This window comes from Leeuwenhoekiella parthenopeia (genome assembly GCF_020782115.1).
Classification (GTDB): domain Bacteria; phylum Bacteroidota; class Bacteroidia; order Flavobacteriales; family Flavobacteriaceae; genus Leeuwenhoekiella; species Leeuwenhoekiella parthenopeia.
In genome coordinates this window covers 1-45,639 of sequence record NZ_JAJGMW010000032.1, presented here as the reverse complement: position 1 = coordinate 45,639, position 45,639 = coordinate 1, and the positions used below count along the sequence as shown (strand labels likewise).

Here is a 45,639-nt window from a genome sequence, read left to right as displayed (position 1 = left end):
ATCTATACCAACAATTAAAAACGTATTTTAGTTATTACAATACAAAAAGAAGGCATCAGGGAATAGAAAACGAAATACCGCTGGTAAAGTATTTAAACAAACAACAAAAAGCAGCTTAGTCAATATAGCCGGAACTTAATTTAAGCTGAAAACTGCCCTACAAATGGGGGGATGCTCATACAATCGCCCACGAACAGGTGGGGTCAACCGGAAATCCCGGGTTTACGTGTTGTTTAATGCAGTCTGCCTATGATTCCTTCACCCGTTTTTTGATCGATAAATCCTTTTTCTAAACCCGATTTAGGATCTGAATTTTGATGCACAGTAACATGCTCTTCAAAATTGAATTTCGCCCGAAGCTTTTCGACATCAAGAACGGCATCAAAATAAATCCAATATGCTTTATTCCCGGACCAGGCCTTTCCCCAATAGGTAATGCTTCTATTTTTTTTCAGGAGGTATTTAGCCAGTTTTTTCAGGTCAGTTGAAATTAAAGAATTGGTAGGATCAGAAAAATAACGCTCAAATTCAATAATGCGCTCACCAATATGAAATTTATAATCCAACGCATCTACGATCATCCTGCTTAAGACACCGGGATATTTTTTTTGACCATATCTGGATAAAAGTTTCCGAATTTCTTCAGAGCTTTTATTTTTAGGATTCGCTAAAATCGCCTTTTGAAAATCGGCCAAACCTGCATTATCAATCGCGCCGGGAAGATTTACCAATTGCTTCGGACCGTTCAAATCCAGCAGTATCCTGTGAATCTCAACAAAAATTTTTTCTTCCGGATGCTCAGCAATAGCTAGTTTCAGATCGCTTATCAGCTGTTCTTTTTCCCGGTTAAAGTCTCGCATATAAAATGGGTTTCCACGTATTAGATCAAAACAAATATAGCTGATATACTGGGCCCTTGTCTTTAAATAGCAGTGGTTCAACCTAACCGGTTTAAATGGGTACAAAATCACCGGATCACTAAAATTTCATCGCTACAGGAATGCTATCTTGCAGCTGTGAAGAAGCGAAACAAAATTCCCTGGCCAACTCAGGCTGCGATGTCGCAGGTCTATGAAAAGAACCTGTGGGGTAAGGGCGAAGCAGCATTTTATTCGGGGGCCGGCTCGCACGACCCCAAAACCGTAAACGCTTATGTAGAAGTGGCAGGTGCATTTCTCAGGAGTTTCAATCCACCGCTGCGCGTGTGTGATCTGGGTTGTGGCGATTTTAACGTGGGGAGCAGGTTGGTACCCTATACACAGCGCTATAAGGCGGTTGATATTGTACCAGATTTAATCGCCTATAATCAAAAACACTATCAAGCCCCGCAATTGAGCTTTGAAGTTTTAGATCTTGCGAAAGATCCCTTGCCCGATGGAGATTGCGCGCTCTTAAGGCAGGTATTGCAGCATCTTTCAAACGCCGAGATCTGCGCAATTGTACCCAAATTGTATGCATTCAGGTATGTAATTCTTACCGAACATCTTCCCGATTCCCCTTTTGAACCCAATGCAGATCTCATTTCCGGGCAGGGCATCCGACTCAAAAAGCAGAGTGGGGTTGATCTTTTGGCAGCTCCTTTTCATCTTAAGGTGAAAGAGAGCCGGGAACTCCTCAGCCTTTCCGCTCCCGAAGCAAAGGGAAACCTGGTCACGACGCTTTATACGCTCAACTAAAAAGGAGTTCCTGAAAACCGCCAGGATGCAATCAGCAGTGTGAAATGAACGGAGTTCCCTGCATCAAACTTTAGCAGAAGCTTTAAAGCTGTATTCAAAATCCCTATTTTTAACCCGATGAACGTGTTGATACTTCTGCTTACCGGCTTGACCTTGTTTTTGTCTGCAACTCATTGCTGTACAGGTGATTTTGAAAATGCAACGGAGCATCAATCCTGTGAGGAATCTTCAGATTGTGAAAATACGCCCTGTGACGAACCCTGTTCGCCCTTTTTTACCTGTGGGAGCTGTACCGGCTTTTCCATACAGGAGTTAGAGACCTGTTTTCTTCTTCAGGAGCAGGTATCCCTGGCTGTACCGGTTTCAAAATTCAATTTTTACCGGGAAGATTACCATGAGACTTCCTTCAAGCCTCCCCGGGCTCGATTACAATCCGTTTAGTGTTTTCACCCTGTTGAAAACCAATTTTTTAATCACCTAAATTGAAGTCTTTTGAAACATCCTATCACGATGCTGTTCATGCTGTTATGCAGTTCAGCTTTTGCCCAAAATACCTTTAAAGCAAGCCTTAAACATGCAGAAACCCGGCAACCGCTTTACGGCGTTTCCGTAAGCATGCAATCCTTAAATACAGGAGCCATTAGCGATGCCAACGGGGTTGTGGAAATCACCGGAATCCCTGATGGTACCTACACGCTTGAAATTCGCTACGTAGGTTTTGAAACCCAAAACCTTAGCCTTAGCTTTCCGCTCAATCCGGCCGATAAGAACCCCACCATTTATATGGAACCGGCTGAAGAGGAAATGGAAGAAGTGGTCATCCAATCTACCCGGAGTTCCCGAACTTTTCAGGACATACCCACCCGCATCGAGTTTATCGCGGGTGAAGAACTAGCCGAAAAAGGCAATATGAAACCGGGAGATATTCGTATGTTGCTCAATGAAAGCACCGGAATTCAAACCCAGCAAATATCGGCCACCAGTTACAATTCGAGTATACGCATACAGGGCCTCGACGGGAAATATACACAGCTGCTGCGCGATGGGCTCCCGTTGTATTCCGGCTATTCGGGTGGTCTCAGCCTGATGCAGATAGCCCCGCTCGATTTAAAACAGGTGGAAGTGATAAAAGGTGCATCCTCAACCCTGTATGGAGGTGGGGCTATCGCCGGTCTGGTTAATTTGATTTCGAAGACACCGGAGGAGGAGCCCGAACTCAGTTTTATGGCCAATGGGACTTCTGCACTGGGGCTGGACTTAAGCGGATTTTATTCGGAAAAATACGGTAAAACCGGAACTACTGTTTTTGCTTCTTACAATCTGGGTACGCCATACGATCCGGCAGATAACGGACTTACCGCGATTCCAAAGTTTGAGCGTTTTACGCTAAACCCGAAATTTTATCTGTATCTGAATGATCAAACCACGATTAACGCAGGCTTTAATTATGTTACCGAAGATCGCCTGGGTGGTGCCATCGATTATGTGAAAGGAGATAGTGAAACCGGGTATTTTGAGCGCAACACGACGGAACGCTTTTCAACTCAGGTACAGGCGAGCTATACGCTGTCTGAAACTGCCAGCCTTAACCTGAAAAACAGTATAAGTCTTTTTGAGCGCGAAATTGAAGTGCCGGACTATAGTTTTGGCGGTCGGCAGGTGGCCTCATTTTCTGAACTTAATTATACCACCACAGGCCGGGATACCGAATGGGTGCTAGGTGTAAACTTATGGACCGACGATTTTACGCAGCAACAGGGGGCGGCCGGTCAGGATTTGAGTTTTACCAATTACACCCTGGGCGCTTTTGCACAAAATATCTGGGATTTTGAAGAACGATGGACTTTAGAAACCGGCTTGCGCACCGATTACCAAAGCAATTACGGCACTTTTGTGTTGCCCAGATTTTCTTTGATGTTTGAACCTACCAACCTGCTTACGTTTAGAATAGGTGGTGGCCTGGGTTATAAAACACCTACCGTTTTTACCGAAGAGGTGGAGCGCCTGCAATTTCAAAATGTCATGCCCATTGCTGTAGATCAAAGCGGGGCAGAGCGTTCTATAGGCTTTAACCTCGATGGTAATTACAAGTGGTCGATTACTTCAGAGCTCAACCTCTCTACCAATCTGCTTTTGTTTTACACCCGTATCAACGATCCGCTTCTGCTGAATCAAACGGGAAGCAGTATGTACTCGTTCGATCAGCCTGATGGCTATCTCGACAGCAAGGGTATAGAGGCTAATATGCGCTGGAAATATCAGGATTTTAAGTTATTCATAGGCTATACCCTGGCCGATGTAAACCAGCATTATCAGGGTACCAGCAGCCCATATCCCCTGGTTGCGCAACACCGGCTAAACAATGTACTGATGTATGAAAAGCACGAAAATTTCTGGATCGGGCTGGAAGGCTATTATTACAGTCCACAACTTTTAAATGAAGGAACTACAGGGCAGGCCTACTGGATTCTGGGTGTGATGACCGAAAAGAAACTCGGGGAAAAGTTCTCCTTATTTTTAAACTTCGAAAATCTGCTGGACACCCGACAAACGCGGTTTGACACCATTTACACCGGAAGCTTAAACGATCCCAACTTCAGGGATATTTACGCACCTGTAGATGGGTTTGTAATAAACGGAGGGTTTAAGTGGAAGCTTTAGACAAGGTCAATACGATCCAATTCATTTCCGGGCGTTTGATTTTAAGCGGAATTGTAGTTGCTGCAAGCCTGAAGCGCAATCCTCAGCTAGTAGCTTGGGGATTGCGCTTTTTTCAGAGCTAAATTTAAAAATCAGATATTAGTCTGAAGTTGAATAGAATAAATGATTTGGTTTGCAGGAGGTTAAGGTCTATTTCCCAATACAAAAATTAGCAAAGATATTGCCCAGCAATTCGTCGTTGGTGACCTGCCCGGTGATCTCCCCAAAATGGTACAGTGCCTCCCGAATGTCTATGGCCAGCAGGTCGCCGCTGAGCCCGGCATCAATACCCAGTTGTACTTTTTCAATTTCTTCTAAAGCTTTAAGCAGGGCATCGTAATGACGAGAGTTAGTCACCAGAGTCTCGTTATTGCGCAAGGCACCGGTGTTTACAAATTGTAGTAGTTTATCGGTGAGTTCTTCAACGCCGGTTTTGTTTTTAGCAGAGAGCAGGTGCAGGTTTGCGATTTGCGATTTGAGTTCGGCTAGCGCGGTTTCACTGAGTTTATCTACTTTATTGGCCACCACAACCAGGGGCTTCTGCGGAAACTGATTTTTGATCTTTTCAATTTCAATTTTTAATTCTGAATTCTGAATTCTGAATTTTTCCGCATCAAATAAGTAGATGACGATCTGAGATTGTTCTATTTTTTGAAAGGTTTTTTTGATCCCCAAACCTTCAATAACGTCTACCGTTTCGCGAATTCCGGCCGTATCTATAAAGCGAAAACCAATACCGCCTATGCTGAGTTCATCTTCAATAGTGTCGCGCGTGGTACCTGCGATATCGCTTACAATGGCACGTTCCTCGTTGAGCAGCGCATTTAGCAAAGTAGATTTTCCTACGTTGGGTTCGCCTACAATCGCAACCGGGATTCCGTTTTTAATCACATTACCTGTGGCAAAGGAGTCGATGAGGCGTTTTAAAACCCGGGTGATTTTTGCGATAAGCTCCTGAAATTCTTCCCGGTTGGCAAACTCTACATCTTCTTCGGCAAAGTCGAGTTCGAGCTCGATCAGGGAGGCAAAATTGAGCAGTTCCTGACGCAACTGGGCGATTTCGTTACTAAAACCTCCACGCATTTGCTGCATCGCGATCTGGTGTGCTCCGGCATTGTCGCTGGCGATCAGGTCGGCCACGGCTTCCGCCTGACTCAAATCCATCTTTCCATTGATAAAGGCCCGCAGGGTAAACTCCCCGGCTTTTGCGGCGCGGCAGCCTTTTCTAAAGAGGAGCTGCAAAATTTCCTGCTGAATATAAGGGCTTCCGTGGCAGGAGATCTCAACGGTAGGTTCACCGGTATAGGAGCGTTTTCCTTTAAACAGGGATACCAACGCCTCGTCAATGATTCGGCTTCCGTCTACAATATTGCCCAGATGCAGGGTATGATTTTCCTGATCTTCCAGAATCTTTCCACTTTTGGCCTTAAAAACCGAAGAAACAAGCGGGATCGCGTTTTCGCCCGAAACCCGTATAACGGCAATGGCCCCGGCACCCGGAGCAGTCGCTAATGCGGCAATGGTATCTTGAATGTGCATAGCGGCAAAATTACGATGTAAACTACCTCGCGGCAAGCCTGCGAGGCATCCAAAGTAAAGAAAGCTTTGATTTAAACGCCAGCCTCGGGTTTTAGCCTTTGACGGAGCCCATAAAGTACTCCTGAGCACTCATAAAAAATCCCCGACAGACGAATCTGCCAGGGATTTCCAACTAACCAACCAAAAAATCAACATTATATCCGATTGCCGGATTAAATTTTAATATCTGCGACTGCGGTCACCAATGATTTCAATGCTTCCCATATCGCAATCGTCTGCGTTTTTATACTTATCAATAAAACCGGTTTGTTTGTAGATGCGACCGCTGCGGTCGTAATGCATTTTCATATTACCGATTCGGTCTAAACGGCCTTTCTTATAGTTGACGGGGATATTACCGATGCGGGCAACGCGTCCATCCCTTAAGTAATCAAGGCTAAGTTCTCCTATCTGTACGGGTAAACCCATTCTGTTATACTGTACATAACCTCTGCGGTAGTTGTGACCGGTGCGGTACACATCATAACGTACCGGGTTGTAGATCTCACGTACGTACTGCCCATTTAAACGCACCGATGAAGGGGTGACGTTAAAATCAAGCGCTCCGTCAGGATATACCAGAAACTCAATACCGTTTTCGATAAACACAACGGGTTGCATAAGATTTCGGTTTGTGTCTACACGTCTATCCACTTTACGAGGCGGATGAGAGTCTGCAGCCTGCGCAGCAGTTCCAAATGCGAAACACGCTGCTAAAAGAAGTACTATACGTTTCATAATTCTGCATTTAAGGATTGAATTTTTACTATTCAATCTGATTACGCTTAGTATAATTCAAAGGGCGTGCCAAATTTTTTAATTCGGAGTGCAGAATGCAGAATTAAGAGTTTCTGTAGTTGTGTAAAACTTTATTTATAAGTGTTTTATGAGTGAAAGGCAGCGGATGAGAAAGTATTAGAAATCACTTCAAAACCCAGGTGCTACTCTGAAGCTGGAGTGATTTTCTCCGAGCGAAAAGAACTCATAATTCAGCATTCTTAATTCTACATTTACTTAAACGGTTTGCTTCTGCATAGAAACCTTTTACAGCAGTCAGAGTAGTGCCAGCCAAGAAAAGAACAAGCAACTATCTAATTACCCCAAATTTGACTTAGGGGTACGCGATACAATCGCGCACAAACGAGGATGTTTTGTTCATTTTCTTTGCTTCTCCAAAGAAAACGAACCAAAAGAAAGGAGCCTTTTTATTAGGTATTTTTGCCTTTAGGGGCAAAACCGCAATAAATTTCCTAAATTTTCTCCAAGGCTTCGAAAATTCTTAACGGAAACTTCTTGCTATACTGAAGAAAAAGAGGACTAAAGAATGATATTCTTAGTTCCATTCTACAATCGGCCTACAAGAAGATATCCTAAAATTTGAAGTGAGCGTAAGGTCGCAGGCGGTTCTGTTTGAGGCCGCGATAGCGGACGAGTTAAGCGCATGCAGTGCAGTGAACGATAAATTTAGATATCGTCTTGTGAGCCTAGCGTTTTTTGTTTCTTTTTTGGGCAATGCAAACCGAGGCACGAGGTTCACGAGTTCCCGTATAATACAAATGACACGAGCTAAAAAAGAAAGGAACATTCTTCAAACTATAAAGATATGTAAGGAATTAATATTTAAAGTACGCGATACAATCGAGCACAAACACGGAGCGAAAAGAACTCATAATTCAGCATTCTTAATTCTACATTGATTAAAGCTTCTCCCTCAAATACTCCGCAGTAAAGGATTTTTTGTTTTTAGCAACTTCTTCCGGGGTGCCGGAAGCGATGAGGTAACCCCCGTTTTCGCCGCCTTCCAGACCCAAATCGATCACATGATCGGCGCATTTGATCAAATCCAGATTATGCTCCACCACAAGAATGGAATGTCCATTTTTAATCAGTGCCTCAAACGAAGCCAGCAATTTCTGAATATCGTGAAAATGCAGTCCGGTGGTAGGCTCATCGAATATGAACAGGTTCTTCTCTTTGGTGGTTCCCTTTACCAAAAAGGACGCCAGTTTGATACGCTGGGCTTCTCCACCGGAAAGGGTAGACGAACTCTGGCCAAGGGTCACATAGCCCAGACCTACGTCCTGTAAAGGCTTGAGTTTCCGGGTGATTTTGTCCTGCTTGTTTTCGGTAAAAAAGGCGATGGCATCATCAATAGTCATATTGAGGATGTCGTCGATGTTTTTATCTGCAAAGGTGACTTCCAGCACTTCCTTTTTAAAACGTTTGCCCTTGCACACTTCACATTCCAGATGCACATCGGCCATAAACTGCATTTCGATAGTCACTTCGCCTTCACCTTTACAGTTTTCGCAGCGGCCGCCATCTACATTAAACGAAAAATGCTTGGTTTGGAAATTGCGAATCTTACTCAGTTTCTGATCGGCATATAGTGAACGGATATCATCATAGGCTTTGATGTAGGTAACCGGATTGGAACGTGACGATCTACCGATAGGATTCTGATCTACAAACTCGATGTTCTTGATGTTGTCAAACTTGCCTTCAATCCCGGTCATCTGACCCATTTTCTCCCCGTAACCACCGGTTTCCTTAAGCATAGCAGGGTAGAGCAGCTTTTTAACCAGCGTACTCTTGCCACTACCCGAAACCCCGGTTACGGCCACAAAAACTCCCAGTGGAAAGCGTACATCAATATTTTTCAGGTTGTTTTCGCGTGCACCGATTACGTCTACATAGTATTTAGAAGTGCGGCGCTTTGCCGGCACTTTAATTTCCATAGTGCCATTTAGATATTTCGCGGTAAGCGATTCGCTTTTAAGAATGTCGTCGTAGGTACCTGTGGCCACTACGTTACCACCATAGGTTCCGGCTTCGGGGCCTATGTCTATGATCTCATCTGCGGCTTTCATAATGTCCTCGTCGTGCTCCACCACAATCACGGTATTACCCAGATCGCGTAGGCTTTTAAGTACTTCAATAAGACGCTCGGTGTCTTTAGGATGCAGGCCTATACTGGGTTCGTCAAGAATATACATCGATCCCACCAGGCTGCTCCCCAGTGAAGTTGCTAGATTGATGCGCTGCGACTCTCCACCCGAAAGTGTGTTGGACTTCCGGTTTAACGTGAGGTAATTAAGCCCCACTTTCGAAAGGAATTCGAGGCGGCTTTCAATCTCGGTGAGCAGGCGTTTGGCAATTTTAGCATCGTGCTCGCTCAGTTCGAGGTTTTTAAAGAAATCGGCTACTTTGTTGAGTGGCAGGGCAACCAGATCGGTAATGGTCGTGTTGCTGATCTTCACGTAATTCGCTTCCTTACGCAGGCGTTTGCCACCACAGGTTTTGCATTTGGTTTTTCCGCGGTAGCGCGACAGCATCACGCGGTTTTGAATTTTATAAGCTTTGGATTCCAGAAATTCAAAAAACTGATTGATACCCTCAAAATACTGGTTTCCGTTCCACAACACCTCTTTTTGAGCATCACTCAGTTCAAAATAGGGTTTGTGAATGGGGAAATCGAATTTATAGGCGGAATTGACAAGCTGATCGCGGTAATAGCTCATACTGTCTCCTCGCCAGGGGAATACGGCATTTTCGTAAACCGAAAGCGCGGTATTGGGAATCACCAGGTCTTCATCGATCCCAATCACATCTCCGTAACCTTCGCAGGTAGGGCACGCCCCGTAGGGGTTATTGAAACTGAACAGGTGTACATTGGGCTCCAGAAATTGCATCCCGTCCAGCTCAAAACTGTTGCTAAACTGCCGTTGCTTGCCGGTAGCCAAATCTTCGATAAACAATTCGCCCTTACCTTCAAAAAAGGCTGTTTGCACCGCATCGGCGAGGCGGTTTTCAAAGTCCTCATCGTCTTTGGTGATGATTCGGTCCACCACCAGAAAGAGTTTGTCTGTTGCGGTAATGCTTCCGGCTTCTTCAATACGCACTACCTCGTCATTAACCTTTATACGCGCATAGCCCTGTTGCTGCAGGATGTTGAGCTTTTCTTCAATCTTTCGGCCTTCCTCTACAATAAAAGGAGCGAGGAGCAACAGCTTGCTGCGCTCTTCAAAGGTTTTGATGTAATTCACCACATCGGTCACTGTATCTTTTTTGACCTCGTCGCCCGAAATGGGGGAGTAGGTCTTGCCGATACGGGCGAAAAGCAGTTTGAGGTAATCGTAAATTTCGGTAGAGGTGCCCACAGTAGACCGCGGATTGGTACTGTTTACCTTTTGCTCAATTGCAATTGCGGGAGCGATACCTTTTATATAGTCCACTTTCGGTTTGTCGAGACGCCCTAAAAACTGCCGCGCGTAAGAGGATAAACTCTCCACATAGCGGCGCTGCCCTTCGGCATACAGGGTGTCAAACGCAAGGCTTGATTTCCCCGAACCCGACAAGCCGGTAATCACCACGAGCTTGTTGCGCGGGATGATGGTATTGATATTTTTAAGGTTATGCAGCTTTGCCCCCTTGATGATGATATTCTTTTTAGGGTCAGCTTTAGAAACGTCTACGATCATAGCAATTGAAATAGGATTGCAAAGATAATTTATAGGAAGCATAACCCTGCAACCTTTTGCCCAACGTCCTGTTAATGTTAAAATTGTGGAGCAGCGTTTGTTTATTTGGAATAATAGTTGTTATATTTGACTCAATATTAACATTTAAGCGAAAGGCCTATATCTGAAAATTACTTTTAAAGTTTTGACCCCGATCCTATAAACGGATCACTATAACCTACAAAAAGTAATTTTATGGAAGATATGTTAATCTCTGACGCTGTCCTGGTCAGCAACTACCTCAAGGGCGAAGAAGCGGCACTTTCTATACTCATCTCGAGACACCAACAACGCATTTACAGTTTTATTTATTCAAAAGTTTACGACAGGGATGTTACTGAAGACATTTTTCAGGATACGTTTATCAAAGTGATACGCACCTTAAAACGCGGCGGATATAATGAGGAGGGTAAGTTTTTACCCTGGGTTATGCGCATCTCTCACAATCTGGTGATTGACTATTTCCGCAAGAACAAACGTATGCCCAAGTTTGACAACACCGGAGATTTCAATATTTTTTCAGTTTTGGGTGACCCCGATTTAAATGCCGAAAAACGCATTATCAAAGATCAGGTAGAAGATGATGTACGTAAATTAATTGATGAATTGCCGGAAGATCAGCGCGATGTACTGGTGATGCGTATTTATAACGACATGAGTTTTAAAGAAATCGCAGAGCGCACCGATGTGAGTATCAATACGGCTTTAGGACGTATGCGTTATGCCCTGATTAACCTGCGAAAAGTGATTGAAAAAAACAATATAATTTTAACAAATTAGGATAGAATAAAACCTAAGGCTGTGCGTTCTAGTAAGACTAAAAAACTAAACCACAGTACATGGAAAACCTTTACTCTAAAAAATCTTCTTTAAACCGAAAAAATCTGAATCCGTCTAAGGAGACCGTAAACCGAATATTAAATTATTCGAAAGCCTTAAGTGTTATGAATACCTCAATTGGGAAGGTGGAATCCCTTCTCAATTAAAAGAAAGACCCGCTAATCAGCGGGTCTTTTTTATGGGTATTTAGGTACTTTTTCTGAAGTCTATGAAATAATCAGATTGGCGATTTCAATTAATTGCCACACACCATTTTCTTTACGGAAATAGACAAGTCCGCCATAACCGCAAAGGCTGCCACATCCACTTGAATATTCAAAGAGAGCCTGATCATTGGTTTCGTTAAATGAAATGCGACTTAGAGACATAAAGCCTTGTGAGTTTGCATAAATTTGATGGAAATAGTTCCAAAACGGGATATCTTCACCGGGAGCGTTTTTATCCGGCGCATTTTCCTGAATATAATCAAGTTCTTCCTGAGAAATTAAGGAGACTTTTTTGGCGGCAAGTGAAAAGCGATTATCCAGAAATAATTGAGTTGTATTGATCTCAACCTGATCGGCAAGTAATTGCGTATCATAACCTTCAAAGCGTGTATTCAAATCATTTCTTTGATTATCTGAATCAGAATTGATTATATAATTTGATACCCAGGCACTTGTTTTTTGCTCGACGACAATCTCATTTAAACCCCACCATTCTTCTAAAAATAAACTGTAAAGCTCATATTCTTCTTGCGAAAATTCATCAGGAGTCTGTAGCTCAAATTCCGGGTAATCGTCCTGCTCATCATCTGTAGAACAGCTGCTGGTTAGTATTAAAAAAAGGCTTAGGCTTAAGAATTGGAGATACTTCATAACTGGTACTTGTTTTATATTTCTAAAACTAATCAATTAGTTTTAGAATAGCTAGTGTTCAATCAGTTTTGTGGAAAGGTAAAGAAGCGACGAAGCTTTAATTAACTATTTTACTAAATTGAATTTTTCAAATAATATCTATTATTTAATTCTTTAGTCTCCTTTTTCTTCAGTATAGCTGGAAATACCCGTTAAAAATTTTTGAAGCCTTGGAGAAAATTTAGGGGATTTACTGCGGTTTTGCCCCTAAAGGACAAAAAGACCTAAGAAAAAGTGTCTTTTCTTTTGATTCGTTTTCTTTGGACAAGCAAAGAAAATGAATAGAATGAACTGTTTTGTTAGTAATCTGAAAAGTTAAATCCAAAGTTGATAGAAATGAGAATCTTAACGATGTTGTATTCAATAAAATCAATAGGGGATTTCAAATCAATCCTGTGGAAAAGTAAACGAAAACGCCACACCAATCGAATTGGCTGAAAAGCTGTAGTCAAACTCATTTTTATAGTTGATCGCCGTATAGGTTAGCGCAACCCAGCGCCAGCCGAACTCAAAGCGTCCGCCAAGACCGCTAGTCAAATCAGCATCAGGTACAAAACCATCTCCTTTAAACCGAATGAGTTGATGGGTGGTAAGCCCGGCGCCCAGTCTAAAGTCTTCGTTAATCCTGTAATAGCCCACTAAGTTGATGGGAAAACGGGTAAGCCTGATGTTTGCATTGTCGGCAGCGGTGGTTACATACTTAAAGCCTACGCTACCCCGCAACATAAAAGACTTCAGATTTTTAAAATGGAATTTGCCCCCCACAGCCAAATAGCCGCCCTGACCGGCGCGCATTTTTTGATCACCACCTTCTTCAAAATAGACAGTTAGAATTTCTTCCCCGCCAAATTCCCCACCGAGTTCGACCAGAAATTTAGCACCTCCCGGAGCAGTGATTTGCTGCGCAGAAAGGTTTCCGTAATTTATTAGTACTAAAAGAGATAGAAGTGTAAAAATAGATTTCATGAACATTGAATAATTCGTGTTATTGAAATCTAATGTAGTTTATAATCAAATAGAAAAATGATAATTATTTAGGATTAATTGTCATTAATGCCTGATAAAAAATTGCTAGCGCGAGCATCCTGCTCGTGGTCTAACCTCAAATATCTATTTCCAAAACTGTTTGATCTTCCTGATAATTTCTCGCGCTGCTATACTTCCAATCTACAGGATTTGTTACAAAACCGCTTTTGACAGGATTGTTATGGATATAGTCTATCTTTTGCTGAATTACTTTAGTGCTCCACAGTTCGATGGGATTATTGTGCTGCTGCCAAAACTGAAGTTCTTTTACATTACTATTCTTAGTACCCGCACGCTTCATCATCCATAATAACCATTCTTTTCTGCTTTCCTTTGGATTGTCTTTTATTGTTTTTATGAGTTTTCTCGCTGTAAATCCTTTAAAATCTCTAATCAATCCTGAAGGATCATCATTAGCTGATCTAAAAATTAAATGAACATGATTAGGCATAAAGCAATAAGCAAATACCTCCATACCTTTTTTAGCCCTGCAATAAGTTATACTTTCCGTCAATACGTTGAAATATTCCTGCCGGGTAAAAACGTCCAACCAGTATACCGTAGCAAAACTTATGAAGTATGCTCCAGATAGATTGTGAAATTTATATTTTCGGCTCATTCTTAATACTGACTTATGCTACACGAGCGAGACGCTCGCGCTAGCAAACTTTGAGAAATAATTTCAAATTCTATAAACTTACTAGTTATTTGAACACCCGACTTACGGAATTCCACATTTTAAATAAATAAAACCAACGGCTTTACTTCCTTCCTTTATTCCACTCTTCAATCACTTTTTTGCGACCAATAGTTGCAGTGATGATGTCTTTTTCCAGATCCCAGCCGCGCGCGGGTAATAAACGTATTAACATATCTTCCACCAAAAAAGTTTCCACTGGTGTTTGAATCCACCTAATTCCCAGTTAAGATCAAACATTTGTTTATCTCCTTCTACATAAGGAGGAATGGCTAACTTGGAATGTATCATCGGGGAATCTTGGCTAACTTTTTTATGGTATTCTTTATCAAGAGAACTTTTTAGAAAGTACTGAATTTCTACAAGACTTATATTTTTTGAAGATTTGTAGATGAATAGATTTATATCATACAAGTCTTCGTACAAGTGAGTAAGTTCTGCGACCACTTCATTTAAGAACCTTGGCTTTTTGTCTTTATTTTTTCTTTTTCTAAGTTTTCTTACTTCAAGAAAGTTCTCGTTTGAATTATTTTCAATTTTGCTGGTTATATAAAGACAGTTTTCTGAAACTGGGTATAGCGACCTTGATTTGGCCAATTCGAGCAATTGCCTTGTTTCTGCTTTCAAATAGATATGAAGATCTTCTTTGACCATCTTTGAATCTTAAAAAAACCAACGGCTTTACTTCCTTCCTTTGTTCCACTCTTCAATCACTTTTTTGCGACCTATAGTTGCGGTGATGATGTCTTTTTCCAGATCCCAGCCGCGCGCAGGACTGTATTGACGCCCGTACCAGATGATCTGTAAATGCAGGTCATTCCACAAATATTCGGGGAAGAGGCGCTTGGCATCTTTTTCGGTTTGTACCACGTTTTTACCGGTGGTCAGTCCCCAGCGGTACATCAGGCGGTGTATGTGTGTATCTACCGGAAAAGCCGGAATATTAAAAGCCTGTGCCACTACCACGCTGGCGGTCTTATGACCTACGGCAGGCAATTGCTCGAGTTCTTCAATACTTTCCGGAACCCTTCCGTTGTATTTGTCAATCAAAATATGGGAGAGGCCGTGAATACCTTTGGCCTTCATAGGCGATAAACCTACGGGTTTTATGATTTCCCGTATTTCTTCCACCGTAAGCTTTACCATTTCATAGGGATTATCTGCTACCTCAAACAGCAGGGGCGTGATCTGGTTTACCTTGACATCGGTGCTTTGGGCACTCATCAAAACCGCAATAAGCAGGGTATAGGGATCTTTGTGGTCTAATGGAATGGGAATCTGGGGATACAGGCGCTTTAACGTATCTATAACAAAGCTAACCTTCTCGGCCTTGGTCATAATCTTTAAATTTATAGTCTTTAGGCAAAAGAACTTCTTATTGCCTTAAAATTTGAATAATAATACCAATAATAATCTAAATAAAACGCTATGAATATGCTTAAAGAAGGGGATGATGTTCCCGCATTTACCACAACCGATCAGGATGGCAACACCGTAAACTGGAGTGATTATGCCGACAAGAAGGTAGTGGTGTTCTTTTACCCGAAGGCCTCAACGCCCGGCTGTACTGCCGAAGCCTGCAATCTGAGAGACCACTATAAGGAACTTCAGGATCAGGGTTACGCCATACTTGGGGTAAGCGCAGATTCTGAAAAGCGCCAAAGCAACTTTAAGGAGAAATACGAATTTCCGTTCCCCTTATTGGCCGATGAAGACAAGACCGTGATCAATGCCTTCGGCGTCTGGGGCCCTAAAAAGTTTATGGGTAAGGAATACGACGGCATTCACCGTACCACTTTTATTGTAGAAAATGGTACGGTTACCCGGGTGATTGATAAGGTAAAAACCAAAGATCACGCTGCGCAGATTTTAACCGAAGTCTAGGTCTCCGGTTTTCAATGTTAATTTAAAAGTCTGTCCTGGTTGGACAGACTTTTTTTATGCATTTGGGCTTAACGACTGATTTATAGGGGATTTCCCCAAATACAGTTTACACAACTCCTTAGAATAACTTTAAATAGTAAAGTTGAGGTAACACCTATAACATTCACTTTAGAAAAGGGTAATCCAAACACGATTTTGAATTAACCTTCACCGACGGTCATCTGGCTAGTTTTGAAACAAACTAAAAAATCAAAAACTATTTAAAGATGATTACAATTAAGAGACTTGTATTTAATCTGATGCTTCTGGGTGCTGCCGGAAGTGTTTTTACAGCCTGTGATGTAGAAGACGGAATTGACGGCGTTGATGGTGTAGATGGTCAAGACGGTGCAGATGGCGTTGACGGCGAAGACGGTCAGGATTTTACACCAGACCCGGGAATGTTTTCAGACAAATCAAATCTGGCTCCGCTTGTGGCGATGATGCCTCAATTTAACTATGTAAAGGCCTATTCCATTATCAGTTCGTCTGATACCTTAAGCAACGGCTTTAAACTAGTAGGGGCTCAGGATGGTGCCGGTTTTCTTAAAGATCCTAACAGCGATGGCTATATCTACGTGGTAAATGCCGAAGATACCTATGCCGTATCACGTATCATGCTTGATAAAAACCTGAAGCCTTTGAGCGGCGAGTGGTTGTTAAACTCAAGCGTGGCAGACTATGCCCGCCAGTGTAGTGGTACGATGTGGGAAGCTGCGATTCATGGCGGGTCACAGGATTTATACCTTTCGGCTTCGGAAAGCATCAACTACGATGTAAAAGGGATCGACCCGTATATGACACCAGACCCGGATGCTGATTTTGGTCTGGATGCTTTGGGCGAATTTTCATGGGAAAATGCGGTGCCGCTTCCACAAGGTGCTTACGCAGGTAAGACCGTTATCATAGGTGGGGATGACGACTCCAGCGGTTCTGAAGGTCAGGTGACCATGTACCTTTCTGAAAACGGTGATGCCGATTTAGAAAACGGTAAAATTTATGTGCTTCGCTTTAAAGAAATAGCTGACGGGGCAGGCGGCAAAAAAGCTGTGGAAGCCGGAAAAATTTATAACGAAAGCAATCTGGATTTTCAGAAATCGTATGATGTGGAGTTTGTGGAGATAGTAAATGGAAAAGATAAGACCAAAACTGAAATGGAAACCGCTTGTATCGGGGTACAGGCTTCTGCTTTTATGCGTGTGGAAGATGTGGATTATCAAAAAGGTTCTGATGCTAAAGGCCGAAATGTATTTTTTGCAGTAACCGGTCGTGGTCCCGGAGCAGGAACTTATAACGATTGGGGAACGGTTTACAAACTGGAGCTTGATGAGACCAATCCGCTGGAAGGTAAATTGACTCAAATCATCAGCGGAAATACCGATTCTAACAATGCAGACGGAAACGTGTCTTTGCTACAGAGTCCTGATAACATCTGTGTGACTGAAAACTTTGTGTACTTTCAGGAAGATCCTAACTCGTTTTCCAGAAATCACGCGGCATACATTTACCAGTCTGACCTTAACGGTAACAATGCACGTCCGGTGCTTGAATTTGTTATTCGTCAGGATTTGGTAGAAAACGGAAGCTCCGGATTTAGCGGGGAGTACGGTGCTTTAATTGATATTTCAGACAAGGTAGATAAACCGGGTACTTTCATTCTAAACCTACAACCTCACTACTGGAAAAATGCTTCGTTTGCAGGCCGTGATGGTCATACCTTAGAAGGAGCCGAAGATACCCAGGGAGGTCAGATCATTATTCTTCAGGGACTTCCCAGATAAGTAAAAACAAACCAATCAACCTTAAAACCTCCGGCTTTGACTCCGGGGGTTTTTGACGTAAAACCCACTTGATGTATTCTATTAAACACCTAGTTACAGGTCTTCTTGTTTGCCTGATTTTAGCTTCTTGTAAAGAAGATAAACCGGCCCCGGAAACCTATGAAATTGCCGTAGACTGGCAACCTGCGCATCAATATTATTTGAAGCACATCAACGAGACGGCTGACTATCTCGACAGTTTAGATGGGGTGGCTTCTTCCGATTCTTTGGCTAAAATCTACTTTATCAAAGCCCGAGAAGCCTTTAAAAAAGCTGAACCTTACGCGTCGTACCTCAATCCGCCGGTGGGGCATCAGGCTAATGGTCCGGCTTTGCCGCGTCTTACCGATGACACCCAGCGCGTGTTGCAACCCATAGGGTTACAACGCCTGGAAGAATCTATTTATGAAGGAGCTGAAGATGAGGCGCTTTTTAAACACGAACTTAAATTGACCCGAGGTCTGATCAGTGTACTTCAAAAGAATGTTGGCCAACGCCAGCTGGATGCCCAGCGCTTTTTTATCGCGACGCATCAGCAGTTGATGCGGGTGCTGAGCTTTGGAATTACAGGTTTTGACACTCCTGTAAGCGGTCTGGGTTTAAAGGAAACGGCTCAGTCGCTGGAGTCGCTCAAAACCGTGTACGAATTGTCCCTTCAGGAATTGATTAAGCAAAAGGATAAACAGATCGACCAAAAGTTCACTGAAGCTATTGATGCCGCAGTAGTTTTTATTCGAAAAGATGGCGATTTTGAGACTTTTGATCGCTATACTTTTGTGCGGGACTATCTAAATCCCATTACACGAGCCTGGGTAGAGATCCGGAAAACAGCTGCGGTTTGGGAACCGGTAAACACTCAGGCCTATAATTTTGATGCGCCTACCTTTTTCGAGAATAATTCTTTTAATGTGGAATTCTTCAGAAGGGTGACCAACCGAAATCCCTCTGAAGCACAGATCGCTTTGGGAAAGCGCCTCTTTTTTGATGCGAAATTGTCAAAAGACGGTACTATGGCCTGCGCCACCTGCCACATTCCGGAAAAAGCCTATGCAGATGGACTGGTTACTAATTTTAGCAATGCCGGAACTTCGTTAAAACGCAATTCGCCCACGCTGATCAATTCGGTTTTTCAACAGGCGTTTTTCTGGGACGGGCGCGCTCCCGATTTGATGGCGCAGATTTCCGGGGTGTTTACCAATGCCGAAGAATTCAACAGCAGTGTTCACGAATTTTCAGAGGAAATCCTTCAGGATTCTGCCTATGTGGAAGCCTTTCAGGAAGTTTTTGATACCAAAAAATTAACCAATGATCAGGCGATCATGGCCCTGTCCTCTTACATTTCGACCCTAAATGCTTTTGATTCTAAATTTGACCGAAATATGCGTGGGGAGGAAGATAGCTTTACCGAATCTGAAAAGGTGGGGTTGAATCTGTTTATGGGTAAAGCCCTGTGCGCGACCTGTCATTTTATGCCCTTAACCGGCGGAACGGTGCCGCCTTTTTTCGCAGAAACCGAAAAAGAAGTCATAGGCGTGCCCGAGACTGCGGCTAATAAACAATTGGATGACGACTTGGGTTTTTACTTTATGTATGACGAACCCATACAAAGCGGCATGTTTAAAACGCCTACCGTGCGCAATGCCGGGGTGACCGCACCCTATATGCACAACGGCGTTTATGCCACGCTTGAGGAGGTGATGGATTTTTACAACAAAGGGGGTGGGGCAGGCCTCGGTTTTGACCTGCCGCATCAGACCCTGCCTTTTGATAATCTGCAACTGGATGCAGCAGAACTCCAGGCGTTGACCGACTTTGTAATGACCCTGACCGACACTGATGTAGAGCCTGAATATTCCAATTAGGTCTCAATAATTTTTTAGAAAAATTAGCAGCAACTTAACAGTTGCTGCTATACATTTGTGTGGTATTATGAAGCGAATTTTTCAAGCATTTTGGTTGTGTCTGTTCCTGTTTTTTACAGCGGGCGGTTCTTCCTATGCTTTAGATTTAAATCTTCAGTCTGATCGCGCAGAGGATCCTTTCTCCAAACATCAGTTGGAGCTGGGTCACCTTAACGATCAGGCTCTTGGCGCGGTGGAGTTTGTGTTAACTTCTCCGGAAAATCGGGTTCAACCTCAGGAGGATACCACTACACCATTCGTTCCATTTTGCTTTTACAGAAGCAGTCCTGTAAATCTGCATTTTTATGCTGATCAGGAATCCAATTACATCAAGGCTTCAGCCCTGATTATTCCCGGTCTTAGCAGTTTGCAGCAGATCTTTCCGTTTCATCTGTTTCCCTAAGTTTTAGTTTGTTTTCCGTTTTGCAATTGACGCAGTCCTACGGGCCTGGGTCGATTTTTCGATGCTTTGCATCCAATTCTTACATAAACAACACAAAACTTTTTACAATGAAAATAGATATGATCCTCGTATTTGCCGTAGTTACCGGCTTAGTAGCAATTCCTTATATAGCCTTTATTCTTTTTGGTTCGGGGCGAACAAAAAAACTGAGCACCCGCTTAAAAGACGAAGCTAAGCTCAAAGGCCTTAATTTGGAGCAAAAAGAAAACTGGAACAGCCGTGAAATTGCCCTCGATACTCAAAAAGGGCAGTTGCTTTTTGGTCAGTTGCTAGACGATACAGTAACGGTACAACATCTTGATTTAAATACCATAAGCCGTATTCTGGTTCACGAGGTGGTGGTTTCTAAAAAAATAGATGGTAAACACCAGCAAACACTTGAAGCCGTAAATCTTGAGTTTATCTCAAAAACAGCCGAGGCATCTCGTATGCTTAGTTTTTACGATTCTGAAATTGATCCGGCTCAGAACTATGAGGTAAAGCGTGCTAAAAAATGGAAGGAACTTATTGAGGCGCAGCTTACGCCTGCAAGACGTACCGCCGTAGCGGCATAATAATGCATTCCTAAAACCAGAAAACCCACAAGTTAATTAAGCTTGTGGGTTTTTCAGTTTTTAAAGGCTGGCTTGATTTACTTTTGGTTATGCTCAAAAAGGTAATTGGTAAGCAGCGTATATAAGTGTCTGCGGGTGTTGGCGCCCTCATAAATACCGTGCGAACGGTTGGGATAGGCCATCATCGTAAATTGTTTGTTGTTTGCGATGAGTTCGTTAACCAGGAATTCCATATTCTGATAGTGTACATTATCGTCGCCCGTACCGTGAACGATAAGCAGGTTGCCTTCCAGATTTTTAGCATAGGTGGCAGGCGAACCTTCCACAAAATCTTCTTTGTTTTCCTGCGGAAGTCCCATATAGCGCTCCTGATAGACGTTGTCGTAGAACAATTGATTAGCAACAGGTGCTACAGACATTCCGGTTTTATAGATTTCCGGATAGCGAAACATCAGATTAAGCGTCATCGAGCCACCGCCGCTCCAGCCCCATACCGAAACGCGATCTGCATCAAGGAAGCTCCAATCGTTAAGTAACTTTTTAGTAGCCATCGCCTGATCGCGCGAATTGACTACACCCACCTTCCGATAAATCGATTTGCGCCAGTCGCTGCCCTTCAGGGAAGGTGTACCGCGGTTGTCGAGGTTGATAATCACAAAGCCGTTTTGGGCCAAAAAGATGTTGTACATCCCAATAAAATTATCGGTAGCCATTTGTCCCCAGGGTTCGCCGTAGACGTGAAAAAGCACCGGATATTTTTGAGCAGGGTCAAAGTTGGTGGGTTTGGTAATGCGGCCTTCCACCACAATGCCGTCTTCGGTTTCCACCTGAAAGAAATCGGTTTCCGGTAAATCGAGACGCGCTAACTTCTCTTTTAATGCAGTATTAGCTACGAGCACTTTGATCGTCTTGTGATCGGGCAGGCTGATGAGTCGCGTGGTGGTAGGGGTATTCGCATCGGTATGGTTGTGAATGGCAAACGCGCCGTTAGGAGCGATCTGATAGGTGTTGATGCCTTCATATTCAGCGGGAGTAAGGCGTTTGGGTTTGCCTTTTCCGCTGAGTGAGGCTTCAAACAGATACCGCTGCGCAGGGTCTTCCGGCGAAGCCGAAAAAAATACCTTTTTAGCATTGGCAGTATAAAAAGCCGCCACGTCATAATCGCCCGGAGTGAGTACCGTTTTTTTACCGGTTTTTAAATCGACCTTGTAAATATGCCGCCAGGCATCATTTTCGGTCATACGCAAAAACGCATCCTTATCTTCGGTAAGCAACAAATCGTTTTGACCCCATTGATTGGCCGAAACATCAGGGTATTGCAGATCAACCCAGGTATCTTCGGTCTCGGTGTACACGTTTTTAATACTTTGGGTGGAAGGCTTAAAGGTGTAAATCTTCAGGGTATTTTGCTTACGGTTAAGCTGCTGAATCAGGAGCAAATCGGCATCAATCCATTGAATTGCCGGAATATAGTGTTGCACCGGGTCACCGGGAACCGGAATCCAGCTGGTTTCTTTAGTTTCGGTGTTTACGATACCCACTTTAGCTGAAGAGGGATCGTAGCCTGCTTTTGGATATTGCAGCGGAATGGGTTTTGAATACACCGAATCGGTCGTGTTGATCATATAAAACGTGCCGATTTCGGAAGCATCCAGTTGCCAGTAGGCGATATGTTCGCCATCAGGACTCCAGCGGAAGCCGTCGCGGGCGCCAAATTCTTCCTCATAAACCCAGTCAAAAGTCCCGTTGATAATATCGCCGTTTCCGTCCTGAGTGAGCTGTGTTACGTTACCGGTGTTGAAGTTTTCCTCATACAAATTGAAGCCCGAAACGTAAGCGACATGTTCGTTAGAATCTGAAAACTTGGCAAACATTAAGGACGATGCAGGCAGCTGTGTGCCCAGTTGCTTCAGTTTTTGAGTGTCAAAATCGTAGACCCAGTAATCGCCTTTGGTGTTGGAACGCCAAACCCGGCTGGTGTTGGTAAAGATAAGGACCTTGCTTTCGTCATTAGAAAGGCTGAAATCGGCCACATTGAGCGCCTGATTTGCACCTTCAGGAGTAAGTGCGTTTGCACTCAGAAAAACCGAACGTTCGTTTGACTTGCTCTCGTATTTGATGAGTTGGTCATTACCGTTTTCATTTTCGATAGTGACAAAAGCATCGCCCTCGTTGATCCACGAGATCGAGCGGGCGCGGTCTGCGTTGAATTCGCCGGAATTGTAGATCCGGTCGAGCGTTAATTTTGCAGGGTCGGTTTCCTGTGCGTTTACCGCCAGACCGGCGCTTACCAGGATAAAAAGGATAAACAGGTTTTTAAAGTTTCTCATGGGATTCTTATAAGTTTCTTAAGGCTTCGATTTCTTCTACGGTTTTGGCAAGAGGTTCACCCAGCAGTTTGCTTCCGGTTTTGGTAATGACAAAATCTTCTTCAACGCGTATTCCGCCGAAAGTCTTAAACTGCTCTACGGCATCATAATTTACAAAGTCGAGGAATTTACCTTCCGCTCTGCGCTCGTCAATTAAAAACGGATTGAAGTATAAACCGGGCTCTACCGTAAGCACGAAATCTTCCTGTAGTTCTTTACCCAGACGCAGGGATTTCAGGCCAAACTCGGTACTCTTCTTCAGTTCGGGCGTATAACCTACGTATTCCTCGCCCAGATTTTCCATATCGTGAATGTCGAGCCCCATCATATGCCCAAGTCCGCACTGAAAGAACAGGGTATGTGCCCCTGCAGCCACGGCATCATCGGCATTGCCTTTCATCAGACCGAGATCGGTAAGGCCTTCTACCAGTTTTTTGGAGGCCAAAAGATGCACGTCTTTAAAGCGTATTCCCGGTTTTAAAGCGGCAACCGCCGTATTGTGTGCGTTGAGCACAATGTTGTAGACGTCTTTTTGCAGCGGACTAAAACGTTTACCGGCCGGGAAGGTGCGCGTCATGTCGCCACCATAACCCATGGTGTTGTAAGCCCCGCAGTCGCAAAGCACCAGATCACCATCCTGCAATACGGTTTGCGAAGCGTGATTGTGCAGGTATTGGCCGTCTTTGGTAAGAATAATGGGGAATGCGAGTCCGCCACCACCGCTTACGGCAATGCCGTTTAACTGGCCGGCCATCTGCATCTCGGTCATACCCGGACGGGTATTTACAATGGCATGCTTATGCATCGCTCGGGTAATGTTTACCGCTTCTTCCAGTTGTACCAGTTCTTCGGCAGTTTTGCGTTCGCGCTGGGCAACGATGGCTTTGATGAGCGGTACCGATTTGTGCGCGTCAAGTTCCTGAACCGGGATATTCAGCAAATCGCTCAGGGCAATTTTTTGTTCAAAGCGATAGGGGGTGAGGTAATGTATCTGTAGGCCCTTGCCGAGTTGTGTTTTGAGGTAGGTATCGATTTCCTTTAGCGGTTTGACGGTCTTAAAACCGGTTTGCTCCGCATAACTTTCCAGTTTTTCGGTGGCGCCCACCCAGACTTTTTGTTCTGCGGTGGTGTTATTGCCAAAAAGAATTTCTTCGTCTGTATCCAGATTGATCAAAAAATACAGATCTGGGATATGATCAATACCGGTGTAGTATAAAAAGCTGCTGTCCTGCTTGAAAGGGTACCAGTTATCAGCATAATTCATCGGGCTTTCGCCGTTTCCGGGAAAGAGGATGATCCCGGTTTTGAGGGTGTTTTTAAGTATGGCGCGTCTTTCGACGTAGGTTTTTTTAGGGAACATGCGGTTCATTTTTGTTTAAACAAGTGTCTGTCTGCTAAGATACCAAAACCGTAACAGAACTGCTTTTTATCGATTATCGGGAAGTATGCATTTATTAGCAGGCCTGAGTTTTTTCAGGTAAACTTAAATCGCCTAATCGATTGTAATGGCCAGCGATTGAACAGGACTTAACAGCCGCAGCATCCCTTTTAAGGCTTGCTAAACAAAGACTAACCCGGAAGGCGCTTTTCGAGCGGTTAAACGACTGACCATAAAATGGAAAAAATGCAGCGGTAATTTATAGCGGAGGCTAAATAACAAGCTATATCATTAGTGCTAAGAGGCTTTCTAAAAAGTCTTAATAACTTGAGTTGTCAGGTTGAGCCTGTCGAAACCGATTTTGATAATCAGTAAGTTGAAAATATTTAGACAAGCTCAATATGACACGGCTTGCTTTTTAGACAGCCTTTTTTTAATAGTAGGTGAAAGTTATTATACTGACGCCATCTTCCTGAGTAACGGGATAACCGTCTGAATCGTAGGTATAGGTGTAGTTTTCTTCCCAAATAACCCTGTTGTCTGATAAATTTATTCGTTTAGAAGACAAAACATTATTTACTCTCGAAGGAAAATCTTCCCACAATAAAAAATGTGGTTTAAGATGTCTAAAGGGATTTATCTTATCATCGTATGTATACTGAATTTCAGATTCGGTATTTGAATCAACAACTGTTTCTTCTAAAACTAAATTACCGGAGGCATCATAGTTATACACATAAATACTTCGTAAGTCCGGGTTATCCTGTGCGTAATAAGCAATATCCTGAATACGATTATTTAGAATCGTAAATTGAAAGGTTTCATCTAAAAAGTTTTCATTGTAAATGTCTTTACGCTTCACAAGTACTCCATTTTCGTAAATATATTCCTCAAAATAGTCGTCATAAACAGCATTTATATCCCTTTTTTCTGAGCGCATCAAAAGACCATCTTCATAAATATATTCCCTGATAAAATCTTCAAACTCATTGGATGTAGATATGGCGTAATCTAGTGTTTGATCTTCATTGTAAAACAACTCAATCTTATAGTTACTTTCTCCTGACTTCTCGTAGGTTTTTAGAAGCTTAACAGTTTCCGGAGAGTTATCTATAGTATTCTCAGAAACTGATTCACATTGAACAAAAAAGAATAAACATAAAACGGCGAAAAGATAATTCTGCATAGAAAGATTATTATCCGAGCAATATAAAATTAAATATCTAAACCACCTTGAGCGTGCTATATCCCTATCCGTTTTTCGTGATTTTAATTAGTTCAGATACTAGAGATGTTTTAGCTAGGAATTATATACATTTTGGATTTTATACAATTGATTTAGCAGGTTTTCCAAAGGAGTTTCCAACACGGTATCAATTGTTGTTTTTCCGTTTTTTAGTCGAAGAGTTCCTGCTCCATTAGTTGTTTCACTATAAACAATTTCTGCTTCTAGCTCTTCAATCTCAATTTCCTGTCGAGCATCTCTGAAGTATTTATAATCTGCCAAGTATATAATTTTATCTTTTTGAAGATAAAGAATTTCTTTTCCGAAAGAATTCCATAAAAAGATGCGCAATATCATAAAGCCAAGTCCCCAAAAAAGGAAGAAGGCAAGAAAAATACCAATATGCAGACCTTTACGATTGAGAGCTACCACAGTCAAAACAATTATCGGAATAAGCGCGCAGACCAACACTAATAAACCTAGAAAAAACCTTATCATTAATGGGGTTTTCTTGTGGTGAAATGTAATGGAGTCTAATTGCTTATTCATTATTTTAATATTAAAGAATTTATCAAACCACCTTTAAGGTGCTATATCCCTGTCCGTTCTGCGTAAGCTGAATTTGGGTGGCGATACGCTCTTTCAGACTGTCTACGTGGCTGATAACTCCAATCATTTTGGACGATTCTGCTTGTAGCACTTCAAGGGTATCGAGGGTTTGATCAAGGGTTTCCGGGTCGAGGGTGCCAAAACCTTCATCAATAAAAAGGCTGTTGATTTCAATATTTCGCGAAGCCAAATCAGACAAGGCCAATGCCAGCGCCAGACTCAAAATAAAAGTCTCGCCACCGCTCAGGGTTTTGATGGAGCGGCGTTGCCCGCCCATATGCTCATCAATGGCAACCAGACTATCGTCTTCTTCATCACCCGGCTGATCAATACGATAGCGGTCTGTAAGTTGCATCAGACGTTTATTGGCCAAAAGCAGTAATTGCTGTAAGGTAAGATCCTGAGCGAAATTGTTGAATTTGTCTCCTTTAGAGTCGCCGATTAATTCCTTGAGAATGTACCAGTGTCTGGATTCTTCAATACTGGTCTTTATTTCCTGCTGCAGTTGCTCAATGGCTTCTAGGTTTTGTTTTTGGTTTTTAAGCAATCGCGAAACCTCATTAAATGCCGTTTCATTTTTTGTTAGGGCTTCATTATTCTCGTGCTGCTGTTGTTTCAGTTCCTCGAGAGGTATTTCACCGGCGGTTTCTTTTAGGCCGGCAATAGCTTCTTTAAGTTTGGCGTGTAAGGTATTAAGGCGAAGCAAGGCATTTTGTAAATTTTGATGCTCGTTAGCCAATGCCTGTGCTTCTCCTGCCGGTAAGCGCTGTTGTAAAGCCTTTTCGATGAAGTCGTAGCCCTTTTGTTGTAGTGCAGCAGTCAGCTTTTCGCTCAATTTGCTCAACTGCTCCTGTACTTGTTTCGCTGTAGCCTCGGCTGCTTTTAAAAGCTGCTGTTGCTGTTGCAGGTTTTGCTCATTGCGGTTCCAGGCGATTTCGATGCTGTTGATCTTATGCTCGAATTCTGAAATTTTCCCCGTAAAGTGTTTTTCGATTTCATGAGAAACATGTTTTCCCTGTTTTAGGAGCGTATTCAGATCTTCGGTCTGACTTTTTAAGGTGTGCAACAGCTTGAGTTCATTTTGCAGGTTTTCAGCCTGATTAAGCTGGCGTTCCTGTTCTTCAAGGCTGTTTTCAAGATCTTTAAAACTGCCTGCGGAAACTTCTTTTAAAAGGTCTTTAAATTCCCTATCAAAGTTTTCCTGCTCGGTTTTAAGCTGGGCAGTCCCCAGGCTGATGCGCTCCTGAATGAGTTTTTCCTGCTTTTCCAGTTGGCTTAGCGAGGTTTCGGTGGCCATACGTTTTTGGGATAACTCGTTAAGTTCCTGCTTTAGCACGTCAATTGCCGTTTTGAGTCCGTTTTCTGCTAACGAAAGATCTTCAGAATACGGATGATGCAGCGCACCACAGAGGGGACAGGGCTCATTATCGATTAATTCACGGCGGTAATCACTGAGTTGCTTTTGCAGATTCTCGATCTCCAATTTTTGTTGTTTAGCCTCGAGCTGAGCTTCTTTGAGTTCGATCTGAGTCTTTAACACATGCAGCTGTTCAGGCAAACCTTTTTGTTGCTCTGTGATTTGTGTGGCTTCGGTTTGCCGTTCCTGCAGGACGCTCTTGAGATGCTCTATTGCAGTGGCGCTTTTTTCAGTCTGGCGCAATTGCTTCAGTTGTTGTTGAAGTTTTTCCTTTTTATCGCTTACCGCCTGATTCTTGAGATCAAAACGGGTTTCAAGCTCCTCGTACGTTTTCTGTTTACTGGTTAGGTTTCGCTTTACTTCAGCCTCAAATGCAGTAGAGTCGGAAGGATCGCTGTCAAAATGAAGTGGCGATGCCAGACTTTTGAGATGGGTTTTGGTATTGGTAAAACTGGTGGCGATGGTATTGCGCTCCGCTATCAGCTTACGTAATTCGCTTTTGTAAACTTCCAGCTTTTCTGAAAAATTTTCAGATGAAACATCCAGTTTAAACATTTCGCTGATTTCATGTTTAAGTCGGTTGCGTTCTGCTTCAGCAGTTTTGATCGCCTTGCTTGCTGTCGTGATTTCGCTTTGCTTGTCTTTGACTTTTTCGGTAAGGCTTTGCCAGGTGTTGAGGTCGTCGCTAAATACCTGAATCTCCTGATGCCGCTTCAGTTTAAGTCCTTTTTCGGCATCAAATTCCTGCTGGCGGACTCGTAGCTCCTTAAGTTCGTTTTCGGTTTTAGCCAGCTCGGCTTCTTCCTGCTGTAGCTTGGTTTTTAGGTCGATTTCCTTACCCAGACGTTCCAGTTTCGACTTAATTGCTTCACGTGCCTGCTGTAGTTTTTCGGCTTCGGTTTGCTTCAGTTTATAAACTTCCTCGTCTAATAATTGCTCTTTATAGGTTTCAATTTTGCCCTTTTTAGCATCAATAGCAGCTGCACGTTCTTTGTTTTTCAGAAACACTTCCTGCCCAATACGGCGGTAGATTTCGGTGCCGGTTATTTTCTCGAGCAAAGCCCCGCGTTCTTTTTTGGGCACCTGAAGAAACTTGGCAAACTCGCCCTGAGCCAATACCACACTTTTGATAAACTGATCGTAGCTCAGCCCGATGAGTTCTTCATTCTTAGCGGGCACATCCGATTTTTTGAGGTCTAAAAGTGCACCGCTTTCCAGATTTTCGAGCTCCATATGGTAGTCCCGTAAATTTCCGGTGCGGGCGGTAGAGATAGACCAGGTAGAAGCAAAAATACCGGCTTTGCAACGGTAGGTTACTTTGGCGAAAGCTTCGCTCTGATTGCGGGTAAGGATCGCACCTTTTTTCAGGATTTCGTTAGTACTCATTTTACCCAGACGCGGCACCTGATTGAAAAGCGCCAGCGAGATCACATCGAGAATCGTGGTTTTACCGCTTCCGGTAGGTCCCGTGATCGCAAACAGACTGTTTTGCAGAAAGGGTTCCTGGGTAAAATCGATATGATGTTCCCCACGAAGGGAATTGATGTTTTGAAAATCAATTTTTAATAATTTCATCGCTTTTAAATGGTGTTATCGCAGCAGTTTCAGGTTTTTATTCAGCTCTTGCAGGCTTTCGGGCTAAGCGGGGTCTGCATTGGTTATCTGTTCTACCAGTTCCTGAAAGGCGCGGGTCACTTCGGCTTTGGTTTCGGCATCATAACTGTTTTGCTCCAGCATTTTGGCAAAAACTTCCCGGGGTTTTAAATCTTCAAGCTTTTGGTGCGAATCAAAGAGTTTTCCGGTTTCGCGAAGTCGGTTTTTAAAGCTCGCACGATGCTTAACGATCTCCATTCCGGGCTTGTCAAACTGCGTCACGAGATCGTCCAATTCGCTTATGAGCCTCGCGTCAAAATCTTCTTCGAGCAGCTCGACTTCAATCAGATTGGTGAGTTCGCCTTCGGCGGAAAGTATGCTCAGTTTGGCTTTGATTTGGTCTAAAGTACCACTCACTTTTATCAGCTTGCGAAAAGCAGGGATAGCCAGGCTTTTCGGCTCAAAACCAGCCTCAGTATCCAATAGTAGTACGCGTTTTTCATCTTTTCGTTCACTAAACGAAAGGGGTAATGGCGAGCCGCTGTAAAAGGCGGGAATTGCCGCGTTGATGCGTTGCGGTTTGTGAATATGGCCTAATGCCACATAGCTGAAATAGTCACCAAACTGACTTGCCTGAAAAGCCGCCTGATTCCCTATTTGAATGTCGCGCTCGCTTTCGGAGGACTCGATGCCTGCGGCATACAGATGCCCCATTGCGATCACTGGAAGACCCGGAAATCGCTGTTTACAAAGCGCGGCTGCCTGCGCAAACACGGCTTCAATGCCTTTGCGAATGGCTTCAATACGGGTGTCATAGCTCACCCCTTCTTCGGCAGCGCGCAGATCACTATCCCGCAAAAACGAAATCGCTGCCACAACCAGTTCGACTTCACCTGCTTTATTGCGGATAGGGATGAGACATTGAGCGGGATCCTGAGGCATCCCGCCGATGATGTGTACGTTAAGGGCTTCGAGTATTTCACGAGGCGCGTCCAGCATCGAGGGTGAGTCGTGATTGCCGCCGGTAATGATGATTTTGCAATTGAGGTTGCTCAGTTTTTTGAGTGCCAAATAGTACTGCCTGCGTGCTTCGGCTGAAGGATTGGCCAGGTCAAACACGTCACCCGAAATCAAAACCACTTCAACCTGATGTTCCTGTATGCAGGTGAGCAACCAGGTTATAAAGCGCTCAAAGTCTTCGTGGAGGTAGTGTTTATGTAGCTTTTTGCCGATGTGCCAGTCGGCGGTATGGAGGATTTTCATCACTGTTTTTTTGCTGCTTTGCGGGAAAACCGAAGTTACAAATTAAGTGACTAATGCCTGCTGTTTCGGGTCAGGTGTATTTAAAAATGTAGTATTTCAGGCTCTAGAACGCCTCTCCAATACTCAGGTAAAAATTGCTTCCGTCTCGTGTAAACGCATAGTCAAAGCGTATAAAGATGTCTTTTTGCTGAAAAAGAAGAAAGCGAGCCCCGGCCCCGGCAGACCATTTCAGGTTGTTCATCTGGATTTCATTCCAACCGTCAAAAACCTCGCCCACACCGGTAAAAACAGTTGCCCCAATGCGATTGCTAAAACCCAGTTTGAGCGGTAGAAAGCGGTATTCAACCTGAGCGGCAATCTGATTTCGGTCTCTAAACCTTCCGTCAAAATACCCCCGCATAATGCTTTCACCGCCCAGATAGGACAACTGATTAAAAGGCACATCACCTCCAAAGTTAAACTGACCGATCAGCTGTGCGGCCAGAACGTCGTTTTTGCCAACCGGGGTAAAAAAGCGGCTGTCTGAAGTTATAAGTTGGTATTTGACATCACTTTGCCAAAACGGATTGTAATTGAGATAGGCAAATTCACTAAAAAAGGCATCGCGTTCGTTGAGGACGTTATGGCGCTCATCATATACAAAGCCTATACCCATACCAAAATTGGTTGAGCCGCCTGCGCCAAAAGGTAACTCGATATACAGAGGTTGATCGCTGTCTTCGGGAGACTCAAAACTTACGTTGGTAAGACTTCTGAAATCGGTTTCCAGGCCAATGTAAAAGTTGTCAAGAACCTTGCGTAATACGCGCTCTTTAATCTGAATCTGCGTCGCATCTACGATAGCGATATTGTCTTCGGGAACGTCATTGCCAATACCATAATATTTCAAAGGGAACTGTTCAAAATCAAGGTCTCCCAGAAAAAACCATTTGTCCTGATCTGAGTAAATGGCGTGGTTGATGCGCAGGCCGTACTGGCCATTAAACGTAAAAAAGGCATAGGCGTTGATTTCGCTAAGCCTGTTATTGGTGTCTTCATTGGCATAAAAAACCATTAAAGGCACAACACCAAATTCTAAACCCGTTTCAGGACGAACGCCCATAACCGGATAAAAGAGAAATTGTGATTTTTCCTGCGAAACGGTATCGTTAAAGATTTTATTGATGTACCGGGTGATAAAGCCTTTTTTGCGGGAATCTTCCGGAGATTCCTGTGCAAAGGCAGAAAAGCTGAAGCAAAGCAAAAGGCCTGTCACCAGCAAGGTGGGGTTCATAATCTTTTTCATAGGCGCCAAAGTTAGTCCAATTAGTGGTCTGCAGATGATAAATGAATGTTAACCACCGGGATAGGTTTTCGCTTCGCTTCAACTGAATACTTTAAAGGCTCTTAAGGAAAGTAGGAAATACGAAATATGAATTTATGAAGTAGGTATTGATTGATAAAAGCCGTGTAGCAGATTGTCTTATGCATTTAGATGAGTCCTTATCCGCAAAGGCTATTTGTGAAGTTTTATGGAATTCCATAATTCAAAACAAAAAATAAAGAATATTTTGCCTTTAGTTTTGAATGGACTCAACAATGGAAATACCCCCAAAATCTAATATACGATATCGCATTCTTGCAGGACTTATCGACTATACCCTGATATATGCATTCTTCCTTACGTATTTATTTTCTTTTGGTACACCTGATGAAGAAGCGAATTACTCCATCGAAGGACTGCCTGCTTTGGTACCTGTTATATTCTGGTTTTTAATGACTATCGGAGTAGAGATTTGGTTGGGCGCAACTGTAGGTAATACGATTGCAGGCTTAAGAGCCATCCCGCAAAATGGGAGAAATCGTAAGCTCACTTTTGGCGAATCCTTCAAAAGACATTTTTGCGATGTAATTGATATGAGCTTTTTTGGGCTTGTTGGGATCATTACAATAAAAAACACAGCTAAACGCCAGCGTTTAGGAGATTTATGGGGAAGAACGATTGTTGTTCGTGCTAAGGATTTGGATCAACCTGGATAAAAAGAATAAGTAGTATGAAACTGGAAACTTATAACAAACGTTTGTTAGCGATATTGGGTAGTGTTGCCGTGATTTTTCTATTAATTGCGCTCTTTTCCTTTCTCGTATATACCATAAATGATATGCGACGAAACAACTACCCCGAGGAAACAGGCATATTATCTGACGAGAAAATTGAAGAGTTGCAGCGTAAACAGAAGAGGCAACAGGTGATTTCTTATAATACCCCGAAACTGGTTGATACCGTCAATTCTATTTATATGATTCCGGTTTCTCATAAAAATCTGGAAGAGGAAGAAGATATTAACAGCGGATTATTAAAGGCGATGGCAAGCTCGTCTGATTATTATGAAAATGAAGACGAGAGGTACTCTGCTAATTTTTATGGTAAATTCAATAATCTGCTGCTCTATGATGCAAAATCCCAGACTACCAATAAGTTATTTGAAAAGCGTATCAATTTCAATAACATCCGTACCGAGTATTTTGAAGATGATATTTTAATTCTGATTCAGGCTTCCAATTCAGACACCTACAAAGACGGGGTCATAAACCTGCAGGATCTTTCCTCATTGTATGTTTATTCGTTTGCACAGAACGAATTAAAAACTATTTCGCAGAGCGGAATGGACGCCTACCAATATGACTTTCTGTATAACACTAAAGATTTAATTTTATCATTTGGTATAGATAAAAATGAAGATGGTCGCTATACCGAATTCAATGAGCCCACCCGTATTAAAAAATACAATTTTGAAACGGGGGTCCTGAATGATTTGATTGATAAAACTCTAAGTGAGGAGCTTCAGAATACTTTAGAAGGAAGCAAATAGAGCACAAACTCCCTATCCCAGCGACAAACAACCGCATTAGCAGGGGATTCCACATGGCATCGCTAAGGTCTACCTGATACTTTTGTAAGGTATTCAAACCTTTAAAGTAGTTCTATGCGTCTATTTGAAATCATACTGCTCGTATCGCTCACCATTTTACCGTTTTGCTGGAAATTTTTAGCCCGTAAATTCAGTTCTTATTATTTGATAGGCGGACTCGCTGTTTTGATAATCCTCCAGTTGGTCGTTGAAGGCTATCGTTGGCAATTGCTTCCGGGCTATCTACTTATCGTGATTTTAGCCGTACGCATAAGATTTGCAAATGCAGAAAATCCGTTTCGATTTTCAGCGCTATCCGTGTTGAGAGGTCTGGGATATCTGTTATTGCTGGTCCCGGCCTGGGTGTTGCCACTGGTTTTGCCGGTTTTTAAATTGCCCGAGCCCCGCGGACCTTTCGCCGTAGGCTCAAAAAACATACATCTGGAAACCAACAAACCTGAACCAATCACAGAGAATCTAGAAGACAAACGCCAACTCATGCTCAAAGTCTGGTATCCCGCGATTGCAGATGATGCGCCAACTGAAACCTATGTCCCGGGTGCCGGTCGCGATGCTTTTGCGTTGAAATACGGCCTGCCTGCTTCGGCGCTTAATTATCTGGATTATGTGAAGACCTATGTGCATCCCGAAGCTCCATTTGCCGAAGGACGCTTCCCGGTTTTGATTTTTTCGCACGGCTACGGCTCCAAGGCCACCGGGTATTATGCTTTATTGAGTGAAATCGCCAGCCAAGGCTATATCGTCATCACTATGAATCACACCTATGAAAGCCTGGGAACTACCTTTCCGGATGGGAGTGAAGTGTATTTCGATTACGAGTATCAAAGACAAATTGCCGCAAATCAGATGGAAACCATTACACCCATTCAGCAGGCTTTTCGCGATTCGATCTCCTTTGAGCAGCGCCAAAAGATTGTACGCGATGCCGTGCAAGACTATTTTGAAGGCGATATCCAGGAGCGTTGGGTGCAGGATATGCAGGAGGTTTTAGATCGTTTACCGCAATGGAATAGCAGTGGGTTTTTGAAGAACAAGATGAATCTCAATCAGGTAGGTGCTTTTGGGCATTCGGTTGGTGGGGGAGCGGCGGGCAGGCTTAGCCTTTCAGATGCACGCATTAAAGCCGGAGCCAATCTCGACGGCATTCAATGGGGAACTAAAATAGATACCCTGTTTCAAAAGCCGTTTTTGTACGTTTCGGCAGACTGGCCTGCGGAGCACGAAGACCTGAACGCACATATTTACCTCAAAAAAAGTACCGACTATTTTTACGAGGCCAAATTGCTGAATTCCGGGCATCCCAATTTTATGGACATTCCGTTTATGGTTCCTGTTTCGGCTTTGGCAGGCACCGGAAGCATTGATGCTGAAGAAGGTATCCACATCGTAAGCGATCTGGTCACAGCCTTTTTTGACCGACACCTTAAAAACGAGACAAACGCCAATCTGGAATCTTTTTCAACATCAAGTCTGCTGGAGTTTCAGATTTTTAAAGGCGATTCTATTCGCCAATAAATGCTATTTTTAGCCGAATACATCTAAGGTTCAGCTATGCGTAAACTTCTGTTTTTCATTTTAGTGTCTTTGTTTCTGATTTCGGCAAACGCACAATCCCGATTTTCAAAGCAACAGGTTGCTGAAGATTTGAACGAGCTCAAAAACTTGCTCATCAATGCCAATTACAACGCGTATGCCTATACTACCAAGGCTGAATTTGATTCGGTTTACGATGGTTTAAAATCTGAAATTAAAAGAGATTCCCTGAATTTTCTGGAAACGACCAACCTGTTTCAGCGAATGGTCGATGTGGTCAAAATGGGGCATACCTCCATTCCGTTTCCTGCGCAGTCGTATATCGAATATGTAAGCGGCGGCGGAACGGTGTTTCCGTTAGAACTCACTTTTGAGGACGATAAAAGCTTTGTGCGTAAAAACTGGTCTGCAACTGAAGCACTCCGTCCCGGGACTGAAATTCTCAGCATTAATGGGATGCCCATGCCTGAAGTATTGGCGAAACTGCATCCGCATCTGGCCGGTGAGCGGGAGTATCTAAAAAACGCGAAGATGGAACTTTTCTCCTTTCCCAGAATTTACTGGCAGGTGTTTGGCAGTGTTTCGTCTTTCCAGGTCGAAGCGCTTCAGGATGGGAAGTCCGTCTTAATTGAAGTGCCCGCTGTAGCCGGTATTTCCGGTTATGAAAGCCTGCGAAATGAAACGCTCGACGGCGTTCAGGATTTCCGCTTTATACAAAACAAAGCCTATATGAAATTGGGAAGCTTCAGTGGGGATGAGGAACAATTTAAAGCCTTTGTTGATTCGGCCTTTACCGAAATACGCAAAACCAAAACCGATACTCTGATTCTCGATTTACGCAACAATTCCGGCGGAAATGACAGCCAGAGCGATTACCTCCTCAGTTATATTGCAGACCGGCCTTTTCGGTGGAATTCCTCCTTCAGTCTTAAAACCAGTAAAGCCCTGAAAGAACATGTGCGCAGCGAGCGCGACACCACCGCTGCGTTTTGGAAGGAAGCCCTCACGCACGCTGATGGTGAAATTTACGATTACGCCTTTGAAGCTTATGAGCCCAAACCTGAAAACCAACGTTTTACGGGAACTGTCTATGCGCTGATCAACCGCCAATCGCATTCTCAGGCGGCCGTCACTGCCAGTCAGCTTCAGGATTACGGTTGGGCGACGCTGGTAGGCGAGGAGACCGGCGATTATCCTTCCTTATATGCTTCCGTGTTTTATGTAAAACTGCCTCAGACGGGTATCGTGGTTCAACTTTCAAAAGGGAAAAGCGTTCGGGTAAATGGGAGTGATGCCGAAGAAGGCGTGATCCCCGATCTCAAAATACGCGATCACCTGCTGGATGATGAGGACGAAACTCTCGACAGACTCCTGCAAGTTCTTTCCCGCTAATCAACGCACAATTAAGCCTTTAAAATTTTCTGCTTTAAAAACGTCACAGGATTGTGTATCTTAGGGCAGCGCTATGAAAACCACTTAAATTCTACGCCTGTACCGGCTTTTGAATTTTAGCAGAACTTCCTTATCGGATTGCTTTCGGTATTCTGGTGTTAACCTTAAACCCTAGTAAAAACAGCGTATTATGCCACAGTACACTTTAACAATTAACAATCAGGAACATCAGGTTGATGTTGCTGCAGACACGCCCATTCTCTGGGTGCTACGCGATCACTTAAAACTGGTAGGAACCAAATACGGCTGCGGAATTGGCCAATGCGGAGCCTGTACCATTCACGTAAACGGAAGCGCGGTACGCTCGTGTTCGCTTCCTGTAAGTGCGGTTGCGGGCGGCTCTATGCAACTCACCACAATTGAAGGTCTATCCGAAAATGCAGACCATCCTGTGCAACAGGCCTGGCTGGAGGTTGATGTGCCCCAGTGCGGCTATTGCCAGGCGGGACAGATTATGAGCGCCGCGGCTTTGCTGAAAAGCAATCCCAATCCCAACGAGGAGGAGATCAAGACCGCTATGAGCGGAAACCTCTGCCGTTGCGGTACGTACACACGAATAAACAAAGCAATCGCTCTGGCAGCACAAAAACAATAAGGACTATGGCATTTATTAAAACCAAATACAATCGCAGATCATTTCTAAAGGTTTCGGCGGCGGGAGGTGCCGGCCTGATGTTGCAGTTCAGTTGGCTGCGCGGTATGGCTCAGGACAATAAGCCTGCCGAAGAAGCTTTTGATCTCAACGCGTACATTCGCGTGAATACAGACGGGACGGTGACTATTTTTTCACCAAACCCGGAGATTGGTCAGAACGTAAAAACCTCGATGCCGCTTATTGTGGCCGAAGAGCTTGATGTCGCCTGGGATCAGGTTAGCGTAGAGCAGGCGCCTTTAAATACCGATAAATATCAGGGCCAAATCGCGGGTGGTAGTCAGTCTATACGCCGCAGCTGGGATGGTCTGCGTATGGCGGGAGCTTCGGCAAGACATCTGTTTTTAGCCGCAGCGGCTAAAAAATGGGATATCCCCATTGAAGATTTAATCACGGAAGACGGTCAGGTAAAACACCTGCCTACCAATCAGTTTGTGGCCTATCCCGATCTCATTCAGGATGCCGTGATGATTCCGGTACCGGAAGAAGTAAAACTGAAAGATCCTGCCGACTTTAAATTGATAGGAACTGCGGTTAAGAACGTAGACGGTATGGGCATTGCTACCGGTAAGCCGCTTTTTGGCCTTGATTATATGCGTGATGGTGCGCTTATCGCGATGCCGATACATCCGCCGGCTTTCGGTCAGAAACTAAAATCTTTTGATGCCACGGCGGCTAAGGCGATGCCGGGTATTCACGATGTTTTTACCATTAATACCACGCTGGAGAAACCGCAATGGTCTGATGTTAATGCTTTTAATGAACTTGTAGTCGTGGTAGGTGACAGCACCTGGCAGGTGATGCAGGCTAAAAAAGCTGTTGAGGTAAGCTGGGAGACTGTTGAGGAGCTGGAAGACACGGCCGCTCATCGGGAGAAACTCGAAAAAGTTTTCAGCAGCGGAAAAGGAGAAGTGAAGCGTAAGGATGGGGATCCTGATGACGCTTTCGCGAAAGCAGATAAAATTGTTGAGGCCAGCTATTACGGTTCGTTTTTAGCCCACAATACCATGGAGCCGATGAACTTTTTTGCCGATGTACAGGCTGACAAAGCTGACCTGGTTGGGCCTATTCAAACCCCGGAATCGTTGCGCAAATCGGCTTCGGCACTGTTGAATATTCCGGAAGAAAATATAAATGTCGATATGACCCGTATGGGAGGTGGTTTTGGCCGCCGTTTGTATGGAAATTTCGGACTGGAAGCGGCAGCGATTTCGCAGAAAATAGGCAAACCCGTAAAACTGGTTTACAGCCGGGAAGACGATATGACTCAGGGAACCTATCGCCCTTCGTATATGCTGAAGTACCGTGCAGCGCTTGATGCGGATAAGAATTTGATAGGTTTTGAAGTCCTGGGTTCAGGAATCCCGGAGAGCCCTATTTTTGAAAACCGCTATCCTGCAGGAACAGTTAGCAATTACAAAGCAGAAAATTTTGGTGTGGAAACCGCGATTTCCACCGGAGCCTGGCGTGCGCCGCGTTCTAATTTTACCGCGGGAGCAGAGCAATCCTTTTTGGACGAGGTGGCTGAAGCAGCGGGTAAAGATCCTATAGAGTTCAGACTGGAGCTTTTTGATAAAGCGATCAGCAATCCGGTAGGGGAGCGCAACGATTACGATCCCGAGCGTTATGCCGGCGTGCTCAAACTGGTAAAAGAAAAAAGCAATTGGGGCGTAGAACTCGACGGTGTTTACCGCGGTGTTTCCGCTTATTACTGCCACAATTCCTACGTGGCTCAGGTAATTGATTTGGTTAAAGATGAAGATGGCAATCCCGTGATCAAAAAGGTTTGGGCCGCTGTTGACTGCGGAATCGTGGTCAATAAAGAAGGCGCTCTTAACCAGATTGAAGGCGGAATCGTAGACGGTCTGGGTCACGCGCTCTACAGTCAGCTTACTTTTGAAAAAGGAAAACCCATGCAGCAAAACTTTAACCGCTACCGCCTCATCAAAAACAACGAGGCACCGGCAGAGATCGAAGTCTTTTTTGTAGAAAACGGTATTGCACCCACCGGTCTGGGTGAGCCCGGTTTACCACCGATAGCCGGAGCCTTTGCCAACGCCATGTATAAAGCAACCGGAAAGCGCTATTACCGACAGCCCTATATGATCCTCGATCAGCAGGAGAAGGTGTTGGGTTGATCAGCAATTTTTACCGGAATTATAAAACAAGCGACCCTTTTGGGTCGCTTGTTGTTTTAAGGAGATTAGAAAGGCGTTGAGATTTTTTTTTAATTTACAATCACTTTTACAGATTCGGTTTTTGTGTTTGTAGCAACCTGCAAAATATAAATCCCTGAGCTGAATTGCCCCAATGTATTTGTCACGCCATTTGCCAGATTGCCATTACCCAACAATTGCCCTGTAATGGTATACAAACGGTAAGAAGGGCTTTCGTCACCTGAATAATTGCAGTAAAGTGTACTATTAGCACTAAAAAGCTGAATGCCTTTATCTGATAAGGAATTTTTCTCAGTTCCCAGTCGCTCTGTGTCGGCCAGTTTTTCAATTTCTTCTTTAGGTAATCCGTAATTGAAAATTTTAAACTCGTCATAGCTTATTTGGGACAGCGGATCCGGGTATTGTGATTTGCCCAGATAGTTTGCTGTTGTATTCCCAAGATCAGCAGGTTTTAAGGTTACTTCAGCACTTCCGGCAGCATTTCCGTTGACGTATAGGGTCGCGGTATTTCCGGCCTGTACAATTGCCACGTGCATCCATTCATTTAGGGAAAGCGTGAGATCGGTACTCACCCGGTTTCGGGTGCCGCCATGTTCAATTTCGTACTGAAATTTTCCACTTCCGTTAGCGGCCTCAAGCGCCATCCAGTTGTCTGTGCCGGTACCAAAATCGAAAACACGATTCCAGTTTGAAAGCTGATCCAGTTTAATCCAGGTGGATACCGTAAAATCAGTTAGTGTGCTTACAACCCCTTCAGGTAACTGAATGTAACCGCCGCCGGTAAGATGTATGGCATTTTGCTTAGCACCGGTTTCACGGGTAAAAGTGGTCATCGCCCGGGCGTCTTTCATATTCCAGACATCAAGAACTTTATCGCCTTCACCCTCAAAATTGAAGTGGAGGTGTCTGCCGTCTTGCGGTTTAGCTTCGAAGATTTCGTTGTTTCCCTGTTCACCAGCGGCAGTAAACGGAACTATTTTATAAAAATAGGATGTGCCATTCGTGAGATTTTGATCCACATACGGTGTGCCGGTAACCGTGGCTAAGTTTTCAAAATTACCATCAGCCGCATTGGCGCGTTTGATGTAATAACTTTCATCGTAGCGGGCATTCCAAAATAGACTGACCTGAGCATCTGCTGCGCCTATACGAACGCCGTTTACAGCATCAGGAATGCTCACTGCCGGCGTTGTTACGGCCAGTGTTTCTGTAAAAGTACCTGTGCCTGCAGTATTTAAAGCTGCCACACGGTAGTAATAAGTGGTTGAGGCAGTAAGATTTTCATCAATAAACGTCAATTCTGAAAAATTGCTGGCAATATCCGTATAGGTTCCGTTTGCGATGGCTGCACGCTGTAAAACATACGAACTTGCATTTGCAGGAGCTTCCCAGTTTAATGCAATGCGAAACGGAGATAGTGCTTCACCGGTAAAGCCTGTTGGAGCTTGTGGCAATTCTTCTTTTACAAATTGAACGACATTTGACCAGGGTGATGCCGCACCATCTTTGCCAATAGCGCGTATGCGGTAATCTGCCTTCTCCTGTATACCATCTTCTTTAGTAAGTACAGTAAAATCTTCGGTCTCAAAAAATACCGAAAAGTTTGATTCTCCTTCTAATTTACGTTCTACAACATACTTAGAAATCAGATCAAAATTGTTGCCGGTCCATTTCAAATCAATGGACTTGTAATCATCGGCAACTTCATATTCTAAAACCGGAGCAAGGGGTTTCCAGGTGGTTGTGTATTCATATGACGGTTTAAAGGCTTTTTCTGAAGCATTAGCGGCATAATATTGCCCGGCCGGGGTTAATACCACTTTGATGGTGCCGCTATCGCCTTCCCAGCTGGCTACAACGGGAGCGATTTTTAACCATTCGTAATTTGCGTGATTTGGATTTCGTGATTTGAAAGCGTCGTTAATGGTCACAAACATAGCACGTGCATCCTCTACCCAATTGTAAATGGAATAGCGTTCTACATAATCGGTATTGTCAAGCAGATCTAGAATTGCGATGAGGTCATTTTTATGTTTTTGGGCGTTGGCGTCGGTCAGAACCTGAGGGCCATCCGGGAAATTATTACCTGTCCAGTTTGCACCTATATTCCATTCGGTAATCCATAAGGGTCTTTTATATCGGTTGTAGACGTTTTGTAGATCGCTTGCCCATTGGCTCGGAGATTTGTACCAATAGCAGTGTATGGCCATATAATCTACCCGGTAATTGCGAGCTTCAGCCTTTTGCATAAAATCGCCCAGCCAGGGATTAAAAGGATCTGAAGTCGCGGGAGAACCCAGTCTGAGACCAGACTGAAGTAATCCAGGCCAGCCGTCAATTGCTCCCTGTACATCTAAATTAGCCTGATCGGGACGATCCGGTTCGTTATAACCCAAAAGATGCGTATAGCCTTCTTTGGTATTCGCCGGCCCCAGATCTGGCCACCAGCGCGTTTGGCGAATTGGGACATATTCAATATTTGGAGAACTGTTTATACCCGTGTTCCAGTTGTAGTACCAGGTGATATCAAGTGCGGCCTGCTCTGCATCACCTCCGCCGGCAAGACCTTTTTTGCTTACTTCGTGCCATTTCATGGTACGTATAAAAGAAACGGTCTCATACAAGTACGGTTGTAAAACCGGAATTTCGAGATCTTCGTCTTCCGCGATAAAAACCCGGCTGTAGCCTGTACCGTTTGCATTAGAAGCCAGAGTAGCCATAAAGCCTTTCTTCAACTTGAGAGACTTAATTTTATTATCCAGATCGCCCAGATTGTTATGTGGAGTCACAGTCACGAAGGTTTGAGACTGTCCGCCATAATTTTCTTCGGTATATACAGTAAGCGGACTGTAATCTGAAGCATACTTTGTCAACCGGCTGCCTGCACCTGATGCGCTTACCGAAACATTTGTACCTTCAATAGCGTTGGCCCCGTCTACACGTATAAATTGTAAAACCGAACCTATAACTTCCGAAGGGCGAAGCTTGTCAAAATATACAACAGCATCATCGCTGATATTAAGCTGCGCATTGATGAGGGGATTTACCAGGTTACTGAGGTGCAACCGGCTATTGCCTCTGAGATTTAAGTTGGTTTTAGCATAACTAATGGTACTTAAGTTTTGATTAGTGATTGTTTGCTCTACCGTTGAAGGAGCAGAGACCGGATTGGGAGCGAAGGTGCCTGCCTCAAAGTTGATGTAATCTAATGTAGCAGTCAGAGTCCCATCAATATGATTTCTTCCGATGATGAGCTCTTCAGTTTCTTTTTTCAGTACCGAAAGATTGGCAAGTCCAAAGCTTCCTGAAGCTGCCTCAACAATTAGAAAAAAGGTACCGTCTGCCGAAGGTGTAAAGGTAAGCGCCTGGGTTTTTAGGCGGTCTGAAACCGGAAAAGAGGTTGTTTTTAAAACAGAGCTTCCGTCTGAATTGCCGGCAATACTCCAGGTCAAATCGCTTGTGGTTCCGTTGAGGCCTTCCGCAAGAGCTGAGAATTCATAGGTTTGATCAGCCTGCAATTCAATAGGAAAGGAAAACTTGCGCGTACCGGAAACATTTTCCCAGTTAAGGGCTAAAATGCGCCCTTCAAAATTACCGTCCTCTTCTTCGAGAAGGTGCCCTGAAGTAACATCAAGATAACGTACTCCGGCTGTGCTGTTTGCTGTAGTCCAGTTTATACCGGCATCGGTACTTGTCCAGCCATATTGGTCAGGACTGCCTGCCTGATCAATGGCCAAACCATCCCATTTGTTAATCAGGTCGCTTGACTTGAGATGGAGTTGCCCAATACCGTACAGGCCCCAGTCGCCGGTAATGGTAAGATAGTGTTTGCCACTAGCGGGTGCAGTAAAGGCGAGCTTACCTTCTCTAAGTCTTAAATTAGCAGCAGTAGTATAGCTTTCTGAGAAGAGTTGGTTTGTTCCTGTCTGGTCTGAAGAGATAGCTACCTGCAATTTGGCACCGGGGGACGTATTAGCGACAAGCTCATATAACCACGAAAACTCGTAAGAAGCACCTACCTTAAGATCTATAGGATAGCTGTAGGTTGAGTTACTGTAATCATTACCATCCCAGCGTATATACATCAGGCGTCCGTTAAAGGTTGAACCGTCGCTGTCCAGAACATGTCCCGAAGACAAATCCATATACCTTACACCAGAGCCGGCATTTGCGGTATTGAATATCGAAGTGATCTGATTGTTGCTCCATCCGTAGTCAGTGGGTCTGCCCGAGTTGTTACCGGGTGTTCCGGCCCAGGCACCCAAAAGATTATCAGGTCCGTAAGCCACGGGGTTTGCACTTTCAGAACCCGAAATCTGCTCTAATTTTTTAGAAGTTAAATAATACCCGTCCAGATAAATGTGAAGGTCATCGCCGTCTACTACATAACGATAGGTTTGCTTCTGAGCATTATCTACCGAAAGGCTGAGATTTTGTGGAGCATTCAGGTCTGTTGTGAGGTTAAATTCAGTTTTAGAAAGACTGGTTCTAAAACCCCTTCCCAATTTGTTTTTGTAAAATACGTCAAGACCTCTGCCTGTTGCCGCATCAATCTGTGCCGGAAATTCAACACTGAAATTAGAAGCATTTTGCGTGTGGAGCTTCACGGTATATTTTGAACAGTCAAATACCACTTGTGTACGCAGGTTTTCATTGAGACTGGTCTGCACCGGGAATGCAGGGGCCTGAGCGCGCAGGTTAGTCAGACTAAGCGTAATTATGGCTAATAGAAAAAGGTAATGTTGTTTCATAGGTTATAGTTGTTAGCGAAATCGATATCGTGAAAAAGCTTTAGTTGAGCTTTTAGTTGTTTCATATACAAGTTTCCTAAAATAGCAGCTTTTATTCAGGGGGTATTTGGGGTAAACTAGAGGGGTAAAGTGTTCAATACACATTTACTTAATTGACAGACCTGGAATAGGGGCTATGCTGACTCCAAAATTGTTTTTGCATGGTTATAAGATTCTCTTTCAGGAAATTAAAAATCTGTTGTAAAAGCTTGTTATCTTTAGAATAGCGTAAAGCCTTGATACTTAATTAACCAAAAGCAAGAACTGAAATGGCATCAATCAACCCATACATTCATTTTGACGGCAATGCCGAGGAAGCCTTTGTATTCTATAAATCTATTTTTGGAGGAGACTTTGCCATGCTGATGCGCTTTAAAGACGTACCTGCAAATCCTGATTTTCCCATAGATGATGCAGATGGCAACCGCATTATGCACATCGCATTACCTATAGGTAAAAGCGATATCCTGATGGCCAGTGATATTCACCCGGGACTGGGGCCTTTAAATCTTCGGGAAAACCGAAGTAAAATTTCGATTAGTGCCGAAACTCTTGAGGAGGCCGAAAAATTATTTAAGGGTCTGTCTGAAGCGGGTGAGGTGGAAGTTCCTTTTGCTGAAAGCTTCTGGGGCTCTCATTTTGGGATAAATATGGGATCGAGTGGATGATTGATTACGACCCAAAGTATCGGGGCGAGGGATGATAACCGGTAAACCTGTTCATTTTTCCCGATTATTAGTGATCTAATTTTTTTTTGAACTTAAAAATTAGTAGCAGAATCCCTACTAAGGTATTTCCTTAATTAGAATGGTATCGGCCTTAATAGTAAGTTCATAAAGGTCTGAAATGGGCCATCCATTGGTGTAATATCCAAATCTTTTGAGATGTTGCTCATCATTCATCCTGAATGAAAGGAAGTATGACCCATCTGTTTTTGGGACATGGCTCATATCGATTTGGTAATCCAGATTTTGATTGGGTTTAAGACCAGTTACTTTATCCGGATTTTGATTGGGTTCAATATTTAAGGAATCAATCTGAAAAGTGGTGTCGTTTTTAATTTGGAAGTTGACGGTAGTCTTATTTTCGCAACCGACACAGCATACCATAATTAAAATTAAAATAGATAGGTAGGTTTTAAGCATTGTCTTTAATTGTGCTAAATAGTATTTTGCAATATAAGTTATATCGAAAGGAATTTGTTCTGAGGTCTTTATAAAAATTATAATGTGGAAAATAAGGATAACTATTTTGGGGTGTATGTAGTCTTAGGTATGATCATATTCGGTTTTTTAGGTAATTATTTTGTGAATAAACGGAATAGCGATGCTCTAAATTCCTCACACGCTTTACCCGAGGAAAAGTTGTAGACTTTTCATTTAGCAACTATACGTACTATTTGAAATATGTGTACTATGTGGACGGCGTAAAGTACAGATCAAGTGTAGGCGGTATGAAGAAATTTTATTTTAAAGGAGGGGATTTGGGATGTATTGGGGCATTTTTTGAGGTTAAATATGCAACTAAGGAGCCGAGTATTAGTGAAATTGAGCATCCCCCAAAAATTAGGACAGTAATTTAAGTTCCAAAATAACTTTAAATTTACTGTTTTATGACACGAAGAAAATTCACACCCAAGTTCAAGACCAAAGTGGTTTTAGAAGCTCTCAAAGAG

General features: G+C 43.6%; 35 protein-coding genes and 1 pseudogene. 17 read left to right on the top strand and 19 right to left on the bottom strand.

Going from position 1 to position 45,639, the window contains the following annotated elements; genetic code table 11:
• Positions 1–233: 233 nt before the first annotated feature.
• The gene (locus LLW17_RS17585; protein ID WP_228231601.1) at positions 234–860 is read right to left on the bottom strand and encodes a hypothetical protein; all 627 of its coding nucleotides are present in this window, start codon (positions 858–860) and stop codon (positions 234–236) included.
• Between the two features lie 198 nt (positions 861–1,058).
• On the opposite strand from LLW17_RS17585, the gene LLW17_RS17580 reads away from it, so the two are divergent.
• The 3 genes from LLW17_RS17580 to LLW17_RS17570 all read left to right on the top strand — a co-directional run bounded on the left by LLW17_RS17580 (position 1,059) and on the right by LLW17_RS17570 (position 4,337).
• Positions 1,059–1,676, top strand: coding sequence for a class I SAM-dependent methyltransferase (locus LLW17_RS17580; protein ID WP_262909020.1), 618 nt, complete (start codon positions 1,059–1,061; stop codon positions 1,674–1,676).
• Between the two features lie 117 nt (positions 1,677–1,793).
• On the top strand, positions 1,794–2,117 hold the full coding sequence (locus LLW17_RS17575; protein ID WP_228231599.1) for a hypothetical protein: 324 nt from the start codon (positions 1,794–1,796) through the stop codon (positions 2,115–2,117).
• A 51-nt stretch (positions 2,118–2,168) separates the two neighbouring features.
• Positions 2,169–4,337 carry a TonB-dependent receptor gene (locus LLW17_RS17570; RefSeq protein ID WP_350355224.1) on the top strand — a complete coding sequence of 723 codons (2,169 nt, stop codon included), beginning with the start codon at positions 2,169–2,171 and terminating at the stop codon, positions 4,335–4,337.
• A gap of 189 nt (positions 4,338–4,526) precedes the next feature.
• On the opposite strand, the gene mnmE is transcribed toward LLW17_RS17570, so the two are convergent.
• From mnmE to uvrA, 3 genes are all read right to left on the bottom strand, one after another.
• Positions 4,527–5,915, bottom strand: coding sequence for a tRNA uridine-5-carboxymethylaminomethyl(34) synthesis GTPase MnmE (mnmE, locus tag LLW17_RS17565; RefSeq protein WP_228231598.1), 1,389 nt, complete (start codon positions 5,913–5,915; stop codon positions 4,527–4,529).
• Between the two features lie 219 nt (positions 5,916–6,134).
• A complete protein-coding gene (locus LLW17_RS17560) occupies positions 6,135–6,692 on the bottom strand; it encodes a hypothetical protein (RefSeq protein ID WP_228231597.1) in 558 nt (185 codons plus the stop codon).
• A gap of 959 nt (positions 6,693–7,651) precedes the next feature.
• A complete protein-coding gene (gene uvrA, locus LLW17_RS17555) occupies positions 7,652–10,435 on the bottom strand; it encodes an excinuclease ABC subunit UvrA (RefSeq protein ID WP_228231602.1) in 2,784 nt (927 codons plus the stop codon).
• 234 nt (positions 10,436–10,669) lie between these two features.
• Here uvrA and LLW17_RS17550 point away from each other — a divergent pair, with 234 nt between their 5' ends.
• Entirely contained in the window at positions 10,670–11,254 is a 585-nt protein-coding gene (locus LLW17_RS17550; RefSeq protein ID WP_228231596.1) for an RNA polymerase sigma factor, read from the top strand.
• Positions 11,255–11,313: 59 nt separating this feature from the next.
• Complete coding sequence (locus LLW17_RS17545) at positions 11,314–11,460, top strand: hypothetical protein (RefSeq protein WP_228231595.1); 147 nt, start codon at positions 11,314–11,316, stop codon at positions 11,458–11,460.
• Positions 11,461–11,520: 60 nt separating this feature from the next.
• On the opposite strand, the gene LLW17_RS17540 is transcribed toward LLW17_RS17545, so the two are convergent.
• From LLW17_RS17540 to LLW17_RS17515, 6 genes and pseudogenes are all read right to left on the bottom strand, one after another.
• Positions 11,521–12,171 (bottom strand): hypothetical protein, encoded by a 651-nt coding sequence (locus tag LLW17_RS17540; RefSeq protein WP_228231594.1) that lies wholly within the window; start codon positions 12,169–12,171, stop codon positions 11,521–11,523.
• 426 nt (positions 12,172–12,597) lie between these two features.
• Complete coding sequence (locus LLW17_RS17535; RefSeq protein ID WP_228231593.1) at positions 12,598–13,176, bottom strand: hypothetical protein; 579 nt, start codon at positions 13,174–13,176, stop codon at positions 12,598–12,600.
• Between the two features lie 136 nt (positions 13,177–13,312).
• A complete protein-coding gene (locus LLW17_RS17530; protein ID WP_228231592.1) occupies positions 13,313–13,855 on the bottom strand; it encodes an REP-associated tyrosine transposase in 543 nt (180 codons plus the stop codon).
• Positions 13,856–13,997: 142 nt separating this feature from the next.
• Positions 13,998–14,090 (bottom strand): annotated as a pseudogene (locus tag LLW17_RS17525) (endonuclease III); the annotation flags it as partial.
• A gap of 11 nt (positions 14,091–14,101) precedes the next feature.
• Positions 14,102–14,587 (bottom strand): hypothetical protein, encoded by a 486-nt coding sequence (locus LLW17_RS17520; protein ID WP_228231591.1) that lies wholly within the window; start codon positions 14,585–14,587, stop codon positions 14,102–14,104.
• A 27-nt stretch (positions 14,588–14,614) separates the two neighbouring features.
• A complete protein-coding gene (locus tag LLW17_RS17515; RefSeq protein WP_228231590.1) occupies positions 14,615–15,271 on the bottom strand; it encodes an endonuclease III domain-containing protein in 657 nt (218 codons plus the stop codon).
• A gap of 90 nt (positions 15,272–15,361) precedes the next feature.
• Between LLW17_RS17515 and bcp the strand changes: the two genes are divergently transcribed.
• The 5 genes from bcp (at position 15,362) to LLW17_RS17490 (ending at position 20,594) form a co-directional block, all read left to right on the top strand.
• Positions 15,362–15,817 carry a thioredoxin-dependent thiol peroxidase gene (gene bcp, locus LLW17_RS17510; RefSeq protein WP_228231589.1) on the top strand — a complete coding sequence of 152 codons (456 nt, stop codon included), beginning with the start codon at positions 15,362–15,364 and terminating at the stop codon, positions 15,815–15,817.
• 266 nt (positions 15,818–16,083) lie between these two features.
• Positions 16,084–17,637 carry a PhoX family protein gene (locus tag LLW17_RS17505; protein ID WP_228231588.1) on the top strand — a complete coding sequence of 518 codons (1,554 nt, stop codon included), beginning with the start codon at positions 16,084–16,086 and terminating at the stop codon, positions 17,635–17,637.
• Positions 17,638–17,708: 71 nt separating this feature from the next.
• On the top strand, positions 17,709–19,538 hold the full coding sequence (locus LLW17_RS17500; protein ID WP_228231587.1) for a cytochrome c peroxidase: 1,830 nt from the start codon (positions 17,709–17,711) through the stop codon (positions 19,536–19,538).
• A 67-nt stretch (positions 19,539–19,605) separates the two neighbouring features.
• The gene (locus LLW17_RS17495) at positions 19,606–19,980 is read left to right on the top strand and encodes a hypothetical protein (RefSeq protein ID WP_228231586.1); all 375 of its coding nucleotides are present in this window, start codon (positions 19,606–19,608) and stop codon (positions 19,978–19,980) included.
• Between the two features lie 107 nt (positions 19,981–20,087).
• Positions 20,088–20,594, top strand: a complete 507-nt coding sequence (locus LLW17_RS17490) for a hypothetical protein (protein ID WP_228231585.1) — start codon at positions 20,088–20,090, stop codon at positions 20,592–20,594.
• A 77-nt stretch (positions 20,595–20,671) separates the two neighbouring features.
• Here the strand turns inward: LLW17_RS17490 and LLW17_RS17485 are convergent, their stop codons facing one another.
• The 7 genes from LLW17_RS17485 to LLW17_RS17455 form a co-directional block, all read right to left on the bottom strand.
• Positions 20,672–22,924: a S9 family peptidase gene (locus tag LLW17_RS17485; protein WP_228231584.1), complete on the bottom strand. Its 2,253-nt coding sequence runs from the start codon at positions 22,922–22,924 to the stop codon at positions 20,672–20,674.
• Positions 22,925–22,931: 7 nt separating this feature from the next.
• Positions 22,932–24,323 carry an aminopeptidase P family protein gene (locus tag LLW17_RS17480; RefSeq protein WP_228231583.1) on the bottom strand — a complete coding sequence of 464 codons (1,392 nt, stop codon included), beginning with the start codon at positions 24,321–24,323 and terminating at the stop codon, positions 22,932–22,934.
• Between the two features lie 451 nt (positions 24,324–24,774).
• Positions 24,775–25,527, bottom strand: a complete 753-nt coding sequence (locus tag LLW17_RS17475; RefSeq protein WP_228231582.1) for a hypothetical protein — start codon at positions 25,525–25,527, stop codon at positions 24,775–24,777.
• A 114-nt stretch (positions 25,528–25,641) separates the two neighbouring features.
• Positions 25,642–26,115 carry a hypothetical protein gene (locus LLW17_RS17470; protein WP_228231581.1) on the bottom strand — a complete coding sequence of 158 codons (474 nt, stop codon included), beginning with the start codon at positions 26,113–26,115 and terminating at the stop codon, positions 25,642–25,644.
• 22 nt (positions 26,116–26,137) lie between these two features.
• Complete coding sequence (locus LLW17_RS17465) at positions 26,138–29,167, bottom strand: AAA family ATPase (protein WP_228231580.1); 3,030 nt, start codon at positions 29,165–29,167, stop codon at positions 26,138–26,140.
• Between the two features lie 63 nt (positions 29,168–29,230).
• Entirely contained in the window at positions 29,231–30,448 is a 1,218-nt protein-coding gene (locus LLW17_RS17460) for an exonuclease SbcCD subunit D C-terminal domain-containing protein (RefSeq protein WP_228231579.1), read from the bottom strand.
• A gap of 103 nt (positions 30,449–30,551) precedes the next feature.
• Complete coding sequence (locus LLW17_RS17455; protein WP_228231578.1) at positions 30,552–31,733, bottom strand: BamA/TamA family outer membrane protein; 1,182 nt, start codon at positions 31,731–31,733, stop codon at positions 30,552–30,554.
• A gap of 293 nt (positions 31,734–32,026) precedes the next feature.
• On the opposite strand from LLW17_RS17455, the gene LLW17_RS17450 reads away from it, so the two are divergent.
• The 6 genes from LLW17_RS17450 to LLW17_RS17425 all read left to right on the top strand — a co-directional run bounded on the left by LLW17_RS17450 (position 32,027) and on the right by LLW17_RS17425 (position 39,135).
• Entirely contained in the window at positions 32,027–32,467 is a 441-nt protein-coding gene (locus tag LLW17_RS17450; protein ID WP_228231577.1) for an RDD family protein, read from the top strand.
• Positions 32,468–32,481: 14 nt separating this feature from the next.
• Positions 32,482–33,300, top strand: coding sequence for a hypothetical protein (locus tag LLW17_RS17445; RefSeq protein WP_228231576.1), 819 nt, complete (start codon positions 32,482–32,484; stop codon positions 33,298–33,300).
• Positions 33,301–33,414: 114 nt separating this feature from the next.
• Positions 33,415–34,875, top strand: a complete 1,461-nt coding sequence (locus tag LLW17_RS17440) for an alpha/beta hydrolase family protein (protein WP_228231575.1) — start codon at positions 33,415–33,417, stop codon at positions 34,873–34,875.
• A gap of 36 nt (positions 34,876–34,911) precedes the next feature.
• On the top strand, positions 34,912–36,285 hold the full coding sequence (locus LLW17_RS17435; protein ID WP_228231574.1) for a S41 family peptidase: 1,374 nt from the start codon (positions 34,912–34,914) through the stop codon (positions 36,283–36,285).
• 190 nt (positions 36,286–36,475) lie between these two features.
• Positions 36,476–36,940 (top strand): (2Fe-2S)-binding protein, encoded by a 465-nt coding sequence (locus LLW17_RS17430; RefSeq protein ID WP_228231573.1) that lies wholly within the window; start codon positions 36,476–36,478, stop codon positions 36,938–36,940.
• Between the two features lie 5 nt (positions 36,941–36,945).
• Entirely contained in the window at positions 36,946–39,135 is a 2,190-nt protein-coding gene (locus tag LLW17_RS17425; protein WP_228231572.1) for a molybdopterin cofactor-binding domain-containing protein, read from the top strand.
• 89 nt (positions 39,136–39,224) lie between these two features.
• Here LLW17_RS17425 and LLW17_RS17420 read toward each other — a convergent pair whose 3' ends face one another.
• Positions 39,225–43,925, bottom strand: coding sequence for a glycosyl hydrolase (locus LLW17_RS17420; RefSeq protein WP_228231571.1), 4,701 nt, complete (start codon positions 43,923–43,925; stop codon positions 39,225–39,227).
• Positions 43,926–44,233: 308 nt separating this feature from the next.
• Here LLW17_RS17420 and LLW17_RS17415 point away from each other — a divergent pair, with 308 nt between their 5' ends.
• Positions 44,234–44,632 carry a VOC family protein gene (locus LLW17_RS17415; RefSeq protein WP_228231570.1) on the top strand — a complete coding sequence of 133 codons (399 nt, stop codon included), beginning with the start codon at positions 44,234–44,236 and terminating at the stop codon, positions 44,630–44,632.
• A 117-nt stretch (positions 44,633–44,749) separates the two neighbouring features.
• On the opposite strand, the gene LLW17_RS17410 is transcribed toward LLW17_RS17415, so the two are convergent.
• Positions 44,750–45,109, bottom strand: a complete 360-nt coding sequence (locus LLW17_RS17410) for a hypothetical protein (protein WP_228231569.1) — start codon at positions 45,107–45,109, stop codon at positions 44,750–44,752.
• Positions 45,110–45,639 lie beyond the last annotated feature (530 nt).

Bases quoted from the DNA above. Each gene is read 5' to 3' on its own strand.
- LLW17_RS17495 (WP_228231586.1), top strand. From the start codon at position 19,606: ATGAAGCGAATTTTTCAAGCATTTTGGTTGTGTCTGTTCCTGTTTTTT.
- LLW17_RS17425 (WP_228231572.1), top strand. From the start codon at position 36,946: ATGGCATTTATTAAAACCAAATACAATCGCAGATCATTTCTAAAGGTT.
- LLW17_RS17550 (WP_228231596.1), top strand. From the start codon at position 10,670: ATGGAAGATATGTTAATCTCTGACGCTGTCCTGGTCAGCAACTACCTC.
- LLW17_RS17445 (WP_228231576.1), top strand. From the start codon at position 32,482: ATGAAACTGGAAACTTATAACAAACGTTTGTTAGCGATATTGGGTAGT.
- LLW17_RS17485 (WP_228231584.1), bottom strand. From the start codon at position 22,924: ATGAGAAACTTTAAAAACCTGTTTATCCTTTTTATCCTGGTAAGCGCC.
- LLW17_RS17535 (WP_228231593.1), bottom strand. From the start codon at position 13,176: ATGAAATCTATTTTTACACTTCTATCTCTTTTAGTACTAATAAATTAC.
- LLW17_RS17415 (WP_228231570.1), top strand. From the start codon at position 44,234: ATGGCATCAATCAACCCATACATTCATTTTGACGGCAATGCCGAGGAA.
- LLW17_RS17545 (WP_228231595.1), top strand. From the start codon at position 11,314: ATGGAAAACCTTTACTCTAAAAAATCTTCTTTAAACCGAAAAAATCTG.
- bcp (WP_228231589.1), top strand. From the start codon at position 15,362: ATGAATATGCTTAAAGAAGGGGATGATGTTCCCGCATTTACCACAACC.
- LLW17_RS17505 (WP_228231588.1), top strand. From the start codon at position 16,084: ATGATTACAATTAAGAGACTTGTATTTAATCTGATGCTTCTGGGTGCT.
- LLW17_RS17530 (WP_228231592.1), bottom strand. From the start codon at position 13,855: ATGAGCCGAAAATATAAATTTCACAATCTATCTGGAGCATACTTCATA.
- LLW17_RS17515 (WP_228231590.1), bottom strand. From the start codon at position 15,271: ATGACCAAGGCCGAGAAGGTTAGCTTTGTTATAGATACGTTAAAGCGC.
- LLW17_RS17575 (WP_228231599.1), top strand. From the start codon at position 1,794: ATGAACGTGTTGATACTTCTGCTTACCGGCTTGACCTTGTTTTTGTCT.
- LLW17_RS17430 (WP_228231573.1), top strand. From the start codon at position 36,476: ATGCCACAGTACACTTTAACAATTAACAATCAGGAACATCAGGTTGAT.
- LLW17_RS17455 (WP_228231578.1), bottom strand. From the start codon at position 31,733: ATGAAAAAGATTATGAACCCCACCTTGCTGGTGACAGGCCTTTTGCTT.
- LLW17_RS17500 (WP_228231587.1), top strand. From the start codon at position 17,709: ATGTATTCTATTAAACACCTAGTTACAGGTCTTCTTGTTTGCCTGATT.
- mnmE (WP_228231598.1), bottom strand. From the start codon at position 5,915: ATGCACATTCAAGATACCATTGCCGCATTAGCGACTGCTCCGGGTGCC.
- LLW17_RS17540 (WP_228231594.1), bottom strand. From the start codon at position 12,171: ATGAAGTATCTCCAATTCTTAAGCCTAAGCCTTTTTTTAATACTAACC.
- LLW17_RS17450 (WP_228231577.1), top strand. From the start codon at position 32,027: ATGGAAATACCCCCAAAATCTAATATACGATATCGCATTCTTGCAGGA.
- LLW17_RS17480 (WP_228231583.1), bottom strand. From the start codon at position 24,323: ATGTTCCCTAAAAAAACCTACGTCGAAAGACGCGCCATACTTAAAAAC.
- LLW17_RS17475 (WP_228231582.1), bottom strand. From the start codon at position 25,527: ATGCAGAATTATCTTTTCGCCGTTTTATGTTTATTCTTTTTTGTTCAA.
- LLW17_RS17560 (WP_228231597.1), bottom strand. From the start codon at position 6,692: ATGAAACGTATAGTACTTCTTTTAGCAGCGTGTTTCGCATTTGGAACT.
- LLW17_RS17410 (WP_228231569.1), bottom strand. From the start codon at position 45,109: ATGCTTAAAACCTACCTATCTATTTTAATTTTAATTATGGTATGCTGT.
- LLW17_RS17460 (WP_228231579.1), bottom strand. From the start codon at position 30,448: ATGAAAATCCTCCATACCGCCGACTGGCACATCGGCAAAAAGCTACAT.
- LLW17_RS17580 (WP_262909020.1), top strand. From the start codon at position 1,059: ATGTCGCAGGTCTATGAAAAGAACCTGTGGGGTAAGGGCGAAGCAGCA.
- LLW17_RS17585 (WP_228231601.1), bottom strand. From the start codon at position 860: ATGCGAGACTTTAACCGGGAAAAAGAACAGCTGATAAGCGATCTGAAA.
- LLW17_RS17465 (WP_228231580.1), bottom strand. From the start codon at position 29,167: ATGAAATTATTAAAAATTGATTTTCAAAACATCAATTCCCTTCGTGGG.
- uvrA (WP_228231602.1), bottom strand. From the start codon at position 10,435: ATGATCGTAGACGTTTCTAAAGCTGACCCTAAAAAGAATATCATCATC.
- LLW17_RS17520 (WP_228231591.1), bottom strand. From the start codon at position 14,587: ATGGTCAAAGAAGATCTTCATATCTATTTGAAAGCAGAAACAAGGCAA.
- LLW17_RS17490 (WP_228231585.1), top strand. From the start codon at position 20,088: ATGAAAATAGATATGATCCTCGTATTTGCCGTAGTTACCGGCTTAGTA.
- LLW17_RS17435 (WP_228231574.1), top strand. From the start codon at position 34,912: ATGCGTAAACTTCTGTTTTTCATTTTAGTGTCTTTGTTTCTGATTTCG.
- LLW17_RS17440 (WP_228231575.1), top strand. From the start codon at position 33,415: ATGCGTCTATTTGAAATCATACTGCTCGTATCGCTCACCATTTTACCG.
- LLW17_RS17420 (WP_228231571.1), bottom strand. From the start codon at position 43,925: ATGAAACAACATTACCTTTTTCTATTAGCCATAATTACGCTTAGTCTG.
- LLW17_RS17470 (WP_228231581.1), bottom strand. From the start codon at position 26,115: ATGAATAAGCAATTAGACTCCATTACATTTCACCACAAGAAAACCCCA.